Here is a 42457-nt window from a genome sequence, read left to right on the forward strand (position 1 = left end):
GGCCCGATTGACCCCCATCGAGTACGAAGCCATCATGACCCCACCCGCAGCCCTGGCTGCATAAACCCACTGTCACCTACTCGTGCAGCAGTCCCGTGCAGCGACCTTCAGCTACGTCGGCACGCTGTACTACAGCAAGGCCGCCGGTGCTCCTGAACGTGCCGTTGCTCTGCATATCGAGAAGGGGTTCAACACCCCAGGGCAGACCCAGCCGCCAAGCTCCACCAAGAAGCTGCCTGGTCAGAATACCGATGCGCCGCTAACTCGACTGTACGCCGACACTGCTCGGCGGGACAGAAATCGCTCCGTCGCCGTCAGCAGCTGCGTGAAGTACTTCGGAGCCAACTACGCAGACGGCGGAAAGCAGTGCGACGAGTACCCCTTCGCCGCAACATACCAAGGTGCCGCAGGCTCTGAATACGATCCGTACCAGCTCCCCAACAACTTCAGCGTCATGGCGTTGGACGGTACGGAGAACGGGAACGCGGCAATCTCCTCGGCCAGTTCTACTCCAAGTACCGCTTGCTCGACGGGCCTGACGACGGTTATCTCGTCAAGATCACCAGCTGATCGAGGCCCGGGGCGGGCCACCGCACCGCAAGCCCGCCCCGGGCATCAGGCCGGCCAGAACTGGGCCAGATACTGCTCCAACCCATGAGGAACACCCACGACGCACTCCCGCGCCGCAGCCTCACGTCCCCGGCACTGGACGCGCACATTCCATGTCCCCGGTGCGCGCGACAGAGTAATGGTGTGTGGGGCGGGCCCGCCTGCGACAGCCCACAGCCGCAGCTCCCCGGAACGACACTCGATACGGGCGGTCGCGGACTCGTCCCACACCCCTTCCGGCGTCGGAGCCGGACCATCCCATACCTGCACATCGAAGGACACGGTCTGAGTATGGCCAGCACTTGTGAAGTCGATGCGCCCCCGCTGTTCTGAGAGAAAGGGTCCCTGAGCAAACCCATCGGGGAACATCGATGGCAACCAACTGTCGTCAGCATCCTGCAAACTGAGACCGTAGTAGTCGACGTGGGCATCGACATGCTGAGCATCCAGGAGTTTCACACAGCCGACCATAGCGGTCCTTGGCCTACCAGGCGCAAACCTGCTCAACACCAGGTCCGAGCCCTTGGCGACTTGTGAGGAGTGGCACCTGACCTTCCGCGGTCCAGAGCCTGGGGGTCCGCAGTGGCCAGAAGCAAGTCCTCGGGATGGTGCTTTCGAGCGCCCTTCGCTTGGCCGGACTATTCAGAAAGGCAGGTGACGGGCGGGATCCGAGGCCTCCTCGCAGCCGAGGAAAGCGAGATGCTGCACCGTCAGCTCTTCCTCGCCCACCACGCCGCTGGTGACCCCCGCCTTTCCCCGCTCAAGGACCGGCACATCAACTTCATGGGCCGCTACCCGTTCAACATCAAGGCCAGCAGGCCGGCCAGGGCCTGCGCCCTCTCCGGGACCCGGACGCCGCCGAAGACGACGTGGGCAACGACCGAACGGGCCTGCTACGTACAGTGGAGACGTGGTGGCACATACCACTCCGAGCTGTCAGAACGGTGGTTCGGTGAAGTAGTCGCCGTCCCAGGCGGGTGTGGTCGGTTTGCTCATCGGCTGCTGGAGGACTCGTACAGCGTTTTCGATGCGGCCGAGGTCGATGAAACGCTCGGCACAGAGAGAGCAGCCGACTGTCGGGTGCCGTTCGAGGACTGCGGCGGCTTTCTCAGTGCGGCCAGCTTCAGCAAGCACGTCGGACAGGACCCAGGCCGCGTACCAGGTGTCGCCCTCGGGGTGCGACCGCGCGTGCTCGATCGCTTCATCGAGCAGCCGCAGTCCGAAAGAGACGGCCTAGATCCCGGCGTGCGCCGCTTCTCCTCCAGAAAGCCTTCCATCCCGTCCACCAGCCCTTTCAGCACGTTTCTGCCGAAGTAGCCCCGGTGTCCGTCCTGCCGGACGAACTCCTGGTCAAACACTGCGGGAAACTCTGGACCGGCGTCGTTCATCGCTTTCCCCTCCCTGGGTGGTCCGGACACTCAATCATGGGGACCGTCGGCCGGGCTGTCCGTCCTACAGCACCTTGACCAGGGCATTTTCCTCCCAGCCGTCCCCGTCACCGGTGGTGTGGGTCCAGTGGGGGGCGCCGCGCTCCATCCGGGGCGGGTGCCTCTGCCGCCGCAGGATCTACGGGCTTCCCTGGCTCCGGTCGATCTGGTGTGGGCGTGCCTGGAACGTCCGGCCGCCCGAAAGCTGGTGAAGGCTGCGGCCCGTGGCGAGCTGGCCCGGGTGGTCGGGTTTGCCGGCCGTATGGACGCGCCGCAGGGCCTCGCCCGGCGCCTGGAGGACCGAATGCGGCTGGCCGGGCCGATCAAAGATCCGGTGGGCCGGCTGATCGGCCAGGCCCTGCCCCAGCGCCAGCGGTGCGGCGACGCGCGGTGCGATGACCGCGTGCTGCTCGACACTGGACGGGACCGCCCTCGCTGCGAGGAGAAGCAAGTTGACCGCCGCGACCAGTGCCGTGCGGTGGCGGCCGCCGTCGAGGTGACGATGCCGCTGCACGCCTCGGAGACCGAGCGCCGCACGGCAACCGAGCAGCAACTGCACCAGACATCACCGCCCAGGCGTGGATCCGCGAACACCAGTGGGCACAGATCCGCGAGCAGCAGGCCGCCGCAGCTCAGGCTCGTGCCGAAACCGTGGCAGCGCAGCCGGCCGACGACGTTCCGGCAGCGCCGATGGCGACGGTCGTACTGCCCGCGCCGCGTCTGGTCGCCATGCCCGACCCGACCTATGGTGACGACCAGGAGCAGGAGCTCGTCCTTGGTGACCCGACCCGCGAGCAGGTCCGTGCCTGGCGGGTGCGGGGGTTGAAGGGCCACAGTGTCGTCTTCGACCACATCGACCAGTCCGGCGAGCCGTCGACCAGGTGCCTGTTCAGCCACCAGTGGTCGACCAAGCACAGCAGTACTCCCGGCTCGGGCACCTGAACCTCGGCTACACCACCTGGGGGCAGGCATGAGCGAGGTGAGGTGTCCGGTGTGGGCCTGGCCCGGGTCGTTCGAGTGAGTATCAGATGTCCGAGAGGCATGGTTTGTTGACAAGTCGGGGTGGGGTCGGGAGGGCCCGGAGGGGGAGCGCGGTGGTAGCGCGGGGGTGGCGGTGGATCGAGCGGGCGCACGTGACCGGTACCGATTCACGCCGGTTGAGGTGTATGCCCATTCCGGGCGATCGAATCCGATCGAACCATGACCGTTTCTGCCCTGAGGCTTGCCGGGGTCAGCGCTACGACGGATGGCGGGTATCCATACCCACGGCACTACGTTGTGGCACCGCGCGGCTCCGCTTGGTAGTACTGTCCGATTCCCGGTTCACGCCGGGCAGGCAAAGACCCCGGCTTCTGGTTGGTCGCCTCACCGGGGTCTTGCTTGCTCCACAACGTCTGTTCAACACCTTGAAGGAAGGAAGTTCCCTCGTGCCCAACCGACATCGATTCCGTCTCCCTGCCCGTGCAATTGCGCCTGCGGGGAAACTGAGCCGTGAACGTATCATCCCTGCCCCGCGAGTGGTTGAAACCCAGCGGTGGGATGTCACCACTGTCATGGTTCGCGGAAGCCTGCCCACTGGCGTCTTCTGCACCACCCTGCTGACGGTCCCGGGCCTTCTCACGCCCTGGGTGCTGCCCTTCCTGGCGCTTTTCTTGACGGCCTCTCACGGATCGTTCCTGGTCCGCCATGGGATCCGCCGCCGCTGACCGAAGGCTCGTGGGGCAGGAGCCTTCGCTCCCGCCCCACTGACCCTGCGTCAATCTCCTCATCGCGCCAACGGGCGGCGGGCACAAATACCCGCCTCCGCACCCCGAAAGAGACCTTCTATGTCCACCCGTTCGCACCCCGACCCTCAGCTGCCGACCCGCAAAGGCCCCGCCGTCGACGCCGGCCGGGCCGGCCACTGCACCGAAGCCATCCGCGACATCGCCGAAGACGCCGTCGTCGTCACCGACAACCTCCTCCACCGCGCCTTCGACCCCACCTCCACCACCTCCGAGCTCCTCCAACTCTTCGACACTCTGGCCACCCTCGTCCAGGAAGGCACCGCGGCCCTCGTCGTACGCCACAGATCCCACGGACTGCCCCTCAGCGATCTCGCACCCGACCTCCGCCTCAGCGAGGACCGCATCCGCAAGAAGTACAACCCCCGCTCCATCGACCAGCAGCTCGCCACGCGAGCCCGCCCCCTGCGCACCTCCCGTACCGCCGCCACCGCGGCCGACGACGTACGCACCACGAAGAATCTGCTGCGCCTGCCCCGCCAACGCCTGGCCTGCGCACTGACGCGCATGTGGAAGCAGTCCCGGGTCCCTCAGGCCACCCTCGCTCGGCACATGAATATCGACCCGTCCTACGTCTCGCGCATGCTCTCCGGTGACCGCGATGTCGCCCTTCACCACGTGAGGTCGATCGCCGAAAAGTGCGGCGCTGACATCAACCTGGTCGTGCCCCTGTGGGAGGCCGCCAACAGCGTGGAGACCACCACCGACCCCGTCCTCGCCCTGCGCGCCTATCTGCGTGCCCTGCACTACGCAGCCGGATCCCCCAGCCACGCAAGAATCCTTACGTCCACCCAGCGCACCATCACCAAGGCCGAAGTGCGCCAGGCCCTCGAAGGACCCGGCGTTCCGGGGTGGCACGTCGTGCGGCCACTCACCATCGCCCTCCAGAGCATGCCCGAGAACACCCGGCCACTGTGGCGCAAGGCCCATTCCGCCGTCAGGGCCGGGAACACCGGCACCGTCCCCGCCGCCGCGTTCGGCTGACCACAATCGCGAGAAAGTTATGAGACCAGCACCAGCCACCGTCCTCACCAATTCCTTCTACGCCTTCTACGACCTCCACCGCCCTGCCTACCGCGACTACGCCGCGGCCTGCCTCGCCCCGGAGGAAGCCAAGATCGCGGTCTCCCACCTCTTCGACCTCGTCGCCAGCCACTGGAGCACCATCGTCCGCGAACCCGACCCGGCAGCCTGGGCCTGGTACCGCCACACGCAGACCGTTGCCCGGCGCAGCGGACACACCCTGACCCCGGTGGAAGAGACCCTGCTCCTCCACGAGGAGCTTCAGCTGAGCGTCGACAAGATCGCGACCGTGACCGGCACTGACCCGGCGGCCGTCAGCTCACGTCTGGCCGCAGCTCGCCGCCATCCTGATCACACTGAGGCACAGTGGTGTGCTGAGCGTGGCGTGGCTGTTGGTCAACCAAGTTATGGCACCCGCCCGTCTCGACCGCCACCCGTCGAACCAGCCGGATGCGAAGGGAAAATGCGCTCCGCCCCTTACCGACACCGAGCTCACGGGCAGCGTCGTTGACCACGGCACTCGACGGTGCGCACCCGGATTTCTGGGGCCGCCCTCCATCGAGTGCCTGCGTGCAGAGCTACTGGATGTGGATGTAGAAGCGGTCGTTGGTCTGGTAGGGGCGCGGCAGGGAGGCGTCCCAGGCGAGGATGCGGTCGTCGACGTAGTACTTGCGGAGCATGCCGCCGGCGACGCGGTTGTCGGTGGCGGGGATGGACTTCACGGAGAAGTCGGGTTTGGGGTGGCCTGCGCCTTCGAGGGTGGAGGCGAAGGGGTATTCGTCGCACTGCTCACCGGACGGTGGGCGGGTGGGCAGGCCGGTGTCGAGGTAGGTGAGCCGTTGAGGCCCGGTTTTGAAGCAGGCGCCGTCCTTGTGGTCCTTATTCGCCTTGGACTCGACGGGGTGCAGCTTCTTCGTGATGCGGTGCAGGCCCGGTGCGTCCGGGTTCCCGGCGATGTACTTGCCGGGGATGTACTTGTTGCGGGGCCAGGGCACGCCGGGGGCGGCGAGGAGTGGGTAGGTGGTGTTGGGGCGGTTGTGGGCGGCGTCGATGTGTTCGGCGACGGCGTGGTGGGTGGATCCGAGGGTGTAGGTGAGGTACGGGGTGACCTCGCTGAACACGCACGCCTTGGGGTACTTCGCCTTCCCGAGATTGAAGTAGGCGGCGGAGTCGCAGCGCAGCATGCGGCCGGGAGTGCGGCCGCGGGTGAGGGTTTTGTACTCCTGGTTGTCGGTGAAGAACTCGACCGTCCACTGGTTGTAGGAGATCTTGTCGCGGCCCTCGCTGACCTGTTCGTGGTTGTAGGTGTCCCACCAGGCCCAGTCGGGGTTGTTGTCCCAGGTCGCCCACGGCATCGTGTAGGAGCCGCGGGTGGCGTGGCAGACGTCGGAGTCCTGTACGCACTGGCCCAGCAGGGACAGGGGGACGTTGGGTGCGACGAAGATGTTGTCGATCGGCCCCCAGTCGTAGTCGACGGAGTCCTTCTGGATCTGGGCGAAGACGCGGGCCCGGCGTTCGTGGTCGTCGCCCTGGGCGAAGACCTCCAGCTTGGCGGAGGTGGTGCCTTCCTCCTCGATCGGGATGCCCTTGTTGTCGATCGACCAGTACACGACCTTGATGTTGTAGCGGGTGCAGTAGGTGAAGCGGTTGTACACCCGGCCGATACCCGTTTCGACGTTGTCGCCCTTGAAGCACGCCTCGTTCAGCGCCGCGTCGGGCCGCTCTGTGATCGGCGCCGCGACGAACGGCACCGCGTCCCCGGCCGGGGCAGGCGGCTGCGGATTCGCAGCGGCCGCCGCATCCGACATCTGCTGGCCGCTCAGCAGCGTGAGCGCCGGCCACACACTACGCGCCGACGCTTCGCCGGAGGCCGGCCGCTTGCTGGACTGCACGGTGGGGGCGGGCACCGGAAGGCTGGTTGCACCTCGCGCGCGGGCCTGCCGTGCCTGGGCGCGCAGTCCGGACAGCTCCTTCTGGCTGATGCCGACTTTCATGGTGATGGTTGCGGTCCTGGCCGTGGAGGGCTTGGCGGACTGCGGGTCGGTGGGTGCGGGTTGGGCGGTGGCCAGGTGAACGGGTGAGGCGAGAAGTGCGGCTGCGGTGGCCACGGCCAATGCTCTGGCACGCCATGGCCTGCGGTACGGCATCATGGAACTCCCCCTCGCGTACTGGCCCCGTGGGCAGGCCAAGTCGTCCACCCGATCAGGGCATGTGGTGATGACGCGTCACCGAGCGTGACAGGGGGTTACGAAGCGATACAAGGCGCACAAGGGGGCGTACGCCCGTAAGTCACTCCTGAGAGCGCATAGCGGAAGTTATTCCCCGGTTGGTTGTTCCCGCCTCGTAAGAAGAAGCGGCCCTGGGTGGTCTCACGCACCGGTGACGCTGATGCCGCCGAGCCACGGACCGTGGAAATGGTCCTCTTCCAATTGGACCCCGGTCATCTCCCGTAGCGCCAGCACAGCGCGCTCGGACGGCTCCAACGCGGCGGCTTCGCCTGACGGCTCGCCCGCCGCTGTATCGGGGAACCCAGCAGCGGTCAGCACCTCCCCCGCCGCGCCGAAGTCGTCGCCGAAGCGTCTGCCTGTAACGGCATCGAGCCAGCCGAGCACAGCACCATCCACCGCGAAATGGACCACCAACTGGTTGGGATCCTCATACGCGCACACCGCACTCCGCCCACCCCCGGACAGGGCTGCCAGCACATCTTGGCTCGCGCCCACCCAGCCGGTCGTGCCTTCGAGTTCAACCACCAGACTCCAGCCTGCCGCCACCTCACACCCCAGCAGCAGCACCCCCCTACCGCCTCCCTGAACGAGCCGCTCGGTTGCCCGCTCCAAACCATTGGGCATTACCCCCACAGTCGCGGCACCCATGCGTTTCAGTACTCCCGCGGCGTCCCCGGGCGCCAGCGTCACACACCAGGCCTCCCCGAACAGCTCGGTCAGATCCACCAAAGCGATCCCTCCCGGACGTGACCTAACGCAATCTTCAACGGGACTGTAAAACGATCGGTGTAACTCCCGATCATGGAAGATGCATCGATGACCAGCGACAACGTGACCGAGGCCGAGACCGTCGAGCCGTCTGAGGCCGTGGTGCCGAAGTCCATGGACCACCGGCTGATCGACGAGCTCGTGGGTCGGGCACAGGCCGAGGGCCTGCAGCTGACCGGCGAGGGCGGACTGCTCCAGCAGCTGACCAAGCGGCTCCTGGAGTCCGCCCTCGAAGGTGAGATCACCGACCACCTCGGCTATGACAAGCACGACCCTGCCGGGAAGAACGGCGGCAACAGCCGCAACGGGACCCGGGCCAAGACCGTGCTCACGGACGTCGGCCCGGTCGAGATAACCGTGCCTCGCGACCGCGAGGGCAGGCCTCTACCGAACCCGGGGCGGTTCATCCCGTGTCTGGTGGACTGCCGGTGGACAGCTGTGCGTGACGCCCCGCCAAGAGGCTTCTTATCGCCCCCGGGAAAGTGTTGATCCCTTGTGTGTTGGTGGGGCCGCATGCGGCAACGTGAGACTGTGCCGTTTTGACAACCGTTTGGTGTGGCACGGCCGCATGCACAGCGGGGCTCGGAGATACGAGAGGCCTGTTCAGCGTCGGATCGCTACGACCTCGACCTCCGCGTTCATTGCGCGCAGACGGCGCGCCGAGTGGAGGAGAGCAACCTGAGCGAAGGCGAAGTGAGAGTCGACGGTGATCTCCTTCCCGTCCTTCAGGAGGATCGCGAGGACGACCTTCAGCGTTCCGAAGTCGTTCAGTAGGCGGTGGCCGGGGAGAGCTGATCCGGAACGCCTGGGCGGAGCCGAAGCTCTCCTGGGAGCCTTCCGGAGCTCAGTGTTGAGCTGCGGGTGACTCGGGTCGGCGAGCATGCGTTCACGGACTGCCTGGGCGCTCACCGCCTCGCGGCTGCGGCTGTCCAGCGTGCGGAGCCGATCGACGAAATCCAGTTCGGGCAGCGGGGTCCGGGCGCGAGCAGACCTCCTCTATCGCATGTAGATCGTTGAAGAATTCCTCCGGCGCGGTGTCATCGGCAGCTTGATGGTCGACTCGGAACATTCGATCCGCATGTGCTTGGACTACTGGAGGCGGTGAGGCCAACGGGATGTCGCTGACCGTTCCGCAGTTGCGTCGGACGACGGCGCCGAAGCGGTCGAGTCCGAAGCCGCCGATGCGCTCGGGCCGACGACGGAATGCTCGTCGATGCGCCCCTGGCGTTGAAGGCCGTCAGCGGAGTGACTCCGTTCGTTGGCCTCCAGGCCGGTGCCCCGCTCGACGGCCGGACACCAGTCGGCACGGCCCCGGAGCATTGCCCCTACGGCATCGTCGCTGGAGAGGGACGAGATCAGCGACGACTTCTCCACGGCCTACTGTGTCCTCGTTATCGGTGCCAACAACACGGTGAACGCTGTCGACGCAGGGGGTCTCACCACCCGGATCATCGTCGCGCCCGGCCCCAACGTCTGGAGAACGGTCGGGTCTTGGTGTCTTCACACCTTCGACGGTCTCCGGCAATGCCAGTGTCCAGAACCCGCCCTTCTGCAGTCCCAACAACCGCCCATTCGGGACGCCAAGGGCAGCGGCGAGGAGCTCGTCAGTGCTCTTAACAGATACCGGTGGGTGCGGAGGTTCTTCTCCGAAGTTCCTGACGGATGTCAGTACAGGTCAGCGCACCGGGCGGCATGTACTGAACGAGGATGGGGACGTGCTGTCGTCCCTTGACCCGCCTTCGCACGGATGAACCGACGTTCCGCCGTGCCGAGGCCGGGAGGTCGGTCCGCGGACACCCATCGAGAAAGGGCGACACCATGTCGGACCAGGATCGTCGGGCACGGTTGATCCGTGCCCTGGAGTACCGGCAGATCTTCGATGACCGGCTCGACCGAATCGAGCGGCAGGTTCCGTTCGACTCGGTCCACGATGTCGACACCTCGGAATCCGTGGAGCTGTGGGAACTCCCCCAGGGCGACCAGCTCCAGGTGGGACGGGACGCGCGGTACTCACCGACACCGGTCCGCACGGTGCGCCACGTGCTCGGCCAGTGCGACGTGAAGCACGAGGACATGACGTTCGTCGACGTCGGCTGCGGCAAGGGGCGGGTTCTTCTGCAGGCTACCGAGTTCCCCTTCCGGCGCATTGTCGGTGTCGAGGCGTCAGAGACGCTCTGCGACATCGCCCGGGCCAACGTCGAGAAGGCCTCGGCGACACTCGAGGGCTGCGACCGGATCGATGTGGTGCACGCCGACGCCACCCGGTTCGACGTCCCGGACGACGCCGGACTCTTCTACTTCTACGAGCCGTTCTCCACGGAAGTGTCCTCGGCCGTACTGGAGAGGATCGAGGATTCCGTGCGCCGTCACCCGCGTCCCATCGTCCTCTGCTTCACCGGCCGGGGCCAACCCGACGGCCAGGCCGGCGAGCACGATACCCCCCCAGTGGCCGCCGCCGCCGCGGAGATTCGACCCCGATGGAAGCGGATCGGCACCGTCAGCTCCCCGGACGCCGCGTTCTACGACTCTTTGCTGTACGCGTACGAGGACCACGGCTCGTCCGAGGCCCAGGCCGTCCCGGATTCCTGAGAGGCAAACCATGCGCGCTGCCATGACCGCCGCAGAGCAGCGGTTTCTGCTCGACACGGCCGTTTCCCTGCCCGATCTCTTCCGCGCTGTTGCTGCGGCCCGTGGTGCCGCCCCGGCCCTCCGAGACGGCGAGCGGACCCTCAGCTACCGCGAGCTCGACGACCTGACGGACCGGATCGCCGCACGCCTGGCGGCGGAAGGGGTCCGACCGGGCGACCGGGTGGGGATCCTCCTCCCACGCTCGGCCGAGACGCAGATCTCCATCCTGGCCGTCCTCAAGGCCGGAGCCGCCTATGTCCCGCTCGACCCCTCCTATCCGGCGGAGCGGTTGCGCTTCCTGGTACGCGACGCTGAGATCCGGGTGGTTGTCGGCGACGCCGGGCACTGCGCTGCCGGCGGGCTCAAGGATGTCCGTGTCCTCGCCCCCGAGGCTGAGGAGACGATCCCGCCGGCGCCGCCCGTCCCCCTCGACGGCAGCGAATTGGCGTACGTGATCTACACCTCCGGTTCGACCGGCACGCCCAAGGGGTGCATGGTCCAGCACACCAGCGTCCTCGACCTGGTCCGCGGCGTGATGTCGGTGGTCGACCTGGACACGGAGGACCGCGTCGCGCTCTTCCTCCCGTTCATCTTCGACGGGTCCGTCCTCCAGTTCTGGCTCTCCCTGGCTGCCGGCGCGATGGCCGTCGTCGTCCCGTCCCGGGTGGCGCAGTCGATGCCCGACTTCCTCGACCTGCTTCGACGCGAGGCTGTGACCCTCGTCATACAGGTCCCCACGACGCTGCGGGCGCTCGCCCACGCCCACGAGGAGGCAGGCCAGCCTCCCCTCGCCCTCCGGTACGTCCTGGTGGGCGGCGAGAGCGTAGAGCTTGATGTCGTCTCCGCCTTCCTCGCGCGCTGCCCGGGCACGCCGCCCGAGGTCGTCAACATCTACGGACCGACCGAGGCGACCTGCGTCGCCACCTGTCGCGTGCTGACCCAGGAAGACTTCGACGGCCCCGTGCGCTCGCCGATCGGTACGGCGCTGCCGCACCTGCTCGTCGAGGTACGCGGCGAGGCCATGGAGCCGGTCCCGGACGGAGAGGTCGGCGAACTGGTGATAGCCGGCTCGGGCGTGGCCGTGGGCTACCTGGGGCGCCCCGAACTGACAGCCGAACGCTTCGTCGTCCTCGACACTCCGCAGGGGCCGGTGCGCTACTACCGGACCGGGGACCTGGCCAGACGGCTGCCGGACGGCGCCTTCGCGTACCTGGGCCGCAACGACCAGCAGGTCAAGGTGCGTGGCATCCGCGTGGAACTCGGCGAGGTGGAGACGTATCTGCGTGCCCACCCGATGGTCAGGGAAGCCGCCGCCACGGTGGTCGACACCCAGGCCGGCGCCCAGTTCCTGACCGCGTGTGTGGTGCTCGCCGACCAAGCACCGGAAAAGCCTGACGCGTTGCTGCGGCAGCACATGCTCGCATCCCTTCCGCCCTTCATGGCGCCGGATCGCTATCAGTTCGTCCCTGAGTTGCCGTCGACGGACTCAGGCAAGCTGGACCGCCGCGCTGTGCACGACATGGCAACTCCGCGTCGAGCTCCCCGCCCCTGATCGAGTCGCCGGAGCCCTCCTGGCCGGTGCGCGGAAGCGCCAGACCGCTGCTGCCTTTCGGCAGCAGCGGTCTCAGGCTTTCGGGGGAACCCCGTGCTGAATCACTTGCCCTCGGCTTCGACCGAACGCAACGAACGCTCCGTCTCCCGGTATCGACTGCTGAGCCGCTGTCGGGACAGCGACGCCAGCACATAGTCCCCGGGCGGGCGCACATGCCAGCTCAGGTCCAATGCCAATCGATGGTGAACACGGTTGTACCGGCTCTCGAGACGGTGGGTCGTGTCCCGGACCATGTCGGGGTCGTCGTGGAGTTGAATCACTCCCTGGGACTGCAGCCAGACGCTCCCGCTGCGGTACTTGGCAACGGACATGGCGGCGTGAGGGTTCCTCAGCAGCACAGCGCAATCGCGTTTGTCGACGAGGAACGAGATGCGGTCCTCCCCCTTGACGTCGATCACATCGAATCCGATCTGGCGACAGCGCAGGAGGCCCTGGTGGTCAAGGCAGGCCACGTGTCCATAGGTGGGACTTGCGGACCTGCAGGAGCGATGCGTGGCCCGGCGCGTCATGCCGAGAATGGCCAGCTCGTCACGGTCCTCGTGCAGCCCCGGCTCGTCTTCCGCGCCATTCGCCTTCTTCTCCCAGAAGGCGTCGTGCACGCCTGGCTCATAGGTCTGGGGCTGGTCGGCCATGCTGTGCCTCGGGGGCAACGCAGGAACGTAAGACGTGGATCGCACTACGGGCGCATCCCCGAGCTCGCTACGGATGCGGTAAGCCAGGACCTCCAGCCGCAGCCGTTCGTTCCGTTCGCGCTGGTCCCAACTCGTGTAATTGCCGTCCGTCTGCTCACCGGGCTTTCGCGTGCTGTACATCTCCGCCAGGGTGCGAATCAGCTTGTGCTCGGAGTCCGGCGACTGTGAGAGAAAGCCGCCCACTTCGAAGCTCACTTGACTGCCGACGCCGGCCGGAACAGACAGCGCGACCAGCGGATCGAGCGCCGTGGCTCTCGCCTTGATCCTGTTCTCCACCGTGCTCATGACCACGTTCCCACCGATGGTGGCCGCCCAGACCGGCGTGACGCTCACGCCGCCCCGTCCCGTGTGAACGGCCAGATGCACATACGGACGATCGGGACTGGGCAGATGGGTGGCGCGGCCGAAGGGCGGTCGTAGAAGGGAACACTCGTCTGCAGTGAGCGAGATGCCCTCCACCCTCTCGATCAACGCGGAAACGCGGGATGCGCGTCGCTTGATCTCCTCTCGCGCCGCACGGGCCAGCGCAAGCTCGTGTCCGGAAAGGTGCCTTCTCTGCGCGGCGTCTTCGAGCAGCCGAACTGATTCAGCTGCGGGCGCCCGGCCAAGCTCCCCTATCGCTTCGGATGCATCGGCAGGAAGTGCACGAGGTAGAGGGGGGGACTCATGAGTTCGCTGCACCTGCGCAGCCTCCTTGAATTTGGGTGTGGACGGGCCCCCGGGCCGCCGCCGGAGGCGTTCAGTCGAGCCAGGTCAGCAAGTGATGTAGCTCATCACGCAGTTGGGCGACGGTCGGACGCCGCACTTCAATGTCCGTCTTCGTCTGCTCGCCGACCGGCGAGGTCCGGTAGACGTGGGTGAACTCCTCCACGGCGGGCAGCTGGAGGACCAGCGACGCCGCAGCCTTGCCCGCGGAGCGGGAGATACAGTGCAGGACCTGGTGATCGATGTGATAGACGGTCCCCGCCGGAAGGAGCGCTTCGAACACGGAAGTCAGTCGTTCCTTGCCCTGCGCCACCAGGGAGAAGGTCTTTCCCTGCCCGATCGGCAGGTACTTGTAGCAGTGGTACTCCGTACCCGGGCCGATCCTGAACTCCTGCGCGAAGTACTCCCCGACCACGAGCGCGGTCGTGAAGTCCCAGCGGTGCGAGTGGATATCCTCGGTGATGCTCCCTGTCGCGTCCGGCTGCGGATGCCACATGTGGAGACGCAGCCGCCAGGGGTTCTTGTCGCCAGCCAGCAGCACGACCTTCAGGAAGTTGTTGGCGTGATAGTACGAGCGGGCCGCGACATCGGTGAGAACGTCTTCGTCGGCGATGATCTGGCCAATCAGAGAACGCAGTTCGGCCGGTGCGGCGAGCCGACGAACCACTGACTCCGAGCCCTGGAACGTCGTGCCGTGCCCGCTGTCCACGACCACTTCCAGGTGGTCTTTGACTTCCTGCAGGGACGCCCCTGCCAGAGCCTGCACCATAACCTGTACCTCCGGTTTCGGACGCTGGCGGTTCCAGCGAGTCGATGGTTGGGGTGGGGCGTACCGTGTGTCGACGGCCGCCTTTCCGGTTCTGTTGGCTGCGGGCCGGCCAGTCCGGGCGCTAGTCCTCACCGAGGGCGACCAGGAACGCGGGGGCCCCTTCGAACGGCGACCGGCCTTGGGCCGTGATGATGTTGTCAGCGATCAGCAGGTCGCCGCGGCGCCACCGCACGTGGGTCCGCACCGCGTCGTAGGCGTGCTGGACGGCGGCCAAGTCATCGTCGGACAGCGTTGTCCCGTCGCCGAAGTAGGTGTTCGTCGGAAGGTACTTCCCGAACGTCTCGGTCATGACCCTGCGCTCGACGGGATCCAGATTCCCGGCGTTGAGGAAGGAGATCTGGTTGAACCAACACTCCTCCCCGGTCGTCGGGTGGGCGAGGAAGCCGGGGCGGTGGCGCATCGTGTGCAGCGTGCCTTCGGGGAGCCACGAGGACTCGATCCCGGCGGCCCGGAGCACCTCGTCCAGTGCGGCGCGGTCCGGTACGGAGAACGCCTCCTGCCACGAGATCCCGAACTTGGCGTGAAAGGACCGGCTCATCATCCAGCCTTCAGCGCGGACACGGTCGGCGAGATGGGCCGGCAGATGCTCGGCTATCCGGCGCATGTCCCCGAGGTGGGTCCGCCCCGCGCCGTCCGGCGGTGCGAGGCACGCGGTGAGCACCACGGTGGGGAACGTCCTGCTGAAGGATGCTTCTTGGAACGGGCAGATCATACGATCGCCCGGCCAGGTGATCGGCGAGACGATGCCATTCCCGAAGTCGCTGCGGTTGTTGAACGCCTCCGTGGGGGTATGGGCGGCGATACCCAGGGCGTCGCGCGCCCGGACGAGGCCCTCCGGCCCGTCCAGGGGGAGGCCGTGGACGAGTACGGCTCCGTGGACCAGGCGCTGGTCCCGAATCGTGGCAGCCGCTTCCCGCAGCCACGTGAACGGTTCGTCGCCCTCGGCGTCGAAGCAGGGCACGAGCGCTTCCGGCAGCGGAGGGACGGTCTGCCTCACGGGGTCTCCTTGTCTCCGATCGGTTCAGCGTCGGGCCAGGGCGACGTCGACGGCACCGCTGATCTTTGCGACCGCCTCCGCCGTGTCGTCGTCGGTCAGCGTCAGTGGGGGAGCGATCCGGATCACGCCGCGCTCCGCGCGCGTCATCACGCCCGCCTGCGCCGACGCCTCGGCGATAGCGGCGGCTGACTCCGGCGTGTCGGCCTCGATGGCGACCACCAGGCCAAGCCCGCGGACATCGGTGATCAGCGGGCTCGCCCCGAGCTTCCGTAGGCCCTCCAGCAGCGCGTTCCCCTGGGCTGCCGCGTTCTCCACGAGCTTCTCGTCGGTCATGACGTCGAGGACGGTGTTTCCGACGGCGCTCGCGACGGCGTGTCCGCCCGTCGTGTGCCCGTACCGGAGCCCCTGCGCGACGGGTTCCCGGACGAACGTCTCCTTGATCCGGGAGGTCACCGTCACCGCCGCCAGCGGTACGTAGCCGCCGCTGATCCCCTTGCTCATGGTGACGAGGTCCGGGGTGATCCCCTCGTGCTCGAACCCGAACATCCTTCCGGTGCGCCCGAATCCGCAGAACACCTCGTCCAGGATGAGCAGTGCCCCGTGCCGGTCGCACAACTCCCGCAGTCGCGCCAGGAACCCGGCCGGGAGCACGACGCAACCGCCGAGGCCCAGCAGCGGCTCCACCATGACCGCAGCGGCGGGCGGTCCGGCTTCGAGCGCCCGTGCGAACGCGGCGATCAGCGCGTCGGCGCCCTCCTCGGTCCGCAGTTCGCGTGGTGCCGCCGGCAGGGCGACGTGCTCGATCGGGAACGGCGGGGTCCACTCGCTGACGGTGAACGGCAGCTTTGAGAGCTGCTGCGCCAGGAAGGTCGTCCCGTGGTACGCCGCCTCGAAGGTGATGACGCGGTCACGGTGCTCGCCGAGGTTCCGCCAGTACTGGAGCGCGATCCGCAGGGCCGCCTCCGTTGCCTCTGAGCCACTGTTGAGCAGCACCGTCTCGTTCAGGTCGCCCGGCAGCAGCTCGGCCAGCCGGGCGGCCAGGGTCTCGGCGGGATCGTGGCTCGACACCATGGGGTCGTAGTGGACGAGCTGCTGGAGCTGCTGCGTCGCGGCTTCGATCAGCCGGGGGTGTCCGTGCCCGCAGGATGCGTTGAGGACCCCGGAGATGCCGTCCAAGTACCAGTTGCCCTCCACGTCGCGGACGCGGTTGCCGAGCGCCTCCACGATGCGCAGCGAGCCGGCCTGTTGGGTGATCGGTGTCCAGGGCCGCCACAGTGAACTCGTCCGAGTGGAAGGGTGCATTTCGTGACTCTCCAGGTTGTCGGTTCTTCAGGGTTTTGGTTCGGGGACGTGTGAGAACGCGGAGGTGAGCCGGTCACGCCAGCGGGTGCCGAACGCGCGGACTCCGTAGGTGGTGTTCTCCTCGTCAAGAAGGAGCCGGAGCCGCAGTTCGCCGTCGTGGAGTGTCACGCCGGCCAGCAGCCCGCACATCGCGGGCGGCTCGCTGCGGCTCGGGGTGACCTCGACGGCCGGGACACCGGCGACGTCAACAGTGGGCGGCCCGGCGTGCGTGTAGCTGAGCATGGCCGAGACCGCGCCGGAGAACGTGGAGCCGAGCGTGGTGACCGCGGTGAACGGCACATCCGCGTGGTCGAGCTCTCGGTACCAGTTCCGAAGAAAGTCGCCCGTGGGGTCCGGAGACCGGGGGCACCCGGGCGGGTCCAGGGACACGACGGTATTCATGAAGCACCCGACGACATCCGTGTAGGCGGCGTTCCGCCCGCCCCACGGATAGCCGACCGTGGTGGGCGCAGGCTCAGCGACGTCGCGCAGGGCGTGGTGGATCGAGTGCAGGACGTAGGGGAACAGCGACCCACGAAACCCGTGCGGGACGGCGACGCTCGGAAGGGTTTCGACGGGAATGGCCCGAGTGGTCCGGGCCGAGGGTCGCTGGAATTCGCCGACGGACTCCAGGCGTTCCGTCCAGAACTTTATCCCGGGGCCGTCGGCGGCTTCCTTCTCGGATTTCGCCCGGTCGAAAACGGCGTTCCGATATCGCTCCATTAGGTGCTCGTCAGGTGCGGATGGGGCGGCCAGTTGCCGTTTGATCAAACGCACCGAATGCTCATCAACCAAGGCATGATCGAGAACCAGCAGCAGATGGTCGCCCATGGGGGACCGAATGAGGCACGCCGTCATCGAGGCGCCGTCCAGCGAGGCTTCGAATTCCTCGACAACCCGTTCCACGGATTCCGCGACCGCTTCCGCGTCCAAGGCGCGGAGTTCGGTGACATGACACTCGGACGGGTTCCACTCCTGGTACGCGGTACCCCGGGAGAACTGGATCCGGTGGGATAGTGCGGGATTGCTGAGCAGCACGGACTCCAGGACCTGACGGACGTCCTCGGTCACCAGCCGGGCCGACGGTGTACGGAACATCATGGTCACGGTCCCTCTGCGACCCGAACGCTGCGCATCCAGGCCGAAAGCCAGTTGGGCACTCGACAAGGGAATCCTGTCGGTCATGCGGTCCCCCTGATTTCTTACGTGGACTGCGGTTCTGCGGCGTACGTCCGGCTCTGCGAGCAGAATCAGAGAAGGTGACTGAATATTGTCGACCAGTTGGCGAGATCTATTGCGATGCCGACTGGTGAAGCCAACGCAACACCACGCTCACGCCCACTGCGACGCGTCCTCATATTGCCCGTTCCCCAGCCCTCGGGAGTCCTAACAGGTAACAGGGCTCAGCGGCTCAACTCCTTTATCGGGCCGTGCTAGGTTGCCCGCCATGACGGAAGTGGCGAACGATTCTCAGGGTCTCGAAACGGAAGTCGAACGCCCGAGTCTTTGGCGGCAGCGCGACTTCATCCTCCTGTGGAGTGGTCAGACGCTCAGCGAGGTGGGATCGGCGGTCACCCGGGTCGCCCTGCCGCTGCTCGCGGTCGTCGTGCTCGACGCGAGCACATTCCAGGTCGGGCTACTTACGGCCGCCACCACTCTGGCGTTCGCGGTGGTCGCGCTGCCCGCCGGCGCGATCGTAGACCGGCACCGCAAGCGCTCCCTCATGATCGTCTGCGATCTGCTGCGCCTGCTGATCCTTGGCTCGGTACCGCTAGCCGCCGCCTTCGACGTGCTGACGATGGGGCAGCTCTACGTGGTCGCGCTCGCGGCTGGTGTGTGCACCGTGTTCTTCGACGTCTCGTACCAGAGCTACCTGCCCTCGCTGATCCGCACCGACGAGCTGATGGCGGCCAACGGCAAGCTCGGCACCACTCAGTCGCTGGCGCAGCTCGGCGGGCCGAGCCTGGGCGGCGGGCTGGTCGCTCTGGTGGGCGCTGCCATGGCGATCGTCGTGGACGCGCTGTCGTACGCTCTCTCGATGCTGGCGATGCTCGGCATTCGGCGGAGGGAGGAGCCGCCGCCCCCGCCGCCCGCGGACGAGCCGCTGAGCCGCCGGATCACCGAGGGGCTGCGGTTTGTCTTCGGCCACCCGATCCTGCGCCGGGTTGTGATCTGCACGGGCACAGGGAACCTGTTCGGAGGCATGACCGCGGCGCTGGCCATGGTGTTCCTGGTCCGCGAGCTGCACGTTGGCCCGGCGCTGACCGGCCTGATCCTGGCGGGTTCGGCGATCGGCGGCATCCTTGGGGGGATGTTCGCGGGCAGGCTCGCCGAGCGGGTCGGCTCGGCCCGGATCATCTGGGTGTCTGTGCTGGTCTTCAGCGCGCCCCAGGTCATCGCGGCGGCTGCCTGGGAGGGCTGGGGCACACTGCTCTTCCCGCTGGGCTGGGCCAGCGCCGGTTTCGCGTACATGGTCTACAACATCGCCCAGGTGACCTACCGACAGTCGGTGACTCCACCCGAGTTGATGGGCCGGATGAACGCTGCCGTTCGCTGGGTGGTGTGGGGCACCATGCCGATTGGCAGCCTGCTCGGCGGAGCGCTCGGCAGCCTGATCGGAGTGCGCCCCGCCCTCGTGGTGGCCTTCGCAGGCTCCTGGGCGGCCGGCTGGTTCGTGTTCTTCTCACCGCTCCGTCGCATGCGGGACATCCCCCGACCCGAAGCGGGCTGAGGGCGCCGGAACGGGACGACTGCCTGGGGCATCGGATTGATAGGACTGACACATGGCCATGGGTTTCACCGCAGGCATCGCGGACTTCGACCAGAAGCAGTTCGACGCGCTCGACGCAGGGGCCGGCGCGGCCTCCTCCTACGGTCGGCTCCGCCAGCACGAGGAGGACCGCCGGTGGGCCGCCCGCTACCTCGGATGGGTTGAGGGCGAGGTGCTGAGGGCGGTCGTGCCGGTGTACCGGCACCGCATGCGGTCGTGGGCCGACCCGTCGTACGACCCCCGCGCTTGGGGTCTTCCGGATGGAGAGCCCGACGAGTTCACGCCGGCGACCTCGCTTCTGGTCGGCGGATGCCTCGACCGGCGCACCGGTTTCCACGTCGAAGCGAGAGCCAGGACGCCGGGCGAGCTGCGGAGGATTCTCGTCGAGCTTGCCCGGCTCGCCGCTGCCGAGGACCGTGGCCTGGTGTTCCCCTACCTGTACGACGACGCCCGGGACGCGCTGGCAGCGGCGACTGAAGACCGCATCGTATGGGCCGAGCTTGGTCGGGAGGCCCATCTGTACGGGTTGGCCGATCCGAAGTGGGAGCAGGCACTCCCGTCCAGGGTGCGCTACCGGCTCCGGCGGGACCGGCGCGCGATCGCGGACGTCCCGATGACGGTGGCTGAGGCGTCCTGGGGCGATGTCGACGAGTGGGCTTCCCCGTTGATTGCCAACCACAACGCGGCCAAGGGGCAGCGGGAGCCGGCCGAGTTTGTGAGCTTTCGCTTCTCCCGCTGGCAGGAGAACCCGGACGTTCGGCTGCTGGCCTTCACGGCCGAGTCGGCCGGGCTGCGGGGCGTGCAGTCAGTCCTGTTGTGGGGCGACGAGCTGGAACTATACGAGATCGGGCTGGCCGGCGAGGAGAGTGACGAGCGCTTAGCGCTGTACCTCAACCTGCTCTTCCACCAGCCGATCCGGTACGCGCGAAGCCTCGGCATCGATCACATACGTCTCGGCTCGAAAGCGGAGACGGCGAAGGGACGGCGGGGCGGCGTCTTCGCCACCCTGCACGGCGGAGTTCTCGGCCGTGCCGAGACACGACGCCTCGCGCGCGTCGGCTCATGAGATCGCGCCCGTTGCCGCCTTCGTGGCTTGCCGCGCCTCAAGACATCGTTGTGCGCGCAGGAGCTTGACGTCGGGGAGGAGGGAGAGGTGTTCCTCGCGGACCAGGTCGAAGCGGAGCGAGAAGGCGACCAGGGCCTCGCGCTTCGAATGCATGCGCCCTTCGTTCAGGTACTTGGCCCACTGGCTGACCGGAAGCTTCTGGTCAGCAAGATAGTCGATGTGGTAGTTGACGCTGCTGCGGTTGGCGTCCCTGAACTGCTCGATCCCCCGCAGTCTTTCGACCACCTCTTGGACGGAGGGCACGGCCGCCATCGAGGAACCGCGCAGACGCGACTCGCACAAGGCGACGAGAACGGCGAAGTACTTGGTCGTCGTGTCCAGTTTGGACATCGCGGACTCGGTAGGCGTAGCGGCCATTTCGGGCCCGAGCAGGCGGGGCGGGGATGTGAAGACGGTGAGTTCGCCGATGCTTGCGCTGGAGGGGATGAGGATGCGCGACATCTCGAACGGGATCACCATGCCAAGCTGGCGGGGGCGCGCCTTGACGAGTTCAGTTCCGCCCTCCAGATTCTCGATGACGAACGTGGTGCCGGTGGTGAAGTTCGAGAAGAAGAGGTGCTGGTCGGACACCTCAAAGGTGCCGATGCTGGGCGTAGCATTGGGCTGGAATTCTCCGGTGGCGTTGGGTATGCCGAAGTCCAGTCGATCGCCGACTTTCAGGTTGATCCTTTCCTGGGTAGTGGATCCACCCGTGTGGCGGGCCTGGATGTGCCAGGTCAGAATCACTTCTGCATCACGCTCGAAGAGGTTGTCCATGGTGCCCTTCCTGTCATCTTCGACTTCTTGTAGGAGTGCAAAGGAGGACGGGTTCCGATTGGCTAGGGTGCGGTGTGTGCCCTAGGTGGAAGCCTGACGATGTGCAGCTGCAGAAACGAATCTGCACTTACGGTAAATTGTTTGCCCCATCGCTCGCCCATTTTCGGAGACATTGCTTTCGGTGGCTCTGTCGATGCTGGAATCGTCGAGGCGGTGGCAGCGTATCGCTCATGCGCCGGTGGTGCTTGCTCTCCGAGAATGGCTTTAGGAATCCTTGTCAGCGGATCGCCGATTCGAATGGCGATCCTTGCTCCGCCTCGCTCGGTCTGTCAAGGCCTCCCGGAGGGTCTGACTGATCAGATCAAGCCAATGTGATCGCAATTCCTTTGCCTCTACATCTTGACTTGTGGGCTTGGCAAGGAGTTTTCGGTCTTGGGAGATTCGTGACGTCGAATCCCTATTGCGTGTACGCGTCGGACGGCGGCCGGCTCGACATTGGGGGCGGGGTCGTGTCCGCAGGTACCCCGGGCGCGGGCCGGCCCAGACGTGCGCGAGCAACCCGCGTATCTGGACAGTTACTCCTGACGGATGTCAGTACAGGTCGGTACGTCCGGCGTCATGTACTGAATGGGTTAGGGGACGTGCTGTCGCGCTGGGCTTTTCTTTCCCGATCGGGAGTTAGGGGTTGGCGGGGTCTATGGCTCTCACGCTGGTCGAGCGATTTCTGCGCGGGCTGGAGATTTCAGCCGACCGTTCCGCACTGCGGGTCGGTTCGGAGGATGTGACGTACCAGCAGGTGCACGACACGGCTCTGAGGTGGGCGGGTGCACTGCGGGCCAATGGTTCTCCGGGCGCGGTCGGTGTGCTGACAGGAAAAAGCGTAACGACTTATGTGGGGCTTCTGGCGGTGTTGTACGCCGGTGGCACGGTCGTTCCGCTCCAGCCGAGTTTTCCCGCCGCTTTGACGCGGCGCATGATGATGACGGCCGGCGTGGGGGAGGTCATCACGGATGAGCGTGGCCTGGCGGTACTGCCGGAGGTCGTAAGGGATGGGATGACCGTCCGCGTCCTCGACAACGGCGGTTCCGTCACGGGATTCCCGCTGATCCCTGTATCCGCTGAATCGGCGCTTGCCGAACCGGTCGAAGTGGAGCTCGCCGACCCGGCGTACATTCTCTTCACGTCGGGTTCGACAGGAATCCCCAAGGCCGTTCCCATCGCACACCGCGGTTTCGCGCATTATTTCGACGAGATGGACCGGCGGCTGGACTTCGGGCCGGACGATGTGCTGTCGCAGACCTTCGATCTCAATTTCGACCCCGGAATCCACGACGTCTTCGCCGCGTGGGGTGCGGGCGCGACCCTCCAGGCGGTGCCGCCGTCCGCGTACCGGGACCTCCCGGGGTTCGTCGCCGAGCATGGGATCACCGTCTGGCATTCCACGCCGAGCGGCATCTGGATGGCGCGGGAGATGGGTGCCCTGGCGAAAGGCGCCCTCGACGGTCTGCGGTGGTCCTTCTTCGGCGGGGAGGCCCTGCGCTGCCAGGACGTGCTGGACTGGCTGGTGGCGGCGCCCGGATCGAAGGTGGAGAACCTCTACGGGCCGACAGAGTTCTCGATCGGCGTGTGCTGGCACCGCTGGGCGGGCGAGGAGTCGCAGCGCCGCGGGGTGAACGGCACGGTCCCGATCGGGAAGGTCCACGCGGTCAACGACTTTCGCCTGGTGACCGAGGGCGGCGAACAATCCGCGGTGGAAGGCGAGTTGTGGCTCACCGGGCCGCAGATCTCGACCGGCTACCTCGATCCGGCCGAGAACGAAGGACGGTTCGTGGTCGCCGACGGACGGCGCTGGTACCGCACCGGTGACCGGGTCCGGGCACAACCGGACGGCGAGCTCGCCTACCTCGGGCGGATGGACTCGCAGGTGAAGATTCACGCCTGGCGGGTGGAGCTCGCGGAGGTGGACCACGTGGTGCGCGCTTGCGCCGGGGTGCTCGACGCGGTCACCGTCACCCGGGCGGCCGCGCACGGCGAGGAACTGGTGGTCTTCTACACCGGCGACGAGGTGCCCGATCAGGAGCTGGCCGACGGTGTGGGCGCTGTGCTCCCGGACACCGTCCTGCCGCGGCAGTACGTCCACCTAGAGAGCCTGCCGCTCAACCCCAACCGGAAGGTCGACCGCCTCGCCCTGAGGAAGCGGGCCGAGGAACTCGCCGGCTGAGCCGGACGGCACACAGACGTGAAGTCGCCACGACGAATTTCGACGGTGATCGCATGAAGCCCAGCGGACCTGACGCCCGGCCCACGTCCCTCGGGGACGGGCCTCCCCTCTTGACGCCTCGTGTCATGCCCGCACTGCCACCGAGAATCTTTTCCGACGCCGAGTGGGAGCGCATCCGGGCGGGCTGCTCGCGCGGCAGGAGCGGTGCGAAATGGATCGCCCGCTGCCGTGGAGATGTGCTCTGGCTCTACCGGAGCGAGACCGGCTACGGGATTTACGAAGCCACCTTCGTGCCGACCGCGGACGGCGGGCGGCGGATCACACGTGCGCTGGTCGAGGGGCACGCCCAGCGGTACCGGTCCCCGTCCACCGAGTACGACGCCCTCGTCCTTGAGCTGGTCGTCAGCGCGGTCCTGCTCGACGAACCCGCCGACGGACTCCGCGCCGCGATGACCCGTCTGATGCGTGCCGCGTCGGGCGTTGTCGACATGCCCTCCGAGGTGGTCGAGCACAGCATCCTGGGCGTCCTCTCCGCCCGACCGTACGCGCCGACCGGCGCCGTGGGGCGGGGCGCGCATCGACCGCCCCGCCCCCGCCCCCTTCCCTGAATTGGAGTGATCCCTCATGCAGAGGAAGCACGCCTGCATCACCGATGCCGCCTACGGGCAGCGCCGTAGCGAGATAGGCGCGCTGTCGGCCGGCCTGACGCCGGACGACCCCATCCCTCTTGTGGAGTACACCGACTGGGAGCACGAGGTGTGGCGGTTGGTCTGCGCCGACCTCGCCGTCCGGCACCGCGTTGACGCGGCCGCCCCCTACCTCCAGGCGGCGGAGGAACTGGCCGTCCCCCTGGACCACGTCCCGCAACTGCGCGACGTCAGCGCCCGGTTGGCGTCGATGTCCGGATTCCGGCTCCAGTCCGCCGCCGCGCTCGTCCCGCTGAAGGAGTTCTGCGGAAGCCTGGCGAATTCCGTCTTCCGCTCCACCCAGTACCTCCGGCACCCTCGCTCGCCCCTCTACAGCGAGGACCCCGACATGCTGCACGACCTCGTCGGGCACGGCATCGCCCTGGCGAACGCCCGCTTCGCCCACCTCTACCGGCTCGCCGGGGAGGCTGCGGCCCGCGTGCAGAGCGCCGATGCCCTCCAGTTCATCGGCAAGGTGTTCTGGTTCACCCTCGAATGCGGTGTCGTCCGCGAGCGCGGTGAACGCAAGGCGTACGGGGCGACGCTGGTCTCCTCGTACGGCGAGCTCGACCACTTCCGCAGCGCCGCCTTCCTGCCGCTGGACATCGAGAGTCTCGTCGACATTGAGTACGACATCAGCACGTACCAGCCGCTGCTGTTCGAGGCGGACTCGCTGGACCAGGTCGAGGACGTCCTCGGCGCCTTCTGGGGAAGCTGCGACGACGAGAGCATCGCGGCCCTGCTCGACAGGAGGTCCCGCAGGGTCGGCAGCGGGCACTGAGCCCGGCCCTCCGCCGCCGTATACCGGGGGCGGGGGTGCGTGTACGGGAGCGGGGGCGGGTTCCCTCCCCGCCGCCGCTCCCGTGACGTCCGGACCGTGGACCGGACCCGGCCCCTCGGTCCTTCAGGTCCTCACCGCGCCGCGCGCACCACGTCCGCCACGATCGCCACGGCGGCCGGGACGTCCGCCGGACCGAGGGCCCGATGGGTCACTGCCCGGATCCGCCCGTGCCCGAACTCGCCCATGGCGAGGCCGCGTTGCCGCGCATCTTCCAGGAAGCGGGCGGCGTCCAGGCCCTCGGCCGTGACGCGGAAGAGGACGATGTTGGTGGTGACGGAGCCCGGGGCGACGTCGATCCCGTCCACCTCCGCCAGCCCCGCCGCGAAACGCGCCGCGAGCCGATGGTCCTCGGCGAGCCGGTCGACCATGTCGGTCAGCGCGACCGTACCGGCCGCCGCGAACACGCCGGCCTGCCGCATGCCGCCGCCGAGCATCTTGCGGACGCGCCGCGCCTTCCCGATGAACTCGGCCGATCCCGCGAGGATCGAGCCGATGGGCGCCGACAGACCCTTGGAGAGGCAGAACTGGACGGAGTCCGCGTGGGCGGCGATCTCCTCGGCCGGCAACCCCGACGCCACGGCGGCGTTGAAGATGCGGGCGCCGTCCATGTGCACCGGGACGCCGTGCACGGCGGCGAAGGCCTTGAGCTCGGCCAGGTACGCCTGGCTCAGCACGCGGCCGCCCATCCGGTTGTGGGTGTTCTCCACGCAGATGAGGCCCGGCAGCGCGAACTGGGGGTCGTCCGGGTCGGGCGGGAAGGCCGCGGCCAGGTCGTCCAGCGCGAGCGTGCCGTCGGGTCGGGTGGGGATCGGCTCGTAGACCATGCCGCCGCAGACACTTGCCCCGCCGGCCTCGTACAGGTAGATGTCGCTCTCGTCGCCGACAAGCACCTTGCCGCCACGCGGCACGTGCACGAGCAGGGCGGCGAGGTTCGCCATCGTGCCGCTGGGCATCAGGCATGCAGCGGGTTTGCCGACGCTCTTCGCGGCGAGTTCCTCCAGGTGGTTGACGGTGGGGTCCTCGCCGTACACGTCGTCCCCAAGGGTCGCCCGGCCCATGGCCGACAGCATCTCCTCGGTGGGCAGGGTGAAGGTGTCACTTCGCATCTCGATCATGGCAGCCCGTCCCGGCTCAGTCGTTCGTTAATCGGACAGTGATGTGCTCCAGCGCCGCGTCGAGCGTCTGGTCGAGCTCCGCCACCGAGTCAGCCGACGCGATGACGTGACCGATCCGGTCGTAGGCGTCGGTGGCCGGACGGATCGGGTCGCCGGCGCGGCGCGTGACGAGGACCTCGGCCACCCCCGGCAGTCGCCGGGCGGGCTCGACGCCCTCCAGGCCCGCGAGCCGCCCCTCGACGGAGCCGGTGAGGAAGGCGACGCCGGTCGGGATCAGCTCCGTCCGCGGCAGTTCGACGGGCAGCTCGGCCGCCGTGCGCAGTTGCTGGGTCAGCAGGTCGGGCCCGCCGGCCAGCCTGATCAGCTCGGGAATCATGCCACCTGCGAGCCGGGCGTTGATCTCGATGACCGTCGGCCCCTTCGCGGTCAGGCGCACCTCGGTGTGGCAGGCGCCGTGCCGCAGCCCGACCGCCTCGATCGCCGCCCGCACCATCCGCTCGATCGCGCGGGAGCCGGCCTTGTCCAGCGGTGCCGGGAAGGTGTGCCGGAGTTCGACGAACGAGGGCGGGGGCGACACCGACTTCCGGGTGATGCCCACGACGTGCAACTCACCCGCCACGAAGATCGTCTCCACGCTGTACTCCGGCCCCTGGACGTGCTCCTCGACGAGCACCTCCGGCGGGACCGCCTGGTCGCGCACGTTGTGCGTGATCGCCAGCAGCTTCGCGGCGTGGTCGCGGGCCTGCTCGACGGAGGTGCACAGCAGCACGCCCGTCGACGCCGAGTCCGAGGCCGGCTTGACAACGCAAGGCAGCCCGGTGGCCGCGACCGCGTCGGGCATGTCCGCCACCCGCGTCACCGGCACCGAGACCGGCTGTGGCAGTCCCGCGTCCGTCAGCAGCCGGCGGGTCGCCGACTTGCGGCGGCACGCGGCGACGGCCGCGGGCGGGTTGCCGGGCAGGCCGAGCGAGGCGGCCAGCCGGGCGACGGCCTCCAGATAGAACTCACTGGTGGTCGTCACCCCAGCCACCTCGCCGGGGGCGAAGTGGGTACGCAGGGCCGCCGCCAGGGCGTCCCCGTCGTTGGTGTCGCAGCGGATGACCTGGCAGTCGGCCTCACCGATGCCGGGGTAGCGGCCGGGCCGACCGGTGAGCAGTACGGGCGCCAGCCCGAGGTCCCTGGCGCGCGCGAGCGCCAGCATGCCGGTGCCCGTCGTGTTCGACTCGACGAAGACCAGGCGCCGCCGGGGGGTGGACGGCACCTCGGCCCGGGCCCAGCCGTCCACCTCGGTGCCGTAGCGCACCGTGGCCGGCGCCGTCCGCAGCGGGAGGTCGGCGAGTCCGGCACGTTTCCAGTACGCGTCGTCGTAGATCGAATCCACATAGCGATCCCCCCGGTCGGGGAAGATCCCGACGACACGTGTGCCGGGGGCGACGGTGTCGGCCAGGTGCCTCAGCACCCGGTAGACCGACCCCGAGGAATTTCCGGCGAACAGAGCTTCCTCCTGGGCCAGTTCACGGGTCGCGACGAAGGCCTCCCGGTCGTTCAGCCAGTGGACCTCGTCGATCTCCGCGTAGTCCAGGTTGGCCGGGATCAGGCTGTTGCCGATGCCGCTCTGCCGACGTCCTGGCTGGTCGGGCTGACCGAACAGGACGCTGCCGACGGCGTCGACGCCGATCACCCGCAGCGGACCAGAGCTTCCCGCGGCCTTCAGAGCGTGGCGCAGCGCGCGGGCGGTGCCGCACAGCGATCCGCCGCTGCCGACCGCGCCGACGAGCACGTCGATCCGGCCCAGGTCCGCCACCAGTTCGTCGGCGAGGGCGGCGTACGCCAGGGGGTTCTGCGGATTGGAGTACTGCCGGGGCCAGAACGCCCCCGGGTACTCGGCGCGCAGCGCGGCCAGCCGCTCCAGCCGGGCGCTCTGCCAGCCGTTCGCGGTCATCGCCTCGACCACGTGCACCGAGCAGCCGAGCGCCGTCAGCTTCGCCCGCGTGATCGCGTCGATCCGGGGGTCCGTCACGATGTGCACCGGATGGCCGAGGGCGTGGCCCGCCAGGGCGAGCCCCAGGGCCATCGTGCCCGAGGAGCTCTCGATGATCGGCGCGCCGGGGGCCAGGACCCCGTTCGCGCGCGCTTCGAGAACTACCTGGCGGGCGACCCGGTCCTTCATCGCGAACAGGTTCTGCAGTTCGAGCTTGGCCGCGACGGTCACGTCCGAGCGTGCCGTCCGCAGCCGCACGACGGGCGTGTGCCCGACGGCCTCGACGAGGTCATTGAAGATCATTGCTGGTCCGCTTCCTGTCAGCTCGACACCAAGGTCTGGTAACAGAGCACCCGTTCGCGATGGACGAGCTGACCGCACCGGTTGATGGCCTCGGCCAGCCGGCTCCGGAAACCGGGGACGTCGTGCGGCAGCAGCAGCCCGATCGTGGACCCGCTGTGCGCGGTCACCACCCCGACCCCGCCGACCTCCGCACTCAGCGCCGTTATCGCGTTCAGCGTCCGCTTCCGGCAGAGTCGCTGGTTGAGGTGGGCGCTGCGGGTCGCCACCTGCCCGATGGCCGCCGCGTCACCGGCCCGCACCGCCGTCCGGATCCTGTCCAGCAGCAGGGCGTACTCGTCTCGCTCCGCGTCGGTGAAGTTCTTGGGGATCCGGTTGAACGCGAGCGTGTCCACGGTGCCGCCCTCGTCGATGCCGACGATGGTCATCGGCGGCAGGGCGCCGAGCCGGTCCAGCAGCCTGACCTCGCGGTGCCGGAACGCTACCGCCTCCGGATACATCACGCCGTCTGTCGGCTCGATCCGGCGCAGCACGTCCTCGATGACCCGGGGCGGCAGCTCGACGCCGACCGCGCTCGCCACAGCGCGCGCCGTCGCCACCAGATCGGCCGACGAACTCGCCAGGCCTTTGCCCTCCGGCAGCGCGCCGCTGAGCCGCAGCGTCCCGCCGCCGTCGGCGTACCGGGCGAGCACGGTCTCGGCGACCTGGCGGGCCTTCGTCTTCGTCGCCGGGGACACCTCGACGGAGTCGTCGGCGCTCCGGTACTCGAACGTCGCCGTGGCCCATCGGGCGATGGGCAGGGTGACCAGGAAGTCGGGGCCGCCGTCGGGCAGGGCGCCCTGGAGGAGCTCCCCGAAGGTACCGAAGGCGGAGCTGACGGCGACGGCGCGCGCCGGGTTCCTCCCGCGCCTGGCCGGCGGGCCGATGAGCTGCCGGCTCGTCATGCGGCGCCCCCGGCCCCGGACGAGAGGGCGGCGTCGGCGGCCGGGGGCGAGACGGCGGTGTCGGTGGCGGCGAGCGCTTCCCGGACCGCGGCCCGGCGTGTGTCCCACTCCGCCCGGAGCGCATCGATCCGCGTGAGCTGCTCGGCCAGCAGCGCCGTCATCGAGTCCGGACTCGTCGAGCCCGCGGACACCTTCGCGCGCAGTTGCGCGTCCACGTCCGCGGAGTGCGTCAGGAACGAGGCCGGGTCGTCCAGCGGATGCCCCGCCTCCAGGGCCGCCTTGCCGAGTGCCGCCGGACTGCTGTGTCCCGGACGCCCGTCACCCTCGGCCAGCACCGCGGTGACGTACCGGCCGGCGACGACCTGCGCGGTACGCCACGGCAACCCGGCCCGCAGGGTCAGCTCGTTGGCCAGGCCGAAGCCCCCGAAGTGGTCCTCCTCGCAGACGGCGCGCATCCGGTCGGTGCGCCACTGGAGCCGGTCGAGGACCAGGGTGAAACCGGTCAGTACCGCGCGCGTCGCGCCGAACAGGTTGCTCGCGTGCAGGCCAGCCTCCTTGGAGACCTCCACCATGTTGCTGTACGGCGTGTTCCGCTGGCCGCCGGCGAAGTCGACGTAGAAGGCCGTGAGGTGCGCTGTGCGCCCGCGCAGCCGCTCCAGCAGCGGGTAGTTCTTCTTCTGTGGCATGGCCGCGGAGATGCCTGCGAGCTCGTCCGGCAGCTCGACCAGTCCGTACGCGCTCGACGACCAGGCCATGAGGTCGGTGAGGAAGCGGCTGAACCCTACGCCCGCCGAGGCGAGGTCGGCGGCGACGTCGAGCAGCCATTCCCGCGAAGCGACCGCGGGCAGCGCGTGCGGGACCGGTCCGTCGCAGCCGATTGCCCGTGCCAACCAGGCACGGTCCCAGCCCAGTTCCTGCCCGGCCATCGGACCTGCGCCGAGCGGCGAGCGGTTGATCCGGTCGTACGTGCCGAGCAGCCGGGACGACACGCGCAGCGCGTGTTCCACCACGGCGCTGAGGTAGAAGCCCGGCGTGATGATCTGCGCCGACTGGAGGTGCGTGTACCCGGGCATCGGCGAGGTGATGTCGCGTGACGCCCGTTCGTGCGCGACCGTGGCCAGCTCTCCGAGCAGGGCTGCGATCTCGCTCACCTGCTCGCGTCCGTACAGAAGTTGGGCCGTGGCCTGGAGGTCGTTGCGGCTGCGGTCGACATGCCAGGCGGGCACGGGCTCCGGCAGAGCCCGGGTGACGTCGGCCTCCATCGCCAGCGCGATGTCGGTGAGGGCCGCCCCGGCGCCGGCGGTCAGCCGCTCCGGGGTCAGCCCGTCGAGCGCCGCCGCGAGTCGGTGGACCTGATCGTCCGCCAGTACGCCGAGGCGGCGGTACTCGCGCAGCAGCGCCTTCTCGATCAGGACGTACCAGCGCAGCAGATGGGCGACCTCGTGCGTGAACTGGGGCTCCAGGAACTCCTGCCGGATGAAGTCGTCCGGCGTGGCCGCGAGCCGACCGGTCAGCTTCAACGGGTGCTGCCTTCCTCAGCGGCCGCAAGGGTCGCGGTGACGATCTCCGCCGCGGCGGCGGGGTGACTGCGGAAGAGATAGCGGCTCGGCTCCGCGAACCGGGTGATCCGCGCCCCGGGGAGTGCGTCCGCGCAGCGCGCCGTGGCCTCGCCCTCACCGGGAGCCGCAGGGATCGCCACGATCGTCGTGGGGAGGTCGAGGGTCCCGGAGAAGGCGCTGAGGTACCGCTCCGCCTCGCGGAGGTCGTGCCGGTAGGCGCGCTCGATCAACTCGCCGCGGCTCGAACGCGACTGGTCGACGTCGGTGAGCGCGCCGGCGTCACGCAGCCAGGCACCGATGTCGGTCGATCCGGCGGCAGCTGTTCCGCCACCGGCCGGTCCGCCGTCGGCGGGCTCCCGTTCGATCGCGGCGGCCAGGAAGAGGTGGCGGGGAGGTGCACCGGCCTCCCGCAGCGACCGGGCGGTTTCCAGCGCGAGCGCCACGCCCGCCCCGTGCCCCCACAGCGCCACGGGCAGCTCGATCCGGTCGAGGATCTCCCGGGTCAGCGGGCCGGCGACCCGGTCGACTCCGGCCAGTTCCTCGTCCGGCCGGGCGAAGTCGTGGCCGGGCAGTTCCACCGCGTACACCGCCACGTCCGCGGCGGACAACGCCCGGGCCATGGCCTCAAAGTTGAGCGCGTTGCCCGCCTCGTACGGTACGCAGACGAGTGCCGCGGTCGCGTCTTTCGGCACCGACAGCGGCTGGAGCAGCGGGGCCTCGGCCGGACCGGTACCCTCGGCAGCGGCGGCTAGATCGGCCAGTACCGGGTTGGCCATGAGATCCACGAGCGAGATGAGCCCGCCGAGCTGCACGACGAGCCGTACTGCCGCCAGCGACCCGCCGCCCTGGGCGAAGAAGTCGTCGTTGCGGCCGACCTCGTCGAGCGGCAGGCCCAGCACCTCCGCCCACACGGTGGCGATCCGCCGCTCCGCGGCGGTCCGCGGCGGCGTCACGCTGTTGCCGCTCGCACTGCTGGTCTCCAGCTCCGTCAAGGCCCGCTTGTCGACCTTGCCGTTGTCGGTGAGCGGGAACTCGGGCAGCCAGCGCAGCGTACGCGGCACCAACTGCGTCGGAAGCCGATCGGCCAGCAGCTCACGGACCGTCGGTATCGCCTGCTCGGCCGTGTAGAAGCCCGCAAGGCGCTTGCTCGCGCCGTCCGGCATCACGATCACGCACGCCGCCCGCACCCCAGCCACCCTCACGAGCTGCGCCTCGACCTCGCCGACCTCGACCCGGACCCCGCTGATCTTCACCTGCTCGTCCCGTCGGCCAACGAACCGCAGCCGCCCGTCGGACAGCCAGTGTCCGTAGTCACCGGTGCGGTAGCGGCGCAGCCCGGGGCGGACCGGATCGTCGCCGAAGGCCTCTGCGGTGTGCTCCGGATCGTTGATGTAGCCCCGGCCGACGCACACCCCGGAGAACGTGATCTCCCCGATGCTGTGGTCCGCCACAGGAAGCCCGTCCTCGCCGACGACGTCGACAAGGACGTTGGCGATGGGCACGCCCACGGTGACCTGCTCGTCGTCCGCCATGCCGCGGATGACCTCGTGTGTCGTGTCGTCCGATGCCTCGGTAGCGCCGTAGGCGTTGACCACGGGCACGTCGGGACACTGCTTGAACCAACGGGTGAGCACCTGCCGGCTCACCGCCTCGCCAGTGACGCCGAGCATGCGCAGCGAGTCGGGCGCGCGGTCGCCCCGCTCCAGCCTGCTGACGATCACGTCCAGGTAGCTGGGGACGAGCTGGAGGACGCCGACATTCTCCGCTGCCAGGAGGGCGAGGAGCGCGGGAACGTCGAGCATCAGCTCCGGATCGATGATCACGGTGCTGCCGCCGACGAGGAGCGGCGCGAGCGCCTGCCACAGAGAGATGTCGAAGCACTGGGACGCGGTCTGGGCCACGGCAGCGCCCGCCGCGATCTCGAACGTGTCGATTTTCGCCAGCAGGTGGTTGAGCATGCCGGCGTGTTCGCAGGCGGCGCCCTTCGGTGCCCCCGTGGAGCCGGAGGTGAAGTAGATGTAGGCAAGCGCCCCGTCCCCGACACGGGCGGGCTGTGCCTCGACGGCTGCTGCCGGAGCCAGCGGGAGCGCCCGTACGGCCGCCTCCTTGAGTGGGCGCTCCGACACATCGTCCTCGACAAGGGCCAGCCGGCTCCCGCTGCGGTGCAGCAGGTCGGCGATCCGCTCGTCGGGGTAGGCCGGATCAATCGGCAGATAGGCCCCGCCCGCCTTGAAGATACCGAGCATCGCAGCCAGCCAGTCGAGCGAGCGGTGGCTGATCACCGACACCACGCCCTCGGGCCGCAGCCCGGCAGAGAGGAGGGCTCCGGCCACTCGGTTCGCAGCGGCGTCGAGTTCCGCGTATGTCCACCGCGTGCCACGGTGGACGGCCGCGATGGCCGACGGCGTCGCCCGCGCGCACTCCTCGAAGATCTCGTGGGCACGGCGGTCGGGGAGCGGCCGTACCGGCCCCACCCCGTGTGCCTGCCGACCGCGGACTGCCTCGGCCTTCTCCGTCACAGTGCCAGCCTTTCCGGCCGAACGATAGGGGCGGCCTGGATTCCTGAGCGGTAACCGATCCGAAAGGGGAGAGGGGGGCGCAGCGTCCGCGCGGCCCGGTCTCTCAAGGAAACACGCTAGTGAGCTGTGGGGTTCGCCCGTACTGACATCGGTCAGGGATCCGCCGGCCCGACGTACTGACAGATGCCAGTACCGGTGGGCCGCCCACCGCTCTGCATACTCGACACTCGCTGCCTCAGAAGAAGGAGACCCGGTGTTTCCGCTCAGCGCCGCACAGCAAATCGTCTGGCTCCAGCAGCAGGTGCTTCCGGAGAGCCGCGCCTATCACGCCACCGCGGTGGTCGAATTTCATGGTGAATTCGATCCGGTGGTGATCCGCCGATGTATCGCCGACGCGGTCGGCCGCCACGACGCCTTCCGGATCCGGATGTGTGACACCGATTCCGGGATCCCCGTGCAGGAGGTCGTTGCGCATATCTCCGTGGAGGTCCCCCAGTACGACCTGCGCGACGCCGACGACCCCGCGGGACGGCGGGAGGAACTGCTCCGCGGGCAGGTCAACACCGCCTTCGACCTACGGACCGCGCCGCTCGCCCGCTGGATGCTGCTGCACCTGGCCGACGGTCACTGGCAACTCGCCATGACTGAACACCACCTGGTGCACGACGGTCGGTCCACCGTGATCTTCCTCGGCGACGTGCTCGATCAGTACGCGGCCGAGATGTCCGGCGGACACCACGTCCCGGAGGCTGCCCCCTCGTACGAGGAGTACGTCGCCTACACGGGCTCGGACGCGTATCGTGCGCGGGTCGCCGCCGACGTTGCCTGGTGGGCGGAGCGGCTCGACGGTGCCCGGTTCAGCGTCGACTTCCCCACCCTGGGGACCCGGCGCTCGGCCCTGTTCGATCACCGCGGCGGGCAGTTCCGGCAGGTGCTCTCCGCCGCGCTCATGGACCAGGTGCGGGATGTCGCCCAGGAGAGTGGTCACACGGTCTTCGCCACGCTGCTTGCCGTCTACTCCGAACTGTGCCGCCGCCACTCCGGGCAGAACGAACTGGTCATCGGCATGCCGCTGGCCAACCGCCCGGTGGAATTCGAGCACACGGTGGGGATGATGGTCGGCGCCATACCCCTTCGGCTGGCGATCGACCCCCTGGCTCCGGGCAGCGACCTTGCCGAGGAGGCCATGACGGCGGTCTTCGACGCCATCGACCATGAGTCCGCTCCGATCCAGGACCTGGTGACGGCGCTCAAGCGCAGCAGCAAAGGGCTGGGCAACCCGCTTTTCAACATCATGTTCGCCATGCACGACGCCCCCTGTCCGCCCGTGAAGATCCCAGGCATCTCGGTCAACATGGAGATCGCCGTGAGCGCCGGCAGCACCAAGTTCGACCTGAGCGTCGTGGTCATGCCGGACAAGGTCCTGCAGGCGGACCACGGCGACCACGGCTACGAATTGGTCTGGGAGTACTCCACTCAGATGTTCGGGCCCGAGGACGTGGAGACGCTCGCCACCGGATTCGAGGCCCTGCTCCGCGCTTACGTCGCCAGGCCGTCCGCGCCGATCGGCACCTTGGCACCGGCCGTGGCCGCGCGCCCGGCACGCGACGCCCGTAACAAGGACGAGGGGTTCGGTGCGGCTGACGCGGCGGAGGTGGCGCCGCGCGCCGGGGAGGCTCCGGCCACCGGCGCCGGAACGCCTTCCGGCTCGCTGTGGCTGCAGGCGTTCCGGCACATCCTGGAGCGCGACGACATCGACGAGGACACCGACTTCTTCCAGGCGGGCGGCTATTCGCTGCTCGTGCCGCTGCTGGTGGCCCACTACGAGACGCTCGCGGGCCGACGGACTCCGACGAGTCTGGTCTTCGAGTTCTCGTTGCCGCGAGAACTGGAGGCGGCGACGGCCGCGATGGCGGGGCGCTGAGCCATGACCACGTACCGGCACACCGTCGAGGACGCGGATGTCTTCGGCAAACACGGCATCGAGCTGACGGTCTACGGACAACGCGACCCGTCGGCCACGGTTGTGCGCGTGCAGGTGGAACGGGGGCATTTCCAGGAGTTTTCCAATTCCCGAAGTTCCTACATCTACTACATCGTCAGCGGTCGGGGAGTGTTCCACCTGAACGACGAGGCGATCGCCGTCGGTGCCACCGACCTGGTAACCGTCCCGCCGAACACCCGGATCCACTATTTCGGCACGATGGAGATGGTCCTCACTGTGGCGCCGGCATTCGATGAACGAGACGAACGACATATCAGGTTCATCAGCGAGAGCGAGATTCCCGATTAATGCCCGTCACACCCGCTGGATGGAGGATGGCAAGTCGATGACCACGGACCACGCCGCACTGCCCACGGGGTGCCACGCGCGCACTCCCGCTCCGCCGCCGGACGCAGCGTCCCTGCCGGACGATCCGCCACTGCCGTACGAACTCGCCCTGCCGACGGACCGGTCGCGGCCGGCCCACCCCGCACCGGTCGTGGAACTGCACTGGTTCGACCTGACTCCCGAGATCCACCGTGCCCTGCTCGCCACTGCCGGGGCCGCCCGGGCGTCGCTGCCGACGGCGCTCCATGCCGCCGTGGCCGCTCTGCTGACCCGGCTGGGGGCCGGCGTCGACATCCCGATCGCGGCACCGGCGGACTCCCCGGCCCGGTACCTCAGCCTGCGAATCGGAACAGACGGGAACCCGAGCCTTCGCGAGCTTCTCGTACGGGCTCGGGAGGCGGGTCGCACGGCCCGCGCGAGGCAGGACGTCGCCACGCAACGCCGGACGGACGACACCGACTCGGTGCGGCGCGTCGAAAGCGGTCCGGCGGCCCAGGTGGCGCGGGGCCGAGCGGGCGCGTCCCCGGCCCCCGCCCCCCCCCCCCCGCCCGTGCCGCCGCCCCGGCCTGCCGGGCGCGCCCGAGGACGGGGCCGAGGCCACCACGGAGCCCCCTGCCCCCGCAGCGCCCCAGGACGCGGCCGGACCGTACGCCGTCGGGCCCGACCGCCACGAGCGCGCCGCCGACACCAGCCCGGCAGCCGCCGCCACGCCCGTCGCCGACGCCCTCCCCGGACCTCGGCAGCCCTTGACCGGACTGGGCGAGGAGGTGCCCGACCCGGCACCCTCGCCCGCACGCGTCACCGACAAGGGCCTGCCCAAGCGCACGCCCCGGATCGTGGCACCGACCGCCGCCCCGGTCGCCGAACGCAGGGGCGGCGTGGACAAGGAGGCGCTGCGCCGCAAGCTCGGCGGCTTCCACCGGGGTGCGACGGAAGGCCGACGCGACGTGGAAGCCGAGATGACGGGGCACACGGACGGGGAGACCCCGGACCGTACCGGCCGCACCGACCTGACCGGCCGTACCGACGGCCGCATCGATGAGACGGGGGACACAGTCGAGGAGGCACGCAGTTGAGCGCACCGAGCACGCTGGGGCTGAGCACCGAGGCCCGGAACCTGCACTGGTTGCTGAGCAATCTCGTGGAGGAGGTGCCAGGGGTCCACTCGGTCACCGTCGTCTCGTCCGACGGGCTCATGCTGCTCTCCTCGGACCCCGGCCTCGCGACGGCCAAGGCGGCGGGGCGGCCTCAGGGCCCCCGAGGCTCCAGCGCCGACCTCGCCACCATCGTCTCCGGTATCGGGTCCCTCACGATCGGTGCCGCCAAGCTGATGGACGGCGGCGGGGTCAAGCAGACGATGGTCGCGATGGACGAGGGCAGTGTCTTCGTCATGTCGATCAGCGACGGTTCGCTGCTCGGTGTACACGCCACGCCCGACTGCGACATGAGCGTCGTCGCCTACCACATGGCGCTCTTCGTCGGCCGGGCCGGACACGTACTCACCCCCGAAGTCCGCAGCGAGCTGCGCAAGTCGATGGAGAGCGCCCAGTGACGTCAGCCGCCGAACCCGTCCGCAGGCTCCCCGTGCGGGGCGCCGACCGCAGGCCCGCGCGGGTCCGCCCGTACTCCCTCACCGGTGGCCGCACCCGCTTCGGCCACGTCCTGCTCGTCGAGACGTTCGTCGCCGCGCTGGAGGCCCCGGAGGAGCGGCGGGAGCTGACGAACGGCAATCTCGCCTCACGCCTCATGCCGGAGCTCCGGGCCATCGTCGAGCTGTGCCGGCGCATGCGTACGGTCGCGGAGATCTCCGCCCTGCTGAAGATGCCGCTCGGCGTCGTCCGGGTGCTGCTCAGCGACCTGGCCGACCAGGGAAAGATCCGCGTGTACGGCACCGGCCACGGCGCCGGCCAGCCCGACCGCGCACTGCTCGAAAGGGTGCTCGATGGACTCCGTCGTCTCTGAGGCGCCGCTCTTCGCCCCGCGTCAGCCGGGGCCGCGGGACCAGCCCGACGAAGCGGCACAGGCATGGCAGCTGGACCACACGCGCGCGCCGATCGCCACCAAGATCGTGGTCGCGGGCGGTTTCGGTGTGGGCAAGACGACCTTCGTCCGGTCGGTCTCCGAGATAACCCCGCTCCAGACCGAAGCGCTGATGACGCAGGCCAGCGAGGCCACCGACGACCTCAGCGCCACGCCCGACAAGGTCACCACGACGGTCGCGATGGACTTCGGCCGTCTCACGCTCGACAACGACCTCGTGCTGTACGTCTTCGGCACGCCGGGCCAGCAGCGGTTCTGGTTCATGTGGGACGACCTCGTGCGCGGTGCGATCGGCGCCGTCGTGCTCGCCGACACCCGCCGCCTCGCCGACTGCTTCGCGGCACTCGACTACTTCGAGAGCTGCGGCCTTCCGTACATCGTCGCCGTGAACCACTTCGAGGGCACGCCCGGATTCGAGGAGCAGGACGTCAGGGAGGCCCTGACCGTGCCCCCGCACGTGCCTGTTGTGATCATGGACGCGCGTAAGAGGGGCACGGTCGTCGATGCGCTGCTCGCCCTGGTGGGACACGCCCTCGACGTCACACCCGCGTAACCCGACGCACCCAGGCACACGTAACGGAGAACCGCGATGCGGAAGATACTCATAGTCGGAGCCGGTCAGTCCGGCCTCCAGCTGGCCCTCGGCCTGCAGTCCCAGGGCTACGAAGTCACCGTCATGTCCAACCGCACGGCGGACGAGATCAGGTCCGGCCGGGTCATGTCGACGCAGTGCATGTTCCACACGGCACTGGAGTACGAGCGTGAGCTCCAGCTCAACTTCTGGGAGTCGCAGGCCCCGCGGATCGAGGGCCTCGGCGTCTCGGTCGCGGCCCCCGACTCCTCGCGGGCGATCGACTGGGTGGGCAGGCTGGACGGGTTCGCGCAGTCCGTCGACCAGCGGGTGAAGATGGCCGGCTGGATGGAGACCTTCGCCCAGCGCGGCGGCCAGCTAGTCATCCACGGCGCCGCCGTATCCGACCTGGACTACTTCTCCCGCGCCTACGACCTGGTGATGGTCTCGGCGGGCAAGGGCGAGCTGGTCTCGATGTTCGGCCGGGACGCCTCCCGTTCGCCGTTCGACGCCCCGCAGCGCGCGCTGGCCGTCGCCTACGTCCACGGCCTGGGCCCGCGCCCGGAGCACCCGGACTTCGACGCGGTCCGCTGCAACCTGGTCCCGGGCGTCGGCGAGCTCTTCGTCATGCCGACCCTGACGACGTCGGGCCGTGCGGACATCCTCTTCTGGGAGGGCGTCCCCGGAGGCCCGCTCGACGCCTTCCAGGGCATCAAGGACCCCTCGGAGCACCTGGCCAGGACGCTGGAGCTCATGGAGAAGTTCACGCCGTGGGAGTACGCCCGTGCCACGAAGGTCGAGCTGACCGACGCCAACGCCACGCTCGCGGGCCGTTACGCCCCCACCGTGCGGCAGCCGATCGGCCGGCTGCCCGGCGGCGGGCTGGTGCTCGGGGTGGGCGACGTGGTCGTGGCCAACGACCCGATCACCGGCCAGGGCTCCAACACGGCGTCCAAGTGCGCGCACTCCTACCTCCGGTCGATCGTGGAGCACGGCGACCGCGAGTTCGACGCGGAGTGGATGCAGGCCACCTTCGACCGGCACTGGGAGAACACCCGGCACGTCGTGAAGTGGACGAACGCGATGCTCGGCGTCCCCCCGGAGCACGTACTGAACCTGATCGGCGCCGCCGGTCAGCTCCAGCCCGTCGCGGACCGCTTCGCCAACGGGTTCAACGACCCGGCGGACTTCGACAACTTCTTCTTCGAGCCGGAGAAGACGGACGCGTACCTCGCCGAGGTCTCGGGCGCCCGGACCGTCTGACCTGCGCGCACGCGTGCGGACGGACCACCCCGCCGGTCACGGTGGTCCGTCCGCACCCCGGCGGGGCGGTGGCCCCGGCGGTGGCGGTGTCCGCCGGCCCGGCGCGTCGCTCCCGGGTCCGCCCCGGTGCGGGCGGCGGTCAGTGCCGGGGGGCCGACTCCGCTCCGTACCCCGTGTCCGAGCCGGTCGACGCGCCCCGGGGCAGTACCGGAGCGGTGTAGGCGCTCAGCGGCTCGCTGCCCGGGTCCGGTCGGACGGCGCCCAGCAGCGGGTTCGAGGCCAGCGGGGAGACCTTCACCGTGGCCCCGGGCCTGGGGGCCTGCACGACGAGCCCGTCGCCGATGTAGAGCGCCACATGGGTGGCCTTCGGGAAGTAGACCACCAGGTCTCCGGGGCGCAGCGACGAGACCGGGATCCTCGGGAGCCGCCGCCACTGTTCCTGGGACGTCCGTGGAATGGCCCGCCCCGCGTTCGACCAGGCCTGCGAGGTGAGCCCCGAGCAGTCGAAGGACTCCGGCCCTTCGGCGCCCCAGACGTACGGCTTGCCGATCTGCCGGACCGCGTACCGCACGGCCTCGCCGCCCTCCTCGGACGGCGGGCGGGGCGAGCTGAGCGCTCCCGAGGCCACGAGGGCGTCCTGGGCCTCGTCGATGTTCTTCTCCTCGAGCCGTGACACCTGCGTGAGCTGCTCCCGCGACAGCGAGGCGAGCATCGCCTCGACGCCATCGAGCCGGGCCTCCACGGCGTCGCGCTGCTTCTTCGCCCTCCTCACCAGCACCTTCTGCCGGTCGGCCGCCAGGCGAGCCCTGGCCGCCAGCGCCTTCGCCCGCTTCTCCGCACCGGTGAGCCGTTCGACCGCGGCCGTTCTGCCGGCCTGGGCCCGCTGGATCACGTGGCTCTGCTCCAGGGCCTGCTGGGGGTCGCGGGCGAGCAGCAGCCGCAGGTACACGGAGTAGCCGGTGCGGCTCCGGTACTGCTCGCGGGCGAGGCGGCCCGCGTCACGGTGGCTGTTCCCCAGGGCCTCGCGGGCCCGGGAGAGCGCGGAGTCCAGCTTCCGGGCCTGCGCCCCGCGCTTCCTCAGTTCGGCCACGGTGGCCTTGTGGCGCTCGCCGGCCTCCTCCACCTGCTGGTACAGCGTCTGCAACCGCTTCAGCAGCGCTGCGACGCTCTGCGGGGCGCCGGTGGCGGGGGTGGCCGGGGCGGCGTCCGCGCCGGCGCCGGCCGTGCCGGCGTCGGAGAGAGCCACGCCTGTGCCCGTGTCTGCGCCCGTACCCGTGCCGGCCGACGGTTCCGCGCGGGGCCCGTCCCCGGTGTCCGCGGTGCGTCCGGTCGCGGCTTCGGCAGGGTGTCCGGCGGCGGGGCCGGCGGGTCCGGCGGTGGCGGGGGGTGCGGCGACGACCGCGGCCAGAGCCGCCGTGCAGAGGGTACGGGCGAGTCGGCCTGACACGGCATCCCACCTCCGGTGACGGGGGCTCAGCCATCAGTAGGACCAGCCCACGAATGATCGGGTCCGGTCCATCCGGTCACTCGGCGCCGGGTGGGGCAAGGACCACCCGGCGTGGCGGCCGTCCTGCCCCCCGGACGGAGGACAGGGCGCCGTCAGGCCACCGGGAGTGCGTAGACGGCCCGCTCCCGCTGGACGAACGCGTACTTCCCGGCGGTGAGCACCCGGTAAGGGGCCCCGACCGTGGCGCCCTTCGGGTCCTGCACACCGACGTCCTGGAACTTCCAGAGCCGTCGCCCGTCCGCCGCCGAGAAGGCGGTCACCTGTGAGGCGTCCGCCGCGAGCAGGGTCTTGCCGCCGCCGCTGAGGGTGAGGGCGGGTGCGGCCCCGCCGAGCGGCACCTCCGTGGACCGCCGCCAGACCACGCGTCCGGTCGCCCGCTCGACCGCACCGACCTCCTGGTTGCGGTTGGTGGTGTGCAGCAGCGTGCCGGCCGGGACAGGGGTGCCGAAGACGGACGCCGAGGTGCCGTTCAGCGTCCACACCGGCTTGCCCGTAGCCGTCTCGAACGCCTGGAGGTCGTCGCCCACCGCCCCGTACAGGCGCCCCTCCCCGTCCCCCTGCGCGGCCCCGCCCGGTGCGAGAGCGCCGAACTGCCGGGTCCACAGCTGCTTCCCCGTGGCGCGGTCGAAGCAGCGGAAGACGGCCCTGCCCCTGCCCGCCGCGACGTCGGCGGGGGTGAGCGTCGCCGGGGCCTGGACCACGACCAGGTCGGCGTCCCGGACGGCGGCCGCCCGGTAGGCGGGCGTGCCGGGGGCGCGGCCCGCGGGGACGGCGACGCGCCACAGCTCCTTGCGCGCGACCATGTCGTACGCGAAGAAGTACGCCTTGACGACCTGCGTGTCCTTGCCGGGCTTCTTGCCCTTCTTCGGCTTCGGTGCCTTCACCGTGACCGTGTGCGAGCCGGTGAACCAGACGACGGGCCCGGAACTCCCCGCCGACGCCGCCACCTTCAGGCCAGGCAGGCCGGTGAAGTGGTCGGCGTACCGGACACGGTGCTCGACCCGCCCGTCCTCGGCCGACAGCCAGAGGAACTCGGCCGGGCCCGCCAGGAAGCAGAGCTTCTTCCCGCCGGCCAGAACCGCCTGGGCACCGGCGGCGGCCGGCTGGTCCCAGACCTTCCGGCCGGTCCGCAGATCGACGGCGGTGGCCCCGGCCGCGCTGGTCAGCACCAGCAGCTCGCCCTGCCACAGGCCCGCGGTGAGCGGCGCGGGAGCGGCGGCCGGATGCGTGTACATCCACCGCGGCTCCGGTGGGCGGCCAGGCAGCGCCGGCGGCGACGCCGG

The 42457-nt window shown here is 69.1% G+C and carries 35 protein-coding genes and 2 pseudogenes; 19 read left to right on the top strand and 18 right to left on the bottom strand.

Annotated elements, in window-relative coordinates; all coding sequences use genetic code 11:
- Nucleotides 1-615: 615 nt before the first annotated feature.
- On the bottom strand, nucleotides 616-1068 hold the full coding sequence (locus ABZ371_RS05180) for a hypothetical protein (RefSeq protein WP_358673669.1): 453 nt from the start codon (nucleotides 1066-1068) through the stop codon (nucleotides 616-618).
- Nucleotides 1069-1308: 240 nt separating this feature from the next.
- Here ABZ371_RS05180 and ABZ371_RS05185 point away from each other — a divergent pair, with 240 nt between their 5' ends.
- Nucleotides 1309-1926 (top strand): hypothetical protein, encoded by a 618-nt coding sequence (locus ABZ371_RS05185; protein ID WP_358673671.1) that lies wholly within the window; start codon nucleotides 1309-1311, stop codon nucleotides 1924-1926.
- A 249-nt stretch (nucleotides 1927-2175) separates the two neighbouring features.
- Here the strand turns inward: ABZ371_RS05185 and ABZ371_RS05190 are convergent, their stop codons facing one another.
- The gene (locus ABZ371_RS05190; protein ID WP_358673674.1) at nucleotides 2176-2595 is read right to left on the bottom strand and encodes a hypothetical protein; all 420 of its coding nucleotides are present in this window, start codon (nucleotides 2593-2595) and stop codon (nucleotides 2176-2178) included.
- A 92-nt stretch (nucleotides 2596-2687) separates the two neighbouring features.
- On the opposite strand from ABZ371_RS05190, the gene ABZ371_RS05195 reads away from it, so the two are divergent.
- The 3 genes from ABZ371_RS05195 (at nucleotide 2688) to ABZ371_RS05205 (ending at nucleotide 5354) form a co-directional block, all read left to right on the top strand.
- Complete coding sequence (locus ABZ371_RS05195; RefSeq protein ID WP_358673677.1) at nucleotides 2688-2978, top strand: hypothetical protein; 291 nt, start codon at nucleotides 2688-2690, stop codon at nucleotides 2976-2978.
- Between the two features lie 884 nt (nucleotides 2979-3862).
- Nucleotides 3863-4804, top strand: a complete 942-nt coding sequence (locus ABZ371_RS05200) for an XRE family transcriptional regulator (RefSeq protein ID WP_358673680.1) — start codon at nucleotides 3863-3865, stop codon at nucleotides 4802-4804.
- Between the two features lie 19 nt (nucleotides 4805-4823).
- On the top strand, nucleotides 4824-5354 hold the full coding sequence (locus ABZ371_RS05205; RefSeq protein ID WP_358673683.1) for a hypothetical protein: 531 nt from the start codon (nucleotides 4824-4826) through the stop codon (nucleotides 5352-5354).
- Between the two features lie 67 nt (nucleotides 5355-5421).
- On the opposite strand, the gene ABZ371_RS05210 is transcribed toward ABZ371_RS05205, so the two are convergent.
- Nucleotides 5422-6951 carry a NucA/NucB deoxyribonuclease domain-containing protein gene (locus tag ABZ371_RS05210; protein WP_358673686.1) on the bottom strand — a complete coding sequence of 510 codons (1530 nt, stop codon included), beginning with the start codon at nucleotides 6949-6951 and terminating at the stop codon, nucleotides 5422-5424.
- Between the two features lie 261 nt (nucleotides 6952-7212).
- Entirely contained in the window at nucleotides 7213-7797 is a 585-nt protein-coding gene (locus ABZ371_RS05215; RefSeq protein ID WP_358673689.1) for a DUF6461 domain-containing protein, read from the bottom strand.
- Nucleotides 7798-7953: 156 nt separating this feature from the next.
- Between ABZ371_RS05215 and ABZ371_RS05220 the strand changes: the two are divergent.
- A pseudogene (locus tag ABZ371_RS05220) lies at nucleotides 7954-8211 on the top strand (transposase); the annotation flags it as partial.
- Between the two features lie 231 nt (nucleotides 8212-8442).
- Here the strand turns inward: ABZ371_RS05220 and ABZ371_RS05225 are convergent.
- Nucleotides 8443-8721, bottom strand: coding sequence for a TIGR04141 family sporadically distributed protein (locus tag ABZ371_RS05225; protein WP_358673692.1), 279 nt, complete (start codon nucleotides 8719-8721; stop codon nucleotides 8443-8445).
- Between the two features lie 936 nt (nucleotides 8722-9657).
- Here ABZ371_RS05225 and ABZ371_RS05230 point away from each other — a divergent pair.
- Both ABZ371_RS05230 and ABZ371_RS05235 read left to right on the top strand, forming a co-directional pair.
- Nucleotides 9658-10428 carry a class I SAM-dependent methyltransferase gene (locus ABZ371_RS05230; RefSeq protein ID WP_358673695.1) on the top strand — a complete coding sequence of 257 codons (771 nt, stop codon included), beginning with the start codon at nucleotides 9658-9660 and terminating at the stop codon, nucleotides 10426-10428.
- Between the two features lie 22 nt (nucleotides 10429-10450).
- A complete protein-coding gene (locus ABZ371_RS05235; RefSeq protein WP_358673698.1) occupies nucleotides 10451-12019 on the top strand; it encodes an amino acid adenylation domain-containing protein in 1569 nt (522 codons plus the stop codon).
- A 101-nt stretch (nucleotides 12020-12120) separates the two neighbouring features.
- On the opposite strand, the gene ABZ371_RS05240 is transcribed toward ABZ371_RS05235, so the two are convergent.
- From ABZ371_RS05240 to ABZ371_RS05260, 5 genes are all read right to left on the bottom strand, one after another.
- Nucleotides 12121-13104, bottom strand: a complete 984-nt coding sequence (locus ABZ371_RS05240) for a hypothetical protein (RefSeq protein ID WP_358673701.1) — start codon at nucleotides 13102-13104, stop codon at nucleotides 12121-12123.
- Nucleotides 13105-13510: 406 nt separating this feature from the next.
- Nucleotides 13511-14245 carry a hypothetical protein gene (locus tag ABZ371_RS05245; RefSeq protein ID WP_358673703.1) on the bottom strand — a complete coding sequence of 245 codons (735 nt, stop codon included), beginning with the start codon at nucleotides 14243-14245 and terminating at the stop codon, nucleotides 13511-13513.
- A 121-nt stretch (nucleotides 14246-14366) separates the two neighbouring features.
- Nucleotides 14367-15302 carry a TauD/TfdA family dioxygenase gene (locus tag ABZ371_RS05250; protein ID WP_358673706.1) on the bottom strand — a complete coding sequence of 312 codons (936 nt, stop codon included), beginning with the start codon at nucleotides 15300-15302 and terminating at the stop codon, nucleotides 14367-14369.
- A 24-nt stretch (nucleotides 15303-15326) separates the two neighbouring features.
- A complete protein-coding gene (locus ABZ371_RS05255; protein ID WP_358673708.1) occupies nucleotides 15327-16604 on the bottom strand; it encodes an aminotransferase class III-fold pyridoxal phosphate-dependent enzyme in 1278 nt (425 codons plus the stop codon).
- A gap of 27 nt (nucleotides 16605-16631) precedes the next feature.
- Nucleotides 16632-17744 carry a hypothetical protein gene (locus ABZ371_RS05260; protein WP_358673711.1) on the bottom strand — a complete coding sequence of 371 codons (1113 nt, stop codon included), beginning with the start codon at nucleotides 17742-17744 and terminating at the stop codon, nucleotides 16632-16634.
- Between the two features lie 346 nt (nucleotides 17745-18090).
- Here ABZ371_RS05260 and ABZ371_RS05265 point away from each other — a divergent pair, with 346 nt between their 5' ends.
- Nucleotides 18091-19374, top strand: a complete 1284-nt coding sequence (locus ABZ371_RS05265; RefSeq protein ID WP_358673714.1) for an MFS transporter — start codon at nucleotides 18091-18093, stop codon at nucleotides 19372-19374.
- Nucleotides 19375-19426: 52 nt separating this feature from the next.
- Nucleotides 19427-20479 (top strand): hypothetical protein, encoded by a 1053-nt coding sequence (locus ABZ371_RS05270; RefSeq protein ID WP_358673717.1) that lies wholly within the window; start codon nucleotides 19427-19429, stop codon nucleotides 20477-20479.
- Here ABZ371_RS05270 and ABZ371_RS05275 read toward each other — a convergent pair.
- Nucleotides 20474-21295, bottom strand: coding sequence for a hypothetical protein (locus ABZ371_RS05275; RefSeq protein WP_358673720.1), 822 nt, complete (start codon nucleotides 21293-21295; stop codon nucleotides 20474-20476). The genes ABZ371_RS05270 and ABZ371_RS05275 overlap by 6 nt on opposite strands.
- 697 nt (nucleotides 21296-21992) lie before the next feature.
- On the opposite strand from ABZ371_RS05275, the gene ABZ371_RS05280 reads away from it, so the two are divergent.
- The 3 genes from ABZ371_RS05280 (at nucleotide 21993) to ABZ371_RS05290 (ending at nucleotide 24983) form a co-directional block, all read left to right on the top strand.
- The gene (locus ABZ371_RS05280) at nucleotides 21993-23516 is read left to right on the top strand and encodes an AMP-binding protein (protein WP_358673722.1); all 1524 of its coding nucleotides are present in this window, start codon (nucleotides 21993-21995) and stop codon (nucleotides 23514-23516) included.
- 125 nt (nucleotides 23517-23641) lie between these two features.
- Complete coding sequence (locus ABZ371_RS05285) at nucleotides 23642-24124, top strand: hypothetical protein (RefSeq protein WP_358673725.1); 483 nt, start codon at nucleotides 23642-23644, stop codon at nucleotides 24122-24124.
- 16 nt (nucleotides 24125-24140) lie between these two features.
- On the top strand, nucleotides 24141-24983 hold the full coding sequence (locus ABZ371_RS05290) for a phenylalanine 4-monooxygenase (RefSeq protein ID WP_358673727.1): 843 nt from the start codon (nucleotides 24141-24143) through the stop codon (nucleotides 24981-24983).
- A 131-nt stretch (nucleotides 24984-25114) separates the two neighbouring features.
- Here ABZ371_RS05290 and ABZ371_RS05295 read toward each other — a convergent pair whose 3' ends face one another.
- The 5 genes from ABZ371_RS05295 to ABZ371_RS05315 are packed head-to-tail and all read right to left on the bottom strand — an operon-like array spanning nucleotide 25115 to nucleotide 33461.
- Nucleotides 25115-26158 (bottom strand): GntG family PLP-dependent aldolase, encoded by a 1044-nt coding sequence (locus ABZ371_RS05295; protein ID WP_358673730.1) that lies wholly within the window; start codon nucleotides 26156-26158, stop codon nucleotides 25115-25117.
- 16 nt (nucleotides 26159-26174) lie between these two features.
- Nucleotides 26175-28442 (bottom strand): pyridoxal-phosphate dependent enzyme, encoded by a 2268-nt coding sequence (locus ABZ371_RS05300; RefSeq protein WP_358673733.1) that lies wholly within the window; start codon nucleotides 28440-28442, stop codon nucleotides 26175-26177.
- A gap of 17 nt (nucleotides 28443-28459) precedes the next feature.
- Entirely contained in the window at nucleotides 28460-29383 is a 924-nt protein-coding gene (locus tag ABZ371_RS05305) for a kinase (protein WP_358673735.1), read from the bottom strand.
- Nucleotides 29380-30903, bottom strand: a complete 1524-nt coding sequence (locus ABZ371_RS05310; RefSeq protein WP_358673738.1) for a lyase family protein — start codon at nucleotides 30901-30903, stop codon at nucleotides 29380-29382. The genes ABZ371_RS05305 and ABZ371_RS05310 overlap by 4 nt, the downstream gene beginning before the upstream one ends.
- The gene (locus tag ABZ371_RS05315) at nucleotides 30900-33461 is read right to left on the bottom strand and encodes an amino acid adenylation domain-containing protein (protein ID WP_358673741.1); all 2562 of its coding nucleotides are present in this window, start codon (nucleotides 33459-33461) and stop codon (nucleotides 30900-30902) included. Before ABZ371_RS05315 ends, ABZ371_RS05310 begins: the two co-directional genes overlap by 4 nt.
- A 301-nt stretch (nucleotides 33462-33762) precedes the next feature.
- Here ABZ371_RS05315 and ABZ371_RS05320 point away from each other — a divergent pair, with 301 nt between their 5' ends.
- The 7 genes and pseudogenes from ABZ371_RS05320 (at nucleotide 33763) to ABZ371_RS05350 (ending at nucleotide 39667) form a co-directional block, all read left to right on the top strand.
- A complete protein-coding gene (locus ABZ371_RS05320; protein WP_358673765.1) occupies nucleotides 33763-35385 on the top strand; it encodes a condensation domain-containing protein in 1623 nt (540 codons plus the stop codon).
- Between the two features lie 3 nt (nucleotides 35386-35388).
- Nucleotides 35389-35754 carry a hypothetical protein gene (locus tag ABZ371_RS05325; protein WP_358673744.1) on the top strand — a complete coding sequence of 122 codons (366 nt, stop codon included), beginning with the start codon at nucleotides 35389-35391 and terminating at the stop codon, nucleotides 35752-35754.
- Between the two features lie 665 nt (nucleotides 35755-36419).
- Nucleotides 36420-36869: pseudogene (locus tag ABZ371_RS05330) on the top strand (histidine kinase); the annotation flags it as partial.
- The gene (locus ABZ371_RS05335) at nucleotides 36866-37345 is read left to right on the top strand and encodes a roadblock/LC7 domain-containing protein (protein WP_358673747.1); all 480 of its coding nucleotides are present in this window, start codon (nucleotides 36866-36868) and stop codon (nucleotides 37343-37345) included. The pseudogene ABZ371_RS05330 and the gene ABZ371_RS05335, both read left to right, overlap by 4 nt.
- Entirely contained in the window at nucleotides 37342-37755 is a 414-nt protein-coding gene (locus tag ABZ371_RS05340) for a DUF742 domain-containing protein (RefSeq protein ID WP_358673750.1), read from the top strand. The genes ABZ371_RS05335 and ABZ371_RS05340 overlap by 4 nt, the downstream gene beginning before the upstream one ends.
- The gene (locus ABZ371_RS05345; protein WP_358673753.1) at nucleotides 37736-38386 is read left to right on the top strand and encodes an ATP/GTP-binding protein; all 651 of its coding nucleotides are present in this window, start codon (nucleotides 37736-37738) and stop codon (nucleotides 38384-38386) included. The genes ABZ371_RS05340 and ABZ371_RS05345 overlap by 20 nt, the downstream gene beginning before the upstream one ends.
- A 36-nt stretch (nucleotides 38387-38422) precedes the next feature.
- Nucleotides 38423-39667 (top strand): styrene monooxygenase/indole monooxygenase family protein, encoded by a 1245-nt coding sequence (locus ABZ371_RS05350; protein ID WP_358673756.1) that lies wholly within the window; start codon nucleotides 38423-38425, stop codon nucleotides 39665-39667.
- A gap of 139 nt (nucleotides 39668-39806) precedes the next feature.
- On the opposite strand, the gene ABZ371_RS05355 is transcribed toward ABZ371_RS05350, so the two are convergent.
- Both ABZ371_RS05355 and ABZ371_RS05360 read right to left on the bottom strand, forming a co-directional pair.
- On the bottom strand, nucleotides 39807-41114 hold the full coding sequence (locus ABZ371_RS05355) for a C40 family peptidase (protein WP_358673759.1): 1308 nt from the start codon (nucleotides 41112-41114) through the stop codon (nucleotides 39807-39809).
- A 152-nt stretch (nucleotides 41115-41266) separates the two neighbouring features.
- Nucleotides 41267-42457, bottom strand: a 1191-nt coding sequence (locus ABZ371_RS05360; protein ID WP_358673762.1) for a PQQ-binding-like beta-propeller repeat protein, incomplete at its 5' end; no start/stop codon positions are given.

Source organism: Streptomyces sp. NPDC005899 (genome assembly GCF_040629645.1).
GTDB lineage: Bacteria > Actinomycetota > Actinomycetes > Streptomycetales > Streptomycetaceae > Streptomyces.

Coding starts and splice junctions, on each gene's coding strand:
- ABZ371_RS05230 (WP_358673695.1), top strand. CDS start 9,658: ATGTCGGACCAGGATCGTCGGGCACGGTTGATCCGTGCCCTGGAGTAC.
- ABZ371_RS05275 (WP_358673720.1), bottom strand. CDS start 21,295: ATGGACAACCTCTTCGAGCGTGATGCAGAAGTGATTCTGACCTGGCAC.
- ABZ371_RS05285 (WP_358673725.1), top strand. CDS start 23,642: ATGCCCGCACTGCCACCGAGAATCTTTTCCGACGCCGAGTGGGAGCGC.
- ABZ371_RS05185 (WP_358673671.1), top strand. CDS start 1,309: ATGCTGCACCGTCAGCTCTTCCTCGCCCACCACGCCGCTGGTGACCCC.
- ABZ371_RS05260 (WP_358673711.1), bottom strand. CDS start 17,744: ATGATGTTCCGTACACCGTCGGCCCGGCTGGTGACCGAGGACGTCCGT.
- ABZ371_RS05350 (WP_358673756.1), top strand. CDS start 38,423: ATGCGGAAGATACTCATAGTCGGAGCCGGTCAGTCCGGCCTCCAGCTG.
- ABZ371_RS05305 (WP_358673735.1), bottom strand. CDS start 29,383: ATGACGAGCCGGCAGCTCATCGGCCCGCCGGCCAGGCGCGGGAGGAAC.
- ABZ371_RS05325 (WP_358673744.1), top strand. CDS start 35,389: ATGACCACGTACCGGCACACCGTCGAGGACGCGGATGTCTTCGGCAAA.
- ABZ371_RS05295 (WP_358673730.1), bottom strand. CDS start 26,158: ATGATCGAGATGCGAAGTGACACCTTCACCCTGCCCACCGAGGAGATG.
- ABZ371_RS05290 (WP_358673727.1), top strand. CDS start 24,141: ATGCAGAGGAAGCACGCCTGCATCACCGATGCCGCCTACGGGCAGCGC.
- ABZ371_RS05245 (WP_358673703.1), bottom strand. CDS start 14,245: ATGGTGCAGGCTCTGGCAGGGGCGTCCCTGCAGGAAGTCAAAGACCAC.
- ABZ371_RS05225 (WP_358673692.1), bottom strand. CDS start 8,721: ATGCTCGCCGACCCGAGTCACCCGCAGCTCAACACTGAGCTCCGGAAG.
- ABZ371_RS05235 (WP_358673698.1), top strand. CDS start 10,451: ATGACCGCCGCAGAGCAGCGGTTTCTGCTCGACACGGCCGTTTCCCTG.
- ABZ371_RS05265 (WP_358673714.1), top strand. CDS start 18,091: ATGACGGAAGTGGCGAACGATTCTCAGGGTCTCGAAACGGAAGTCGAA.
- ABZ371_RS05255 (WP_358673708.1), bottom strand. CDS start 16,604: ATGCACCCTTCCACTCGGACGAGTTCACTGTGGCGGCCCTGGACACCG.
- ABZ371_RS05300 (WP_358673733.1), bottom strand. CDS start 28,442: ATGATCTTCAATGACCTCGTCGAGGCCGTCGGGCACACGCCCGTCGTG.
- ABZ371_RS05270 (WP_358673717.1), top strand. CDS start 19,427: ATGGCCATGGGTTTCACCGCAGGCATCGCGGACTTCGACCAGAAGCAG.
- ABZ371_RS05280 (WP_358673722.1), top strand. CDS start 21,993: ATGGCTCTCACGCTGGTCGAGCGATTTCTGCGCGGGCTGGAGATTTCA.
- ABZ371_RS05345 (WP_358673753.1), top strand. CDS start 37,736: ATGGACTCCGTCGTCTCTGAGGCGCCGCTCTTCGCCCCGCGTCAGCCG.
- ABZ371_RS05200 (WP_358673680.1), top strand. CDS start 3,863: ATGTCCACCCGTTCGCACCCCGACCCTCAGCTGCCGACCCGCAAAGGC.
- ABZ371_RS05205 (WP_358673683.1), top strand. CDS start 4,824: ATGAGACCAGCACCAGCCACCGTCCTCACCAATTCCTTCTACGCCTTC.